Here is a 55,778-nt window from a genome sequence, read left to right as displayed (position 1 = left end):
TTTATAAGTAACATTGATTTATTTAGTAGATGCCTGATTTTACAGGCCACAAAGCTGATGGGAGAGGACTGAATGAGCAATGACGGCGTGAATGCAGGCCGGCGTCGCTTCTTGGTAGCAGCCACATCCGTGGTGGGTGCTGCAGGAGCGGTGGGGGCTGCGGTCCCGTTCGTGGGGTCATGGTTTCCCAGTGCCAAGGCGAAAGCCGCTGGTGCACCGGTGAAAGTGAATGTCAGCAAAATCGAGCCAGGACAGCAGATGATTGCTGAATGGCGCGGTCAGCCGGTGTTCATTGTCCGCCGTACCGAGGAAATCCTGGGGAATCTTAAAAAGATCGAGGGGCAGCTCTCCGATCCGACCTCCAAAAACTCCACGCAACCCACCTATGTCGACCCGGAAGTACGTTCCATCAAGCCGCAAATCCTGCTGGTGATCGGGATCTGTACGCACCTGGGTTGCTCGCCGACCTTCCGTCCCGAAGTGGCGCCCGCGGATCTGGGCAAAGATTGGGTAGGCGGTTATTTCTGCCCTTGCCATGGTTCCCGTTACGATCTGGCTGGCCGCGTCTACAAGTCGCAACCTGCGCCTTTGAATCTGCCAGTTCCCCCGCATTCCTATGAGACTGATGACCTGATTGTCATTGGCATCGATACGGAGAAAGCGTGATGAGCAAGTTCATGGATTGGGTTGATGCGCGCTTCCCCGCCACCAAGATGTGGGAAGACCATCTCAGCAAGTATTACGCGCCAAAAAACTTCAACTTCTTCTATTTTTTCGGCTCCCTGGCGCTGCTGGTTCTGGTTAACCAGATCGTCACCGGTGTCTGGCTGACGATGAGCTACACCCCGTCGGCAGAAGAAGCGTTCGCTTCCGTCGAATACATCATGCGTGACGTCGAGTACGGCTCGATCCTGCGTTTGCTGCACTCCACAGGTGCTTCGGCGTTCTTCATCGTGGTCTATCTGCACATGTTCCGAGGCTTGCTCTACGGCTCGTATCAGAAACCGCGTGAGCTGGTCTGGGTGTTCGGCATGCTGATCTACCTGGCGCTGATGGCTGAAGCCTTCATGGGGTATCTGCTGCCATGGGGCCAGATGTCCTACTGGGGTGCCCAGGTGATCATTTCGTTGTTCGGCGCGATTCCAGTCATCGGTAACGACCTGACGCAATGGATTCGTGGTGACTACCTGATCTCCGGGATCACCCTGAACCGTTTCTTTGCCTTGCACGTTGTGGCCCTGCCGATCGTGATTCTCGGTCTGGTGGTGCTGCATATTCTGGCACTGCACGAAGTTGGTTCGAACAACCCTGACGGCGTTGATATCAAGAAGCATAAAGACGAAAACGGTATCCCGCTGGACGGCATTGCGTTCCATCCGTACTACACCGTGAAAGACATTGTCGGCGTGGTCGTGTTCCTGTTCATCTTCTGCACGATCGTGTTCTTTTTCCCGGAAATGGGTGGTTATTTCCTCGAGAAGCCGAACTTTGAAGTGGCTAACGCCTTCAAGACGCCTGAACACATTGCTCCGGTCTGGTACTTCACGCCGTTCTACGCAATTTTGCGGGCGATTCCGGACAAGCTTATGGGCGTGATCGCGATGGGGGCTTCGATTGCTTTGCTGTTTGTACTGCCTTGGCTTGACCGAAGTCCGGTCAAGTCGATGCGCTATAAGGGCTGGCTGAGCAAAATCTGGCTTGTGGTTTTCTGTGTGTGTTTTGTGCTGCTTGGCTGGACTGGCGTGAAAGCCCCGACACCGACTCTGACGTTGTTGTCGCAGGTCTGCACCTTCCTGTACTTCGCCTACTTCATTCTGATGCCGTTCTACACCCGGCTCGAGAAGACCAAACCGGTTCCGGAAAGGGTGACTGGCTGATGAAAAAATTATTCGCTGCACTGATTCTTGTTGCTTTGCCTGTGTTGTCGTTCGCCGCCGAGCACGGTCCTGAGCTGGAAAGCGTCGACATCGACGTTTCCGATAAAGCAGCCCTGCAAGATGGCGCGCGTACGTTCGCCAACTATTGCATGGGTTGCCACAGTGCCAAGTTCCAGCGCTACGAGCGGGTCGCCGATGATCTCGGCATCCCGCACGATGTGATGCTGGAGAAGCTGGTCTTCACCGGTGCCAAGATTGGCGATCACATGAGCATCGGCATGCAGCCCGCTGATGCCAAGACCTGGTTCGGCGCTGCGCCACCGGATCTGACGCTGGTCGCTCGCGTTCGGGGTACTGACTGGCTCTACGGTTATCTGAAGTCGTTCTATGAAGATCCTGCGCGTCCATGGGGTGTGAACAACAAGGTCTTCCCGAACGTCGGCATGCCTAACGTGCTGGTCGGCCTGCAAGGTCGTCAGGTCGTGGGCTGCAAACAGGTGCAGATCGTCGAAGACGGCAAGAAGCAATATGATCCGTTGACCGGTACGCCTTTGACTCATGAAGCGTGCGATCAACTGACCATCGTGCCGAAGTCGGGTGCTCTGAATGAAGAGCAGTTCGATGAGAAGGTCAAGAATCTGGTAACCTTCCTGGCTTACTCGGCTAACCCGGTTAAGCTGCAACATCAGCGCATCGGTACTTACGTTTTGCTCTACCTGGCGTTCTTCTTTGTGTTCGCCTACCTGCTCAAGCGTGAATACTGGAAAGACGTGCACTGATAACGCTTCAAGCATTGCTGTTAATCGCGCGCGCCCAAGGGTGTCTCCGATAGCGCAACGTCTGGCCAGCCAGGTGTTGCGGGAGGCGCCCTCTGGGCGCGCGCGTTTTTCCGGTTCCGACAAATTCAACAAGCGAGGAGGATCGCCATGGGCGTGACCAATCGGTTGGCCTGTTACTCCGACCCCGCCGACCACTATTCCCACCGAGTGCGTATCGTACTTGCAGAGAAGGGTGTCAGCGCCGAGATCATTTATGTGGAAGCTGGTCGCCAGCCGCCTAAACTGATTGAGGTAAACCCTTACGGCAGTCTGCCGACGCTGGTCGATCGTGACCTGGCGTTGTGGGAGTCGACCGTGGTGATGGAATATCTGGATGAGCGTTACCCGCACCCGCCGTTGATGCCGGTTTATCCGGTGGCGCGTGCCAACAGCCGTCTGCTGATTCATCGTATTCAGCGTGACTGGTGTGGTCTGGTGGATCTGATCCTGGATCCGAAAGCCAAGGAAGCCGCGCGAGTTGTGGCGCGTAAGGAATTGCGCGAAAGCCTGACAGGCGTGTCGCCGCTGTTTGCCGACAAACCGTTTTTCCTCAGTGAGGAACAAAGTCTGGTGGATTGCTGCCTATTGCCAATACTCTGGCGTTTGCCGATTCTGGGTATTGAACTGCCGCGGCCAGCCAAGCCGCTGCTTGATTATATGGAGCGCCAGTTTGCGCGTGAGGCTTTCCAGGCGAGTCTGTCTGGCGTCGAACGCGATATGCGCTAAGGCTTAAGGAGCCGCTATGAACTCCAGTCGACCTTATCTGGTCCGCGCGCTCTATGAGTGGATTGTTGATAACGATTGCACCCCGCACATGCTGGTCAATTCCGAATACCCAGCGGTGCAGGTACCGCAGGGTTTTGCCAGTGACGGGCAGATTGTCCTGAACATCTCGCCGAGTGCTGTGCGTCATCTGCACATGGATAACGACGTGGTGACCTTCGAGGGGCGCTTCGGTGGTGTCCCGCACAGTCTTTACGTGCCAATCAGTGCAATCCTGGGCATCTACGCCCGGGAGAACGGGCAGGGCATGGTGTTCGACCTCGAGTCGCCGATGGATGATGAAGGCGATATCGAGCCGGATGACGACCTGCCACCTCCTGACAGCGAGCCACCGCGCCCAAGCGGCCGACCAAGTCTGAAAGTGGTGAAATAAAAAAAGGCGATCCGCAAGGATCGCCTTTTTTGTTACTGCAAGGGCGGGTGTCAGTCGATGTACTCGAACAGTTTCACGATTTTCTGCACGCCGGAGACGCCTTGCACCAGGTTGGTGGCCTGAGTGGCTTCCTGTTTGGTCAGCAGGCCCAGCAGGTAGACGATGCCGTTCTCGGTCACGACTTTGATGCGCGAGCCAGGAATGCTGGCGTCGGTGAGCATCTGGGTCTTGATCTTGGTGGTTAGCCAGGCATCGTTCTGACGGGCCAGCAGGGAGGAGGGTTGCAGCACTTGCAGTTCGTTGTGCACCTTCTTCACGCGCTGCACGTTGGCGGCGGCCTGCTCGGCCTTGGCCTTGAGGTCTTCGCGTGGTGTCTGGCCGGCCAGCAACACGACGCCGTTGAAGCTGGTGACGACGATGTGCGAATCGTTATCCAGGGCCGGGTCGGCCTTGGCGACGTTCACGCCCACTTTGGTTTCGATCAGCGAGTCGTCGATCTTGCTGCCGAAGGTGCGGGTGCCGCGGTCGTCTTCAATCGGCGCTTCACGGCTGGCATTCACCACTGAGGTGCAGCCGCTGATGCCGAGGCATAGAGTCAAGGCCAGAAGGCCAAGGCGATTAGGGGTCATTCTTCACTCCCGAACAGTTGGCTGTCGATCAGATCGCAAAGGCAATGGATCGCCAGCAAGTGGACTTCTTGAATGCGTGCAGTGACATTGGCCGGTACGCGAATCTCTACGTCCTCGGGCAACAGCAGCGACGCCATGCCGCCGCCATCGCGTCCGGTCAAAGCTACGACAATCATTTCGCGATCATGTGCGGCCTGAATCGCTTGAATAATGTTCGCCGAGTTACCGCTCGTCGAAATCGCCAGCAATACATCGCCTGGTTGACCGAGCGCACGGATCTGCTTGGAGAACACTTCGTTGTAGCTGTAGTCGTTGGCAATCGAGGTGATCGTCGAGGTGTCGGTGGTCAGGGCTATGGCTGGCAAGCTCGGGCGCTCGCGCTCGAAGCGGTTAAGCAGCTCCGAGGAAAAGTGCTGGGCGTCGCCCGCAGAGCCGCCATTGCCGCACGAAAGCATTTTGCCTTCGTTGAGCAGGGCATTGACCATGATCTGGCTGGCTTGCTCGATGTGCGGTGCAAGTACGTCCATCGCCTGTTGCTTGGTGTCGATACTGGCCTGGAAAAGCTGGCGAATTCGGGATTGCATGTCCATCTGTGTGACCTTAAGTAGCGCGGCTGTTCGGCACATGAATGTGCAGCCCGCAAAGCAAAGAGCAAAATGTGTCGGGTGAAAAACGGGTCGGGTGCAGGTGATCAACTGTCGAAAGCATTCTGCAACCAGTTCAGCTGACTCGGATGGCTGTCGATGGCCACCACGTCGAAGCGGCAGGGGGAGTTGGCCCAACGCGACTCGCGCTGAAGAAAATACTGCGCAGCGAAAATCAGTTTCTGCTGCTTGCGCCCATCGATACTAGCGAGCGCTCCACCCCATTGAGTGTTTTTTCTGTAGCGAACTTCAACGAATACTACTGTATCGCCATCAAGCATGACCAGATCAAGCTCGCCGCGTTTACATAACCAGTTCTGCGCCAGCAGGCGCAGACCTTGGTTCTGTAGATGCTCGAGCGCTTGGCGCTCGGCATCTTTACCGCTTTGCGAGCGTGACCTGTCGGGCATCAGCGCGGGGTATCCGGCAGACGTTGGACCTGACCATTGACGAACTGCGCCCAAGGCAACTGACGCACAACGCGTTGAGTCTGGGTCATGCCGAGGCTGCCCGACTGGCCTTCGATGCGGCTGTCCGGCAGGGCTTTGAGCTGGCTCAGGCGCGGAGCCAGGCGATAAGCGTCAACGCCCATGGCGTACAGACGCCCCAGACTGCCGGCCGCTTGCGGCCACTGTGCGGTGACTTGTTGGCGCAGCGGATCGCTGGTTTCCAGCAGCCATGGGGTTTCGCAGAAGCGAATGCCGTTCATGTCGTTGTACTGGTTCACATCGCCGCTGGCGCTGTACACATGGGAGGTCGCATAGACCGGAACGTCACCGGCGTACTGGAAGTTCAGGGTCGGCTTGATCTGCTGTGCCTGTTGTGGTGTCGAGGCGAGGAAGATGAATTCGATGTCCTGACTGCGCGACGGTTGTGCGGCTACGTTGGTGCCGGCAGCATTTTGCAGGCTCTTGGCGCGGGCTTCGCTCTGGCGCAGCCGGAACATATCAGCGATCTGCTGAGCCAGTTGCACAGGTTGATCAATGTGCTCGATGGCGACAACGCTGCCGCCATTGGCTTGCCAGTCCTGGCTGAACGCGCGCATTACGCGGTCGCCCCATTCGCCTTTCGGCACCATGATCGCAGCGCGGTGCAGGCCGTCGGCGCGTGCGCGGCGGGACACTTCGCGGGCTTCGTCTTCAGCCGCCAGACCAAACTGAAACAGCTGTGCCGGACCTTGATCGCCTTCGCTGTAGTTCAGTGCCAGGGTGGTGATAGGCAGTTGTGGGCGAGTGCTCAGTTGTTTGACCAGTGGTTTTTCCAGCGGTCCGACCACCAGTTGCACGCCATCGGCTTGAGCCTTGCGATAGAACTCATCCATCGAGGTCAGCTTCGTGCTGTCGTAAAACTCGATGGCTGGCGGCTTCTGCCCGGCCTGTTGAGCCTGATAGTGCGCAGCCATGAAGCCTTCGCGTAGCGCTTTGCCGACAGCAGCCAGTTGACCATCTTGTGGCAGCAGCAGGGCAATCTTGCTCAGGGGCTGGCTGGTCAGCTCCTTGAGTTTGGCCAATGGCAATGGCAGCTTGATGGCGGCCGGATGCTTTGGATTTTGTGCACGCCAGGTGTCGATGGCGGCTTGCTGTTGTTCCAGGGTCCCGGCGGTTTTTACGGCCAGTGCCAGGCCCATCCAGCCACCGAGATCGTCGGTGGTGTTGGGTTGCAGTTGATCGGTCGGCAGCGAGGCGATCAGGCTCCAGATGGCTTCGTGGTTCTTGCTGGCGGCTTCACCTTGCAGCATCGGGGCGATGAAGACGCGCTCACGGGCAGCGGCGAGCGTCTGGCCATCGGCTTCCAGGGCGCGGGCGTGCACGGTGCCGGTGCGTATCTGCTGATCTTCCGGCATTTCACCCAAGTGTTGCAGGCTCGGATGGCTCAGCGCGGTCAGCGCCGCTTTTGGCTGATTGCGCGTCATGGCCAGTTCCGCTGCCAAGGTACTGGCGAAAATCTGCTGGCCTGGCTTGAGTTGCTCCAGTGGCACTTGTTGCAGGATCTGTGCGGACTGTCCGGCATTGCCCTGGCGATAAGCCAGATCTGCGGCGCTCAGGCGCAACAGGGCAGCTTTTTCCGGGGTTTTAGCTTGGGTAGCCTGTTCGAGCATTTGCTCGATGCTGGCATCCGGAGTCCGTGGAAGTTCGCCAAGGCTGGAGGAAGGGGAGCTGGCGCAAGCCGCCAACAAGGCAGCGAGGCAAAGGGCAGTGAACAGCCGCAGGCAAGCGATCATGTAAATGTTCCTGATACTCGATCAAATTAGCGTGGAATTGTACCCAAGCGCTGGCCGGGGCGCGATGTTACTGGCATGAATCAGTCAATTTAGCTGAAGGAAATGTTGCCGCGGCGCACAGTTACGCACAAAACCCAAGGATGCCTGAACGCATCGCGAGCCTCGTGACGCGTTACAATGCCGGCTTTTACCGATCATGAGGTGTGCGCTTTGACTGCTCCAGGTCCTTTGAATTCCGCTGCTGGCTCGCTTTATGTGGTGGCGACGCCCATCGGCAACCTGGACGACATCAGCGCCCGGGCACTGAAAATTCTCCGTGAAGTGGCACTGATCGCGGCGGAAGACACGCGTCACTCGCAACGATTGATGCAGCACTTTGGTATTTCCACACCGCTGGCCGCCTGCCACGAACATAACGAACGAGATGAAGGTAGCCGCTTTATTACCCGTTTGCTGGCGGGTGACAACGTGGCGTTGATCTCTGATGCAGGAACACCGCTGATTTCCGATCCGGGGTATCACTTGGTGCGTCAGGCACGGGCCGCCGGGATCAATGTGGTGCCGGTGCCAGGCGCCTGTGCGCTCATTGCTGCGCTATCGGCGGCGGGGCTGCCGTCTGACCGGTTCATCTTCGAAGGTTTTCTGCCGGCCAAGTCAGTCGGACGCAAGGCGCGCCTGGAAGCCGTCAAGGAAGAGCCGCGCACGTTGATTTTCTATGAGGCGCCGCACCGTATCCTTGAATGTTTGCAGGACATGGAGGCGGTTTTCGGTGGCGAGCGTCAGGCGTTGCTGGCCCGTGAAATCACCAAGACGTTCGAAACCCTTAAAGGTTTGCCGTTGGCTGAGCTGCGCGCATTTGTGGAGTCCGACAGCAATCAGCAGCGCGGCGAGTGTGTGGTGTTGGTGGCAGGCTGGACCGCGCCGGAGTCCGAAGACGCTGTCAGCCGCGAGGCGATGCGCATCCTTGATTTGTTGCTCGAAGAGATGCCGCTCAAGCGTGCGGCGGCGCTTGCAGCGCAAATCACTGGTGAGCGTAAAAACGTGTTGTATCAAGTCGCGCTGGATAAACAGAAGGGTGAGTAACCCATCGCACAGAGCGGGTTTGCGGCTATTAAGGCTTGTTCTTCGGTCGCTCTGCCGTTAACCTTCGCGGCGGAGAGTCGATCGGACAGTCGCTGCCCTCTATGAAAATTAGGGGGGGGAGGAAAGTCCGGGCTCCATAGGGCGAAGTGCCAGGTAATGCCTGGGAGGCGTGAGCCTACGGAAAGTGCCACAGAAAATAACCGCCTAAGTGCTTCGGCACCGGTAAGGGTGAAAAGGTGCGGTAAGAGCGCACCGCACGTCTGGCAACAGTTCGTGGCTAGGTAAACCCCACTTGGAGCAAGACCAAATAGGGTCCCAAGGCGTGGCCCGCGCTGGGACCGGGTAGGTTGCTAAAGATGTCCAGTGATGGCCATCGTAGACGAATGACTGTTCAAGACAGAACCCGGCTTACAGATCGACTCTCCACCTTTTTCTTTCCCTGCTTGAATCAATGGCATCAGGGCTGTGTATTATCAGCAGGCCCTGGCTGAACGTTCGGCAGCGGCAAATGCAGTAATAGCCATTTCCCACCTTGCTTCAATCAACAGCAGAAGCGCATTTGTAATACCGAAAAAATCTTACTCTTAACAAATTACTTTAACTTTCGATCGCAGCTTTCAGTGCGGCATCAAGTTATGGGTCAAAAGTAGTCGCCAGATTCTCGTTGCACCTCCTTTTATGCTCCTAAATCTCCGTTCTGTAAGGGTTTTCCTTTAATCCGCGCCTTGACGGTGTGGTGGGCGCATTCCTATAGTGTGCGCAAGTGGCGGAAAGTGGCATGAAGTGGGTTTTTTGAGCTCAAAACGATAAAAATTGGAGAAACGCAGACGTGTTTCGCGGAGCTAACGCTATCAGTCTCGACGCAAAGGGCCGTCTCGCTATGCCGAGCCGGTACCGTGACGAGCTCGAATCGCGTAGTTCCGGCCAGTTGATTGTCACGATCGATGCCGTTGATCCATGTCTGTGTGTTTACCCGCTCGATGAGTGGGAAATCATTGAAACCAAGTTGCGCGCGCTCCCTTCGCTTCGCGAAGAGAACCGTCGCCTGCAGCGTTTATTGATTGGTAATGCCGTCGACCTCGAGCTCGATGGCAGTGGTCGTTTTCTGGTTCCGCCGCGTCTGCGCGAATACGCCAAATTGGATAAGCGCGCAATGCTGGTAGGCCAACTGAACAAGTTCCAATTGTGGGACGAGGATGCATGGAACGCGGTATCTGCCGCCGACCTTGCTGCCATTCAACAACCGGGCGCGATGCCTGATGAACTGCGTGATTTGATCCTGTGACTATTGATAGCGGCTTTAACCACATCACCGTACTGCTTGACGAAGCCGTCGAGGCTCTCGCCGTACGTCCTGATGGCTGCTATCTGGACGGCACGTTCGGGCGCGGCGGGCACAGTCGGTTGATCCTCAGTCAGCTCGGGCGGGACGGTCGACTCATCGGGTTCGACAAGGATCCCCAAGCGATTGCCACCGGGCAAGCGCTAGCGGCCGAAGACGGCCGCTTTGTCGTTGTGCAGCGCAGCTTTGCCGAGCTCGGTTCAGTCGTCGCCGAACGGGGGCTGGACGGTAAGGTCAGCGGTATTCTGCTCGATCTGGGCGTGTCGTCGCCGCAACTCGACGACGCAGAACGCGGCTTCAGCTTTCTCAATGACGGCCCGCTGGACATGCGCATGGATCCGTCCCGAGGCATCAGCGCCGCCGAGTTCGTCAATACCGCACCGGTTGAAGAAATCGCCCGAGTGTTCAAGGAGTACGGCGAAGAGCGTTTCTCCGGGCGCATGGCCCGTGCCGTCGCCGAGCGTCGCGATATCAAACCGTTCGAGCGCACCGCTGATCTGGCCGAAGTGTTGAAAGTCGCCAACCCGGCATGGGAGAAGGGCAAGAACCCGGCTACCCGTGCATTCCAGGGTTTGCGCATTCACGTCAACAACGAATTGGGTGACCTGGAAGCTGGCCTCGAAGCGGCGCTGCAAGCTCTGGAAGTGGGCGGCCGTCTGGTCGTGATCAGTTTTCATTCGCTCGAAGACCGTATCGTCAAGCTGTTCATGCGCAAACTGGTGAAAGGCGAAGCCGACAACCTGCCGCGCAACCTGCCGGTTCGCCACGTTGCGTTCGAACCGAAAATCAAAATCCATGGCAAAGCGCAGACGGCCTCCGACGCCGAACTCAAAGCCAACCCACGTTCCCGTAGCGCCGTCATGCGTGTCGCGGAGAAGTTGCGGTGAGCAAGCTTTTCGCCAAGCCACTGCCTGGCGGCAGCTTTTTCATGCTGCTGCTGTTTGTCGGCGTGCTCGTGTCGGCCATCGGCGTGTCTTACAGCGCGCACTGGAACCGTCAGTTGCTCAACAACCTTTATAGCGAGCTGAGCGTGCGCGACAAGGCGCAAGCCGAATGGGGTCGTCTGATTCTCGAGCAAAGCACCTGGACCGCACACAGCCGGATCGAAGTACTGGCCACTGAACAACTGAAAATGCACATCCCGGGCGCGGCTGACGTGCAGATGGTGGCGCCATGATGAAGCTTGAAGGCGCACTCTTTCCGTGGCGCTTCCGCCTGATGCTGGCGCTCCTCGGCGTGATGGTCGCAGCGATCTGCTGGCGCATTATCGACCTGCAAGTGGTTGACCGTGACTTCCTCAAAGGTCAGGGCGATGCCCGCAGTCTTCGTCACATTCCGATTCCTGCACACCGTGGTTTGATCACCGACCGCAACGGCGAACCTTTGGCGGTCAGTACCCCGGTGACCACCCTGTGGGCCAACCCCAAGGAAATGCAATCGGCCAAAGAGAAGTGGCCTGCATTGGCGACAGCGCTGGGGCAGGATCCGAAAGCACTGACCGAGCGCCTGGAAGCCCAGGCCAACAAAGAATTCATTTATCTGGTGCGCGGGCTGACTCCCGAGCAGGGTCAGGCTGTGCTCGACCTTAAAGTGCCGGGCGTCTATGGCATCGAAGAATTCCGGCGTTTCTATCCGGCCGGTGAAGTGACGGCGCACATGGTCGGATTCACCGACATCGATGACCACGGTCGTGAGGGTATCGAACTGGCTTATGACGAATGGCTGGCCGGGGTGCCGGGCAAACGACAGGTCATCAAGGATCGGCGCGGGCGGCTGATCAAGGATGTCCAGGTCACCAAAAACGCCAAGGCCGGTAAGCCCTTGGCGTTGTCCATTGACCTGCGTCTGCAATATCTGGCTAACCGCGAACTGCGTAACGCGATCATCGAGAACGGCGCCAAGGCCGGCAGCCTGGTGATCATGGATGTGAAGACCGGCGAGATCCTTGCCATGGTCAACCAGCCGACCTACAACCCGAACAACCGCCGCAACCTGCAGCCGGCGATGATGCGTAACCGCGCGATGATTGACGTGTTCGAGCCCGGTTCGACCATGAAAGCGATCTCGATGAGTGCTGCGATCGAGTCCGGCCGGTGGAAACCGACCGACACCGTCGAGGTGTATCCGGGAACCTTGCAGATTGGTAAATACACCATCAAGGACGTCTCCCGAAGCGAAGGCCCGGTGCTGGACATGACCGGCATTCTGATCAATTCCAGTAACGTCGGCATGAGTAAGGTCGCCTTCGATATTGGTGGTGAAACCATTTACCGTCTCGCGCAGAAAGTCGGCCTGGGCCAGGACACCGGCCTCGGTTTCCCGGGGGAGCGCGTTGGCAACCTGCCTAACTACCGTGAATGGCGCAAGGCCGAAACTGCGACACTGTCCTACGGCTACGGTATTTCCGTGACCGCGATCCAGTTGGTCCACGCCTTTTCGGCGCTGGCCAACAACGGTCGTCTGGCGCCGCTGACGCTGATCAAAACCGACAAGCCGCCGCAAACCACGCAAGTGCTGCCTGAAGCCGTCGCGAAAACCATGCAAGGCATGCTGCAGCAAGTGATCGAGGCGCCTCGTGGCGTGTTCCGTGCGAAGGTGCCGGCGTATCACGTGGCTGGCAAGTCGGGGACGGCGCGCAAGACATCGACGGGCACCAAGGGCTACGCCGAAAATTCCTACCGCTCGCTGTTCGCCGGTTTCGGCCCGATGAGCGACCCGCGTTACGCAATCGTTGTGGTGATCGATGAGCCGTCCAAGGCCGGTTACTTCGGTGGCCTGGTATCGGCGCCGGTGTTCAGCCGTGTGATGTCCGGCACCCTGCGTCTGATGAACGTAACCCCGGACAACCTGCCGACGACACAACAGGCCAACGCCACCCCGGTTATTCCGCTGAAAGCCAATGGAGGGCGCGGCTGATGTCTCTGAGTCTGAACAAGATATTCCCTCACGCCGGCCACGATCTGTTGATCCGTGAACTGGCGCTGGATAGCCGCAACGTGCGCGCGGGTGATCTGTTCCTCGCGGTGCCTGGCGGCAAGTTCGATGGCCGTGCGCACATTGCCGATGCGCTCGCACGCGGCGCTGCAGCGGTGGCTTATGAGGTGGAAGGCGCCACGGTGCTGCCGATCACTGATGTTCCGCTGATCCCGGTCAAGGGTCTGGCCGCACAGTTGTCGGACATCGCCGGGCGCTTTTACGGTGAGCCAAGCCACCATCTGAAGCTGATCGGTGTGACCGGCACTAACGGCAAAACCAGCGTGACCCAATTGGTGGCGCAAGCGCTGGATCTGCTCGGACAGCATTGCGGCATCGTCGGCACGCTGGGTTCCGGCTTCTATGGCGCACTGCAAAGCGGCCTGCACACCACGCCCAATCCAATTGCCGTGCAAGCGACTTTGGGCGACCTGAAAAAGGCCGGCGCCAAAGCTGTCGCCATGGAGGTGTCGTCCCACGGTCTGGATCAGGGGCGGGTGACCGCATTGGCATTTGACGTGGCGGTGATGACCAATTTGTCCCGCGACCATCTGGACTACCACGGCACGATGCAAGCTTACGCCGAGGCCAAGGCCAAGCTGTTCGCCTGGAGCGATCTGAAGTGCCGTGTGGTCAATCTCGACGATGATTTCGGCCGGCAACTGGCGGCCGAAAAACGCGATTCGCGTCTGATTACCTACAGCCTGCTCGACAGCAGTGCCTATCTGTATTGCCGCGAAGCCCAGTTCGATGACCACGGCGTGCTCGCCACCCTGGTGACGCCGCAAGGCGAACATCATTTGCGCAGCACGTTGTTGGGGCGTTTCAACCTGAGCAATATACTGGCCGCGGTCGGTGCCTTGCTGGGGCTGGATTACGCACTGGACGAAATTCTTAAAGTACTGCCAAAACTCGAAGGCCCGGCCGGTCGCATGCAGCGTCTGGGCGGTGGCACGCAACCGTTGGTGGTGGTCGATTACGCCCATACGCCGGATGCCCTGGAAAAAGTGCTGACGGCATTGCGCCCCCACGTCAAAGGTCGGTTGCTGTGCCTGTTCGGCTGCGGCGGTGATCGTGATCGCGGCAAGCGTCCGTTGATGGCCGAAGTGGTCGAGCGTCTGGCCGATCAAGTGCTGGTCACTGACGACAACCCGCGCACCGAAGACCCGGCAGTGATTTTCGATGACATCCGCGCCGGTTTCACCGCTGTGGATAAAGTCACGTTCGTTGCCGGCCGTGGTCAGGCAATTGCCCAACTGATCGCCGGCGCTTCGGCGGATGACGTGATCGTGCTGGCGGGTAAAGGTCACGAGGACTATCAGGAAATCAACGGCGAGCGCCATGCCTTCTCTGATCTGGTCGAGGCCGATCACGCCCTGACCGCGTGGGAGGTGGCCCATGCTTAAGGCCCTCACGCTCAGCGAATTGACCAACGCGCTCGACGCACGCCTGATCAGCGCCGATGCCAGCTTCGACGGCGTCAGCATCGACAGCCGCGCGATCCAGCCCGGCCAACTGTTTATTGCCCTGACCGGCCCGCGTTTCGATGGTCATGACTATTTGAACGACGTCGCCGCCAAAGGCGCCGTTGCCGCGCTGGTCGAGCGTGAAGTCGCCGACAGCACGCTGGCGCAACTGCTGGTCAAAGACACCCGCCAGGCCTTGGGCCAGTTGGGTGCCTTGAACCGTGCCGCCTTCACTCAGCCAGTCGCTGCCATCACCGGCTCCAGCGGCAAAACCACCGTCAAGGAAATGCTTGCGAGCATCCTGCGTACTCGCGGTCCGGTATTGGCCACCCGTGGCAACCTGAACAACGACCTCGGCGCGCCACTGACCCTGCTCGAACTGGCACCGGAACACACGTCGGCCGTGATCGAACTGGGCGCTTCGCGTCTGGGTGAAATTGCTTATACCGTTGGGCTGACCAAGCCCCATGTGGCGATCTTGAACAATGCCGGCACCGCTCACGTCGGTGAGTTCGGCGGCCCGGAAAAAATCGTCGAAGCCAAAGGCGAGATCATCGACGGTCTGGCAGCGGATGGCGTTGCCGTGCTCAATCTCGACGACAAGGCCTTCGGTATCTGGAAGACCCGCGCTGCCGGGCGCAAAGTGCTGACCTTCGCCCTCAGCAATTCGCAGGCTGACTTCTATGCCAGCGACTTGAGCACCGATGCGCGTGGCTGCCCGGCCTTCAATCTGCACACGCCTGAAGGTGTCGAGTACGTTCAACTGAACCTGCTCGGCACGCATAACGTCGCCAATGCCATGGCCGCCGCCGCCGCCGCACACGCCTTGGGTGTGTCGCTCTTCGGCATCGCCACCGGGCTTGGCGCGGTGCAACCGGTCAAGGGTCGCACCGTTGCGCAACTGGCGAAGAACGGCATGCGCGTGATCGATGACACTTACAACGCAAACCCCACCTCAATGTGCGCGGCCGTTGATATACTCGCCGGCTTTTCCGGCCGCACCGTCCTGGTGCTCGGAGACATCGGCGAGTTGGGCGATTGGGCGGAGCAGGGGCACCGCGACGTGGGCGAGTACGCCCGGGGCAAGGTTTGCGCGCTTTATGCCGTTGGGCCGAACATGGTCCACGCCGTAACCGCTTTCGGTGAACAGGCGCATCACTTCGGCACGCAAGCCGAACTGATCCAGGCCCTCGACGCCGAGCAGGACACAAACACCACCATTTTGATCAAGGGTTCGCGCAGTGCAGCGATGGAAAACATCGTGGCGGCTCTGTGCGGGTCCAGTCTGGAGAAACATTAATGCTGCTGCTGCTAGCGGAGTATCTGCAACAGTTCTACAAAGGCTTCGCGGTCTTCCAGTACCTGACCCTGCGCGGGATTCTCGGTGTGCTGACCGCGCTGGTTTTGTCGCTGTGCTATGGCCCGTGGATGATCCGCACTTTGCAGAACCGTCAGATCGGTCAATCCGTTCGTAACGACGGCCCGCAATCGCACCTGTCCAAGTCGGGCACACCGACCATGGGCGGCGCCTTGATTCTGTCCTCGATTGGCGTCAGCACCCTGCTGTGGGCTGACCTGAGCAATCGTTATGTCTGGACCGTGCTGCTGGTGACCCTGTTGTTCGGCGCCATCGGCTGGGTCGACGACTACCGCAAAGTCATCGAGAAAAACTCCCGTGGCCTGCCGAGCCGCTGGAAGTATTTCTGGCAGTCGGTGTTCGGCCTGGGCGCAGCGATCTTCCTTTATATGACCGCTTCCACGCCGGTGGAAACTACGCTGATCCTGCCGATGCTCAAGGATTACAGCATCCCGCTGGGCGCCGGTTTCATCGTGCTGACCTACTTTGTGATCGTCGGTTCGAGCAACGCGGTCAACCTGACTGACGGCCTCGACGGTCTGGCGATCATGCCAACCGTGATGGTCGGCGGCGGCCTCGGTATTTTCTGCTACCTGTCGGGTAACGTGAAATTCGCCGAATACCTGCTGATCCCATATGTGCCCGGCGCGGGGGAACTGATCGTGTTCTGCGGTGCGCTGATCGGTGCCGGTCTGGGCTTCCTCTGGTTCAACACCTATCCGGCGCAAGTGTTCATGGGTGACGTCGGCGCACTGGCGCTGGGCGCAGCCCTGGGCACCATCGCGGTGATCGTCCGTCAGGAAATCGTCCTGTTCATCATGGGCGGCGTGTTCGTGATGGAAACCCTGTCAGTCGTCATTCAGGTGGCGTCCTTCAAGCTGACCGGTCGCCGTGTGTTCCGCATGGCACCGATACACCACCACTTTGAACTCAAAGGCTGGCCCGAGCCACGCGTGATCGTCCGTTTCTGGATCATCACCGTGATTCTCGTGCTGATCGGCCTTGCCACCCTGAAGCTGAGGTAGAACGAGTGTCTCTGATCGCTTCTGACCACTTCCGCATCGTTGTCGGCCTCGGCAAGAGCGGCATGTCCCTGGTTCGCTTCCTGGCGAACCGGGGCGTGTCGTTTGCCGTCGCCGATACGCGGGACAATCCACCGGAACTGGCCACGCTCAAGCGTGACTATCCGCACGTGGAAGTGCGTTGTGGCGAGCTGGACGTCGAATTCCTGTGCCGTGCCGACGAGCTCTACGTGAGCCCCGGCCTGGCGTTGGCGACCCCGGCCCTGCAAGCCGCTGCCGCCCGTGGCGTGAAACTGTCCGGCGACATCGAGTTGTTCGCGCGTAACGCACAGGCGCCAATCGTGGCCATCAGCGGTTCCAACGCGAAAAGCACGGTCACCACCCTGGTTGGCGAGATGGCGGCTGCGGCCGGCAAACGCGTCGCGGTGGGCGGCAACCTCGGGACGCCGGCGCTGGACTTGCTCAGCGACGACATCGAGCTGTACGTGATGGAACTGTCGAGTTTCCAGCTGGAAACCACCGACCAGCTCAACGCCGAAGTGGCGACCGTACTCAACATCAGCGAAGACCACATGGACCGCTACAGCGGTCTGCCGGCCTATCACCTGGCCAAGCACCGGATCTTCCGTGGTGCCAGGCAATTTGTGGTCAACCGTCAGGATGCACTGACGCGGCCATTGATCGGCGAGGGCCAGCCGTGCTGGACCTTCGGTCTGAGCAAACCGGATTTCAAGGCGTTCGGTATCCGGGAAGAAGACGGCGAGAAATACCTGGCCTTTGAATTCCAGAACCTGATGCCGGTGCGCGAGCTGAAAGTTCGCGGCGCACACAACCAGTCCAACGCTCTGGCGGCCCTGGCGCTCGGGCATGCGGTCGGTCTGCCGTTCGACGCGATGCTCGCAGCGCTGCGCAACTTCGCCGGCCTCGAACACCGCTGCCAGTGGGTGCGCGATCTGGACGGCGTTGCTTATTACAACGACTCCAAAGCCACCAACGTTGGCGCCGCGCTGGCGGCCATTGAGGGCTTGGGTGCGGACATCGACGGCAAGATCGTGCTGATCGCCGGTGGCGATGGCAAGGGGGCCGAATTCAACGATCTGCGTGATCCGGTCGCCGCCCACTGCCGTGCCGTGATTCTGATGGGCCGCGACAGCGACAGGATCGGCGCCGCCCTCGGCGACGCCGTTCCACTGATCCGCGTAACGTCATTGGTTGAGGCCGTCGAGCAATGCCGCGCCGCTGCCCAACCGGGCGATGTCGTGCTGCTGTCGCCAGCCTGCGCCAGTTTCGACATGTTCAAGCATTACGAAGACCGTGGTCACCAGTTCGTCCGCGCCGTGGAGGAACTGACATGAGCCTGAGAAACATCATCAAACCGTATCCGTCGCCGATCATCACCGGGCGCGGGATCGACCTCGATTTCCCGATGCTCGCCGGGTGCCTGGCGCTGCTCGGTCTCGGCCTGGTCATGATCGCGTCGGCGTCCACCGAAGTGGCCGCCGCGCAGTCGGGCAGTGCGCTGTACTACATGATTCGCCACCTGATCTATGTGGCGCTGGGCCTTGGCGCCTGCATCATCACCATGATGATTCCAATTGCCACCTGGCAACGGTTGGGCTGGCTGATGCTGCTCGGTGCGTTCGGTCTACTGGTGATGGTGATCATTCCGGGCATCGGCCGGGAAGTGAACGGTTCGATGCGCTGGATCGGTTTCAGCTTCTTCAACGTTCAGCCATCCGAAATCGCCAAAGTGTTCGTGGTGATCTACCTCGCGGGTTACCTGGTGCGGCGCCAGAAAGAAGTGCGCGAGAGCTGGATGGGCTTTTTCAAGCCGTTCATCGTGCTGCTGCCGATGGCGGGGCTGTTGCTGATGGAGCCGGACTTCGGCGCCACCGTCGTGATGATGGGCGCGGCCGCGGCCATGCTGTTCCTTGGCGGAGTCGGCTTGTTCCGCTTTTCGCTGATGGTGGTGCTGGCGGTCGGGGCCGTGGTTTTGCTGATTCAGATGCAGCCGTACCGGATGGCACGTCTGACCAACTTCGCCGACCCGTGGGCCGACCAGTTCGGCGCCGGTTATCAATTGTCGCAAGCCTTGATCGCGTTCGGTCGTGGCGAATGGCTGGGCGTTGGCCTGGGCAACAGCGTGCAGAAGCAGTTCTACCTGCCGGAAGCGCACACCGACTTCGTGTTCTCCGTACTGGCTGAGGAGCTGGGCGCGGTGGGTTCGCTGTGCACCGTGGCGCTGTTCGTATTCGTGTGTATCCGTGGCATGTACATCGGTCTGTGGGCCGAGAAGGCCAAACAGTACTTCGCCGCTTACGTGGCTTACGGTCTGTCGTTCCTGTGGATTGGTCAGTTCCTGATCAACATCGGTGTGAACGTCGGCCTGCTGCCAACCAAGGGCCTGACCTTGCCGTTCCTCAGTTATGGCGGCAGTTCGTTGGTGATCTGCTGTGCCAGCCTGGGTTTGTTGTTGAGGATCGAGTGGGAGAGTCGAACCCACCTGGGCAGCGAAGAGATGGAATTCCATGAGAGCGACTTCGCCGAGGAGCCGAATCATGGGCGCTAACGTATTGATCATGGCCGGCGGAACCGGCGGCCACGTGTTCCCGGCGCTGGCCTGTGCCCGCGAGTTTCAGGCGCGCGGCTACACCGTGCACTGGCTCGGCACGCCACGCGGGATCGAGAACGAACTGGTCCCGGCGGCCGGGCTGGAACTGTATCGGATCAACGCCACTGGCCTGCGCGGCAAGGGCAAGCTGTCGCTGCTCAAGGCGCCGTTCATGCTGCTCAAGTCGGTCTGGCAGGCGCGGGCGATCATTCGCAAGCTGCGTCCGGTGTGCGTGGTCGGCTTCGGTGGTTATGTGACTGGCCCCGGTGGTCTTGCCGCGAAGCTGGCCGGCGTGCCGGTGATCGTTCACGAACAAAACGCCGTGGCCGGCACCGCCAATCGGTTGCTGGTGCCGTTCGCCGCCCGGGTGTGTGAAGCCTTCCCCGACACCTTTACTCTGTCGGACACCCGCCGTACCACCGGAAACCCGGTGCGCAGCGAGCTGTTCCTCGAAACACCGCGACCTGCTCTGGCGGGTCGCAAAGCGCGTTTGCTGATCCTGGGCGGAAGCCTTGGTGCAGAGCCGTTGAATAAATTGCTGCCTGAAGCCCTGGCCCAAGTTGCTGCCGATTTGCGCCCGGAAGTGTTTCATCAGGCCGGCAAAAACCACGATGAAGTGACTGCAGAGCGCTACCGCGCTGCCGGCGTGGATGCGCAGGTGCAGCCGTTCATCAAAGACATGGCCCAAGCCTATGGCTGGGCCGACCTGGTGGTGTGCCGCGCAGGCGCGTTGACCATCAGTGAGCTGGCTGCCGCCGGTCTGCCCTCGATGCTGGTGCCTTTGCCCCACGCGATCGACGATCACCAGACCCGCAACGCCGAATATTTGGCCCGTGAAGGCGCAGCCTTCCTGATGCCGCAAAGAACGACTGGTGCCGCGGACCTTGCCGCGCGCCTGACAGAGGTCTTGATGCAACCGCAACGACTTGAAGAAATGGCCCAAGCGGCCCGCCGTCTGGCGAAACCCGATGCCACCCGTAGTGTGGTCGATTCCTGTCTGGAGGTGTCCCATGGTTGAGAATCAGAAAGCCATGCCACAACCGGAAATGCGCCGCATCCGTCGCATCCACTTCGTCGGTATCGGCGGCGTGGGCATGTGCGGCATTGCCGAAGTGTTGTTGAACCTGGGCTATGAAGTGTCCGGTTCCGACCTGAAAGCTTCGCCGGTCACCGAGCGTCTGGAATCGTTCGGCGCCCACATTTTTATCGGCCACCGTGCCGAGAATGCCGCTGCCGCCGACGTGCTGGTGGTGTCGAGCGCCGTCAATACCTCCAACCCGGAAGTGGCGACCGCGCTGGAACGCCGCATCCCGGTGGTGCCGCGTGCCGAAATGCTCGCCGAACTGATGCGCTACCGCCACGGCATCGCCGTGGCCGGCACCCATGGCAAAACCACCACCACCAGCCTGATCGCTTCGGTGTTCGCCGCCGGTGGCCTGGACCCGACGTTCGTCATCGGTGGTCGTCTGAATGCCGCGGGCACCAATGCCCAGCTCGGCACCAGCCGTTACCTGATCGCCGAAGCGGATGAAAGCGATGCCAGCTTCCTGCACCTGCAACCGCTGGTGGCTGTGGTCACCAACATCGACGCCGACCACATGGCGACCTACGACGGTGACTTCAACAAACTGAAGAAAACCTTCGTTGAGTTCCTGCACAACCTGCCGTTCTACGGTTTGGCAGTGATGTGCCTGGACGATCCGGTGGTGCGCGAAATTCTGCCGCAGGTCAAACGTCCGACCGTGACCTACGGCTTCAGCGAAGACGCCGACGTGCGCGCGATCAATGTGCGCCAGCAAGGCATGCAAACCTTCTTCACCGTGCTGCGTCCAGACCGTGAGCCGCTGGAAGTGTCGGTCAACATGCCGGGCAATCACAACGTGCTGAACTCGCTGGCGACCATCTGCATCGCCACCGACGAAGGCGTCAGCGATGAAGCCATCGTCCAGGGCCTGTCGGGCTTCCAGGGTGTCGGTCGACGCTTCCAGGTCTACGGCGAACTGCCCGTGGACGGCGGCAATGTGATGCTGGTCGACGACTACGGTCACCACCCGACCGAAGTCGCCGCGGTTATTAAAGCCGTACGCGGTGGCTGGCCGGAGCGCCGCCTGGTGATGGTCTATCAGCCGCACCGCTACAGCCGCACCCGTGACCTGTACGACGATTTCGTCAATGTACTGGCCGACGCCAACGTGCTGCTGCTGATGGAAGTCTATCCGGCCGGTGAAGAGCCGATCCCGGGCGCTGACAGCCGCAAGCTGTGCAACAGCATCCGCCAGCGCGGTCAGCTCGACCCGATCTACATCGAACGCGGTGTTGACCTCGCACCGCTGGTCAAGCCGTTGCTGCGTGCCGGCGACATTCTGCTGTGCCAGGGCGCCGGCGATATCGGCGGTCTTGCACCCAAACTGTTGAAAAGTGAGTTGTTCGCTGGCGCCGTGGCGGCGTCGGTCGAGGGGAAGTTGAAATGACTGCTGCCTACGCCAAGCTGTTCTCTACTATTGCGCCGAAAGACTTCGGCCGCGTCGCCGTGCTCTTCGGTGGCTTGAGTGCCGAGCGTGAGGTTTCGCTGAAATCGGGTAATGCCGTGCTCGAGGCGCTGCAAAGCGCGGGTGTGGACGCGTTCGGGATCGACGTCGGCGAAGACTTTCTGCAGCGTCTGCTGAGCGAAAAAATCGACCGTGCCTTCATCATTCTTCACGGCCGTGGCGGTGAAGACGGCAGCATGCAGGGCTTGCTCGAATGCGCCGGCATTCCGTACACCGGCAGCGGCATTCTGGCCTCGGCACTGGCAATGGACAAACTGCGCACCAAGCAGGTCTGGCACAGCCTCGGGATTCCGACGCCGCGTCACGCCGTGCTGTGCAGCGAAGCCGATTGTATTTCTGCTGCGACGGAACTGGGCTTGCCTTTGATCGTCAAACCGGCCCATGAAGGTTCAAGTATCGGGATGGCCAAAGTGAGTTCTGCGTCCGAGTTGATCGACGCATGGAAAGCGGCCAGTACCTACGATTCGCAAGTGTTGGTTGAGCAATGGATTCAAGGTCCGGAGTTCACCATCGCCACCCTGCGTGACCAGGTGTTGCCTCCTATCGCCCTGGGTACACCGCACACGTTCTACGACTACGACGCCAAGTACATCGCCAACGATACCCAGTACCGCATTCCGTGCGGGCTGGATGCCGCCAAGGAACAAGAACTCATGGAACTCACGGCCAAGGCCTGTGAGGCGCTGGGTATTGCCGGTTGGGGCAGGGCGGACGTGATGCAGGACGCCGACGGGCAATTCTGGTTTCTGGAAGTGAACACCGCACCGGGCATGACCGATCACAGTCTGGTGCCGATGGCAGCCCGTGCTGCCGGTCTGGATTTCCAGCAACTGGTTCTGGCCATTCTGGCCGCCAGTGTTGAAGACGCTCGAGGTTAAGACGATGCAAGGCGCTCAGCTCAGACATCAGCCACCCGCACCCGGTCGCAAGCCGGTGCCGCGGGGTGCCAGCCGAATGGTGGCCAAAGAGCCGATGTCCGCGCGCCTGCCAAAAGCCAATTTCGGCTTTCTGAGAAGTCTGTTCTGGCCGGTGCTGCTGTTGGTGCTCGGTTTCGGTACTTACGAAGGCGCCCAGCGTCTGCTGCCTTACGCCGACCGGCCGATCAGCAAGATCGCTGTCCAGGGCGACCTGAGTTACATCAGTCAGCAAGCGGTGCAGCAGCGAATCGCTCCGTATGTGGCGGCGAGCTTCTTCACCATCGACCTGGAGGGCATGCGCAAAGAACTGGAGCAAATGCCCTGGATCGCCCACGCCGAAGTGCGCCGCGTGTGGCCGGATCAAGTGGTGATCCGCCTCGAAGAGCAACTGCCGGTGGCCCGTTGGGGCGACGAGTCGTTGCTCAACAACCAGGGCCAGGCGTTTACGCCCAGAGAGCTGGCGAACTACGAACACTTGCCACAGCTGTTCGGTCCTCAACGGGCTCAACAGCAAGTGATGCAGCAATACCAGGTGCTGAGCCAGATGCTGCGACCGATGGGCTTCTCGATTGCCCGCCTGGAATTGCGTGAGCGCGGTAGCTGGTTCCTGACCACCGGCGCCGGCAGTTCAGGCCCCGGCATCGAGTTGCTGCTGGGACGCGGCAACCTGGTGGAAAAGATGCGCCGCTTCATCGCCATCTATGACAAGACGCTTAAAGACCAGATTACGAACATTGCGCGCATCGATCTGCGCTACGCCAACGGCCTTGCTGTTGGCTGGCGGGAACCTGTAGCGCCGACGACAGCCCAACCGGCTGTCGCGAAGAATTAAGAAGAGGCAGGACCCATGGCAAACGTGCAAAGCGGCAAAATGATCGTCGGTCTGGATATCGGCACCTCCAAGGTGGTGGCGCTGGTAGGCGAGGTCTCGGACGACGGCACGCTGGAAATCGTCGGTATCGGTACGCACCCGTCCCGCGGCCTGAAAAAAGGCGTGGTGGTGAACATCGAGTCCACCGTGCAATCGATCCAGCGTGCGATCGAAGAAGCCCAATTGATGGCGGGCTGTCGCATTCACTCGGCGTTCGTAGGCGTGGCCGGCAATCACATCCGCAGCCTGAACTCCCACGGCATCGTCGCGATTCGTGACCGTGAGGTGAGCTCTGCTGACCTTGAGCGTGTCCTGGACGCTGCGCAGGCCGTGGCGATCCCGGCTGACCAACGCGTGCTGCACACCCTGCCGCAAGATTACGTGATCGATAACCAGGAAGGTGTCCGCGAGCCTTTGGGCATGTCCGGCGTGCGTCTGGAAGCCAAGGTTCACGTCGTCACCTGCGCCGTCAACGCCGCACAGAACATTGAAAAATGCGTGCGCCGTTGTGGCCTGGAAATCGACGACATCATTCTCGAACAACTGGCTTCGGCCTATTCGGTCCTGACCGACGACGAAAAAGAGCTGGGCGTGTGCCTGGTCGACATCGGCGGCGGCACCACCGACATCGCGATCTTCACCGAAGGTGCGATTCGCCACACGGCGGTGATCCCGATTGCCGGTGACCAGGTGACCAACGACATCGCCATGGCGTTGCGCACCCCGACCCAGTACGCCGAAGAAATCAAGATCCGTTACGCCTGCGCCCTGGCCAAACTGGCCGGTGCCGGCGAAACCATCAAAGTGCCGAGCGTCGGCGACCGTCCCCCGCGCGAGCTGTCGCGTCAGGCCCTGGCCGAAGTGGTCGAGCCGCGTTACGACGAACTGTTCACCCTGATCCAGGCCGAGCTGCGTCGCAGCGGCTATGAGGACCTGATCCCGGCCGGCATCGTCCTGACCGGCGGTACTTCGAAGATGGAAGGCGCCACCGAACTGGCCGAAGAAATCTTCCACATGCCGGTTCGTCTGGGCGTGCCGCATGGCGTCAAAGGTCTGGATGACGTGGTGCGCAATCCGATTTATTCCACGGGCGTTGGCTTGTTGATGTACGGCCTGCAAAAGCAGTCCGACGGGGTTTCGTTCTCCGGCATCGGCAGCCGCGACAGCTACAGCAGCGAGGAGCCACAGGCGCCGTTGCTCGATCGATTGAAGAAGTGGGTTCAAGGCAACTTCTAAAGCTTTACCGCAACACCGCAACAAAATGCAGTAGGCGAAAAAACTAGAGAACGTAAGGAGAGGGAAAATGTTCGAACTCGTAGACAACATCCCCGCAAGCCCGGTAATTAAAGTTATCGGTGTTGGCGGTGGCGGCGGCAACGCTGTCAATCACATGGTCAAGAGCAACATCGAAGGCGTCGAATTCATCTGCGCCAACACTGATGCTCAAGCGCTGAAAAACATCGGCGCGCGTACCATCCTGCAACTGGGCACAGGTGTCACCAAAGGCCTGGGCGCCGGCGCGAATCCGGAAGTCGGCCGTCAGGCTGCTCTGGAAGACCGCGAGCGCATTGCTGAAGTGCTGGCCGGCACCAACATGGTGTTCATCACCACGGGCATGGGCGGTGGTACCGGTACCGGTGCTGCGCCGATCATTGCCGAAGTGGCCAAGGAAATGGGCATCCTGACCGTTGCGGTCGTGACCCGTCCGTTCCCGTTCGAAGGCCGCAAGCGTATGCAGATCGCCGACGAAGGCATCCGCATGCTGTCCGAAAGCGTCGACTCGTTGATCACCATTCCTAACGAGAAGCTGCTGACCATCCTCGGTAAAGACGCAAGCCTCCTGTCGGCTTTTGCCAAGGCTGACGATGTTCTGGCCGGTGCCGTTCGCGGTATTTCCGACATCATCAAGCGTCCGGGCATGATCAACGTCGACTTTGCCGACGTGCGTACCGTGATGAGCGAAATGGGCATGGCGATGATGGGCACTGGCTGCGCCAGCGGTCCGAACCGTGCACGTGAAGCCACTGAAGCGGCCATTCGCAACCCGCTGCTGGAAGACGTGAACCTGCAAGGCGCACGCGGCATTCTGGTGAACATCACCGCCGGTCCTGACCTGTCTCTGGGTGAGTACTCCGACGTGGGTAGCATCATCGAAGCCTTCGCTTCCGAGCACGCCATGGTCAAGGTCGGTACCGTTATCGATCCGGACATGCGCGATGAACTGCACGTCACCGTGGTTGCCACCGGTCTGGGCGCGAAGATCGAGAAGCCTGTGAAGGTTATCGACAATACCGTTCACACCTCGATGGCGGCTTCTCAGGTGCAGCAACCGGCTCCGGCCCGTCAGGAAGCGCCAGCGGTGAACTACCGTGATCTGGACCGTCCGACCGTCATGCGCAACCAGGCTCAGGCCGGTGCTGCGGCTGCCGCGAAGATGAATCCGCAAGATGACCTGGACTACCTGGATATCCCGGCATTCCTGCGTCGTCAGGCCGATTGATGGAATGTATCAGGCCTATGAAGGTGATTGGTGTTCAGCAAAGGTTCGGTCTGCTATCATCGCCAGCCTTTGTTGATACCAGTTCGCAATTTGCGCTGAAGCGGCCCAAGCCATGATTAAACAACGCACACTGAAAAATATTATCCGTGCCACAGGTGTAGGCCTGCATTCCGGGGAGAAGGTCTACCTGACCCTCAAGCCTGCGCCTGTCGACACTGGCATTGTGTTTTGTCGCGCTGACCTCGACCCTGTGGTGCAGATTCCTGCCCGCGCGGAAAACGTCGGTGAAACCACTATGTCGACGACGCTGATAAACGGCGACGTCAAAGTGGACACGGTAGAGCACTTGCTCTCGGCCATGGCTGGCCTGGGCATCGATAACGCCTACGTCGAGCTCTCCGCGTCCGAAGTCCCGATCATGGATGGCAGCGCTGGACCCTTCGTATTCCTGATTCAATCGGCTGGCCTGGAAGAACAGGACGCCGCCAAGAAATTCATCCGCATCCTGCGTGAAGTGACAGTGGAAGACGGCGACAAGCGCGCCACTTTCGTTCCTTTCGAAGGGTTCAAGGTGAGCTTCGAGATCGATTTCGATCACCCGGTTTTCCGGGACCGCACCCAAAGTGCAAGCGTGGATTTTTCCAGCACTTCTTTCGTAAAAGAAGTCAGCCGCGCCCGTACCTTTGGTTTCATGAGTGACATCGAGTACCTGCGCAAGCACAACCTCGCACTCGGCGGCAGCGTTGAAAACGCAATCGTGGTCGATGCCGATGGCGTACTGAACGAAGACGGCCTTCGCTATGAAGACGAATTCGTGAAGCACAAGATCCTCGATGCCATTGGCGATCTGTACCTGCTGGGCAATAGCCTGATTGGTGAGTTCAAAGGCTTCAAGTCCGGTCATGCACTGAACAACCAGTTGCTGCGCAAGTTGATTGAGCAGACAGATGCTTGGGAAGTGGTGACGTTCGAAGACGCCAGCACCGCACCCATCTCTTACATGCGCCCTGTTGCGGCGGTGTAAGTAAAAAACCTCTCTAGTTTTTTGAAGGCCACCTTTGGGTGGCCTTTTTTTATTGTTTGAAACAGAACTCAGCCCGCCAGCACTCGGTTGCGTCCACCTTCCTTGGCCTGATACAACGCCTTGTCCGCCGCAAACAGCAACTGCTCCAGCGTCATCTCGCTCGCTGCCGTCCAGGTGCTGATACCGATACTCACCGTCATCGGCACCTGTGCCCCGTCGACCAGCGGCAATTGTTCCACCGCCTCACGAATATGTTCGGCAATCTGCTGCGCGCCATGACTGTCGGTCTCGGCAAGAATCACCGAAAACTCCTCGCCGCCATAACGCGCCACCAAGTCTGCCGGCCGTCGCACGTTCGCCGTGATGACTTTGGCCAGCTCGCGTAATGCCTGGTCACCCGCCTGGTGCCCATGCCGGTCGTTAAAGGCCTTGAAGTGATCGGCATCGATCATCATTACCGACAATGGTTTGCCCGCACGCTGGGCGCGGAACCACTCGTGGCGCAGCGATTGATCGAGCATCCGCCGATTGGCCAGACCGGTCAGTGCGTCCGTGGCAGCCAGTTGCGCCAGATCCCGTTCGGCCCGTTGGCGCAGGCGCAGTTCGCGGGCGAGCAGCCAGGTCAGCCACAACAACCCCAGACACAACACCCCCGTGGCGCCGCTGATCAGCATCGCCGTACGCCGCCAAGTGGCGAAGACTTCATCGCCGGACAGCGCAACGATGACCACCAGGGGCAAATTGCCGACCCGCGAATAGGTGTAGAGCCGCTGCTGTTGATCCATGCTCGATGTGCTGCTGAAACTCCCACTGCCGTCCCTGTCGCGCAGTATGCGCAGCACGTTGGGCCGGTTGCCGAAGCTTTTGCCGATAGAGTCGCTTTGCAGGTAAGGTTTCTGCGCCAGCAACACGCCATCGTTATTGATGATGTTGAGTGTGCTGTCGTTGCCGATATTCAGGCTGTTGAACAACTGCTCGAAGTAATCGAGCTTCATCGACGCCACAGCCACGCCGATGAACTTACCAGTGTCCGAAGACACCCGCCGACTGAAGCTGATCCGCCATTGGTTGGCCTCATCGCAATCACAACGGGTCTTGAACGGACGGCTGATAAACATGCCGACGTCGCGGTTGAACGCATGGGCCAGGAAGTAATCACGGTCGGCGAAATTGCCGGGTTTAGGTTCGACTCTTGAAGAGTCGGCGATCACATCGCCGTGTTTGTCGAGCAACAGAATGTCGCCCTTGAAGCGTGCAGTGGTCGAGCGGTCGAACAGCGCCAGATGGCGGATTTGCGGCGAGACCGCTTGCAAGTCGTCGCGCTGTGCAGCGGCAATCAGACCTTGCAGCGTCAGGTCGTACAGCTCGACGGTACGCAGCACGTCGGCGTCGATCAACTGGGCAATGGTCGTGGCACTGCGGGTGGCCGTTTCCTGAGCGTTGGCGTGCTCACGGATCAGTAGAAAAGTGACGATGCACAAAATCGCGAACACGGTCAGCGAACTGCCGCAGATCAGCAGCAGCTCGGGGCGTCCGGTCTTGCCCGCAACAGGTGGGGTAAGGCTCGCGATCATGATGCGCTTTCGGTTGAGAGGTCCTTTGAGCGTAGCGCCGATCCTAGAAGACGTTGATCGGGTAGTCGAAGATTACGCGGTATTCATCAGTGTCTGTATCAATCGCGCCGTAACCGTTGCTGCCACGGTGGGTTGCCCATTGCAGACGCACGGCCAGATCTTTGGCCTGACCGCTTTGCACCACGTACTTCAGATCGATGTCGCGTTCCCAGTGCTTGGCGTTTCGCCCTTCGGCGCTGTACCAATTGGAGTAACCCTGACTGTCCGGGTCCACTTTGCTCAGATCAAGCGTTCCGCGCGAGTAGGACACCGCCCAATTCAGGCCCGGCACACCGACACCCGCGAAGTCATAGGCGTATTTGAGCTTCCACGAGCGTTCGTTCGGGCCGTTGAAGTCCGAGTATTGCTGCGAGTTGTCCAGGTAAACGCTGTCGCCCTGACTGATGTAATCGAACGGCGTGTTGCCGTTGACCCGCTGATACGCGGCGGTGACGCTGTGGCCGCCGACACCGACCGTGACGTGCAAGCTGTAGGTGTTGTTGTCGATGTTGCCCAGCAGCGCATCGCCCGTGTCTTGGGTGTGATAGACGTGCAGGCCCGGATTGAGGCTGATCACATCGTTCAATTGCCAGGTGTAGTCGAGGTCGTAGTAGTACTGGTTCCAGATGTCTTTGAGTTCGGAGGCGTAAAGGCTGCTGGTCAGGCCCTCGACACCGCTCCAGGCCACGCCCGCCCAGTTCAGGTGACGGCTGTCATCGCCATCGACCAGGGCGCCATAGGAGGTGCCGATGCGTGTGTGGCCGCTCTGGTTGTAAGGCTTGGTGAAACTGGCCTGACCGCCTTCGATCAACCAGCCGTCGAAGCTGTGGTTGGTCAGGCTGACGCCTCGGAACGTCTGCGGCAGCATACGGCTGTCACCACCAGCAATCACCGGGTTGGTGAGAAACAGATCGCCGGCCTTCAGCTCAGTATCGAACGCGCGCATTTTCAAGGTGCCGCCGGCCGTCGAGAATGCGCCCGGCGCTTTGCCGTGGCCATCACTGATCGGCAGGATGCTGGAGCCATCCGTACCGCCACCGCCGTCGAGTTTCAGCCCGAGCATGGCGTGTGCATCAACGCCAAAGCCGACCGTGCCTTCGGTATAGCCGGACTGAAAGATGCCGAGAAAGCCCTGGCCCCACTCGATGTTGTCGTCTGTGCGCTGGAGACGATTGCGATTGATGTAGTAATTGCGGGCGTTGAGGTTGAGATTCGAGCCCTCGGCGAAACCTTCTTTGGCCGGCTCGTCGGCGTGGGCGGAGGATGCCATCGTTGCGGCAACTGCAATGAACAACGGAGTAAAACGGACTGGGTAACGCACGTGCAGGGGAGCTCCTTGGGGTCGATTGGCACTTCAATGTATCGAGGTGCTCAACGTTTCTTATTGGGGAAGACGCACCAAACGGCTTTCAGCCCACAACGAAAAAAGGCCGCTGAAAGGCAGCGGCCTGCAATGACGACGGTTGAACGGGAAGAGCCAAACAACCGCGTCGAGGGAAGCGGAACAGGGCGCTAATCAGCTGTCTTTCTCTGGCGATTGAGTCTCGCCGGCGGCGGCCTGTGGGGCTTGCGTGGCGTCTTTGGCCTTGGCCACCATTTCAGCCTGGTGCTGATCGTACGCTTGGGCTCGTGCAATTTTTTGCGCAACGAACGCTTGGGATTCTTCAGCCATCGCCATCGGCGACAGGATCAATGAGGACAAAACGAAAGCGCTGGCAATACCCATACTGTTGGACATTCTGAAAACCTTCTTGCTTGGCAAGTGCTGTTTGGTGCGGGCAAAGATAAGGTCGCTTTGCGCCTGGAAACAGCGTGATTTTCATAAATGACTGTTACAGCAACAGCAAATATCGGCGGGCCCTGGTGTATTGATCTTCCGGTCTATTGAAGACAGCGCTGAGAGCCGACCCGCCGCTGCGCGCTTAAAGATCCGCTCTCGCCAGCGGATACACGTTATATAGCCCAAGCATTAACGGCGTGGGTGTCTACGGGAGTGTCCTGTCATGAAACCCAGAACCGCCATTTCGAGTGTGTTGGTTTTGCTTGCGCTCACGGTCTCTGCTGCCCCTCAAGGCACTGGCGGGGAGATCCGTTTCACCGGTCAAATCGTCGATTCCGGCTGTGAAGTCGGGCGAGCGGGAACATTGGCTTTCAGTGAATCGCGCCAGGTCGAGCTCAAGCCCGGCATGCGCTTCGATGTCGATACCTATCGCAACGCGTGCAGCCATGAGACGTTGCCGTTTGCCATGACCTATGAGTCGCTGAAGACCTCGGCCGACAAAGGCATTGTGACCATCACTTACCTGTAAACCGTTCGGCGTGCGCCGCAAATCTTCAGGTGCTGACCCACGGCGCACAGGTATACTGCGCGCCTTTGTGGCTCACTGATCGGGCCCGATTTTTTGCTTTGCGGAGCTTTTATGACTTCCCCGACCCTACCGCCGGTTGACGACGCCGTGAGCGATGTCCCGGCTGAGCTGGCCGACGCCAACGAAACCAAAACCGAGATCCCGGCTTTCAAATTCCCGTTCAAACCGGGCGAGTTGGCGGGCGCCAAAGGTTCGAACCAGCCGTGGTACAAGAACGGCGCCAAGAATGGCCACACCAAGACCCCGGGCATGGCGCCGCCGGGCACCCGTCGTTCGATGGGCAAGCGCTGAGTTTCATTCCCCTCTCAGGCCTGGCTGTGATGTTCGATCACGGTCAGGTCATCAGCCTCAGCGAAAATGCTGGATCATGCCGCCCGTAGCGAGATGAACGCATACGTCTGCGCCGGCTCAGTCACCACCTGCCCTCCGGCCGCCAGCACTTGCCCGGCAATGTCATCCCCGGACACATGAAACAGCCATTCACTCAGGGCTTCGTTCGGCGGTTGCGCGCTCACTTGGTCTATCACGGTGGCAAACGCCGCCATATTCGGCAAATACGCGGTAAAGCCATCGCCCTTGAGCGCCGTGGTGCGAATGCCGAGCCTGGCGCAAATCGCCTCTTTGATCTGGATGTCATCGCGATCCGCCTGACGTGAACGCTGTATCAGCTCCACCAATTGCTGATCAACCAGTTCACCGCCGACGATCAGCGCCGGGCCCTGTTCCCAAGACTCCGGCGGGCAATCCTTGGCGGCAGGATTGAGCGGAATATGCGGGTTGATTTCCGCTGGATAAATCCGGCACACCAGGGGGCGACGTTCATAAATCCGACAGCGCTTGTCTTCGTCAAGATTCCGGCAGGGGCCGACGTTGTATGCGGCAAAGGTGATGGCTACGTGGGCATCGGCCATACCGCTGCGCACCACCACCGACCGCCGTTCGGCGTGCTCGCGCTGCTGCGCCGGTAAGCCCAGGCCGTTGCCGAGGAATGCTTCGACCAGCACGATCACCTGGCCGCCATCCGCTGCCCACATGCGGGCCTCGGAGAGGGTCAGGGGGACATGGTGGTCAGTGCAGCATTTGCCGCAACCTACGCAGGAAAACGTCGTATTCATTGAACGATCAATCTTCAATCAGGGTGTGAAACGGCGACGTAAAGTCGCCGTGCAGGCTCCTGTCGAAGCAAGTTGTGCGCCATTTACTGCGCTTTGGCGGTGGGGCGGATCGAGTCCCATTCGGTGACGAAGGCGCTTTTTGACTTTTTGTTGAACAGGCACAGCTCTGTACCTTGCTGGCCCTTCATGTGTTTTTGCGGGTATTGACCTTGCAGCAGAACGGCGGTGTAACCGACTCGGCGATCGAATTGCGCGGGGTTGCCAACCGGTTTGACGTTTTTCAGGCCACTGGCCTTGGTGCAACTGGCGAGTACGCTTTTGTCGTAGGCCGCCCAGGCTTCGGGGCTGGAGGCGTGGGCCTGGGAGGTGAGCGCGGTGAGACAGAGCAGGCTTAAGGTGAGGGTCTTCATGGTGGGCATCCTTGTTATGGCCAAGGTTGAAGTATGCCTGAGTGTGAGACGTTGTCTGTGCCGACGTCGTCGCGGGGAAGCAGTGGATCAGTGCGGGACGATTTCCCGGCGAACCACATACATCCCGGCACTCTCATACAACCGCTGCGCCCGAACGTTATCTTCCAGCACCTTCAAATCGACAAACCCCTCGCGTCGTTGCTGAAACACCTTGAATGCATTGAGCAGCAACGCCCGACCGAGACCTCGGCCTCGAGCACGCGGATGTACCACCAGATTCTTGATGTAGGCACTGGTCCAGCATTGCGCTACACCGACGACGCCCTCGGTATCGTGGGCAATAAAACACAGGGTCGGATCGTATTCGGGATCGGTTTCAAACCGTTGCTGCCATTGCTCCAGCGCTGGCACCCGGCCGCCACCGTCGCGATAGCCCAGTTGCATCAGGTGGTGCACGGTCGGGGCCAGTTCGGCGTTATAAAGGCTGACCTCGATACCCTGCGGCCAGACAATTGGCGGCGCGTCCGCGCGCAGATCGCGGCGCATCAGCAAGCAGTGCGTCTGGCTCAAGGCTCAGTGTCCGCTGGCGGCAACGTGTTTGGCCGCTTCGATCAGGCGTTGGGTCAACTCCGGCGAGGAGAACTTGGTCAGCACCGCGTTGGCCCCGGCCAGACGGGCTTTTTCGCTGTTCATCGCGCTGTCGAGCGAGGTGTGCAGCAGCACGTAGAGGTGAGCGAAGTCCGGGGTCTCGCGCAGGGTCCGGGTGAAGGCGTAGCCGTCCATCTCGGACATTTCGATGTCCGAGACGATCAGGTTGATCTGCCGCGCCGTGCCCTGCAGGTCGAGCAGGCAGTCGATGGCTTCCTTGGCGCTGCGGGCGGTGTGGCATTGCAGGCCGAGGTTACGCAGGGTATGCACCGATTGCTGCAGCGCTACCTGGCTGTCGTCGACCACCAGAATCCTTGCGTTGCCGAGGACTTCGGCGTCTTCCATGGTCAGGTCGGTGGGGGCCATTTCAATCTGCGCCGGGGCGATGCTGTGGATAACTTTTTCGATGTCCAGCACTTGCACCAGCGTGCCTTCGACCGAGGTCACGCCGGTAATGTAGGCGCGCACACCGCCGGAGCCGAACGGCGGCGGTTTGATGTCGGTGGTCAGGCAATGGATGATTTTGCTCACGGCCTGTACATGCAGGCCTTGTTTCGAGCGGCTGACGTCAGTGACGATCAGGCAGCCGCCGTTCGGGTCTTCCAGCGGTCGCTCGCCGATGGCGCGGCTCAGGTCGATCACCGACAGCGAGGCGCCGCGCAGGGTGGCGATGCCTTTGACGTGCGGGTGCGACTCCGGCAGCTTGGTCAGCGGCGGGCAGGGGATGATTTCACTGACTTTCAGCAGGTTGATCGCCATCAGCTTGCCGCTGCGCAAGGTAAACAGCAGAAGCGAAAGTGAATCTGCGCGGGCTTTGTTGGAGGACATAAAAACCTTCTGTGGAAAAAGGTGATGGGCGAAGGTGGAATCGCCAAAAACGATCGATGCCGGGTTATCGGCGTTTAAAGGATGGGCTTTAGGTCAGTTGTCAGGTGAGGGGCTTCTCAAGCTTTTCAGTTTTTCATGCCGAGGCGCTTGGCCATCCGCCCCAGATTTGCCCGATCCAACCCTAACTCGCGCGCCGCACTTGCCCAGTTATCCTGATTGCGCGCCAGCGCCGCACTGATCAACTGGCGCTGATACGCCTCGGTTGCCGCGCGCAAGTCCCCGCTGATGAGCGATACAGGCGCCACAACAGCGGCCGCCGGCAAAGGCGAGTTATCCACAACCTCATGCGGTAAATCCAGGTCCGCGGCACTCAGGCTGAGTATTTTCGGCCTTACTTTGCTGTTGCCCAGCGCTTTGAGGGCACTGCGACCGATCAGGTGTTCAAGCTCTCGCACGTTACCCGGCCAAGTGTAGGCGAGCAGGGCCTCTTGGGCGTCGCTGTTGAGCCGCAGGCTGTTGAGGCCCATGCGCGAACGGTTCTGTTCGAGGAAGAATCCGCTGAGCAGCAGCACGTCACGCCCGCGATCACGCAACGCCGGCACCCGCAGCGGGTACACGCTCAGGCGGTGGTAGAAGTCGGCGCGATAACGGCCGCTGCGCACTTCTTCGGCCAGGTCGCGGTTGGTCGCGGCGATCAAGCGCACATCGACCTGATGCTCCTTGTCCGAGCCCAGGCGCTGCAATTGGCCGCTCTGCAGAACCCGTAGCAACTTGGCCTGCACCGTTAGCGACAACTCGCCGACCTCGTCGAGAAACAGCGTGCCGCCATTGGCCAGCTCGAATTTGCCGCGCCGGTCACTGGTGGCGCCGGTAAACGCGCCGCGTACATGGCCGAACAACTCGCTTTCCACCAGCGTGTCGGGCAGGGCGGCGCAGTTGAGGCTGATGATCGGTTTATCAGCGCGAGGGGAGGCGGCGTGAATGGCTTGGGCGACCAGTTCTTTGCCGACCCCGGTTTCGCCGGTGATCAATACGGTCAGATCACTGCCACCCACCAGATTGATTTCTTCTACCAGCCGTTTAAGGGCTTTGCTCTGGCCGATCATTTCGCGGTGCTGCTGGCCGCTGGCCTGGCGGTAGACCTCCGCGCGCTGGTGTTCGTCTTCGGCGCGAGTCGCCAGACGTTCGATGCGCTCGGCGGCGTTGACCGTGGCCGAGGCGAGGCTGGCGAAGGCTTGCAGCGCATCCAGTTCGATCGGTTCGAAACGCTCGGGATCCAGGGCGTCGAGGGTGATCAGGCCCCAAAGCTTTTCATCGACGAACAACGGGCAACCGAGGCAGTCGTGGACTTGGAGATGATCGTCCAGGCCCTCGACCAAGCCGTCGTAAGGATCGGGCAAGTCACTGTCAGCAGCGAATCGGGTCGGCCCTTTGCCTGCCAGCAACACTCCGAAGCGCGGATGCTCGCTGACTTTGAAACGTCGGCCGAGGGTGTCGGTGCTCAAGCCGTCCACCGCCAGCGGCACCAGCGCTTCGCCGTCCAGGCGCAGTAGTGCGGCAGCGTCACAGGGCAGCAGGGCGCGCATGGCCTCGAGCAGGCGTCGGTAACGCTCGCCCTCGGGCAGTTCACGGGAGAGGTCGGAGACCAGAGGCAGCAGGGCGGTGAGCAGGGATTTGGCGGACATGGTTTTGTAGTCAAAGAGACAAGATGTAGTCGTGTTGACTATAAATAGCTTGGTGTCGATATGACTACTTAAATTTTAAGTGATTGTTTTTTATAGGAAATAAAGTTGGCACGGAAGCTGATAAGCCTAAGGTAACTTTCAAGAAAACGCAGGAGTCACCCTTATGCTTAGCGTCCAGGATCGTGCCATCGTCAAATCCACCGTGCCTCTGCTGGAAAGCGGCGGTGAAGCGCTGATCACCCACTTCTATCGCATGATGCTCTCTGAATACCCGCAAGTGCGTCCGTTGTTCAACCAGGCCCACCAGGCCAGCGGCGATCAACCGCGGGCCCTGGCCAACGGCGTGCTGATGTATGCGCGGCACATCGATCAACTCGACCAGTTGGGCGACCTGGTGGCGAAGATCATCAACAAACACGTCGCCCTGCAGATTCTGCCGGAACATTACCCGATCGTCGGTACATGCCTGCTGCGCGCCATCTCTGAAGTGCTCGGCGAAGAGATCGCTACGCCTGAGGTGATGAGTGCCTGGGGCGCGGCCTATGGGCAACTGGCCGACATTCTGATCGGCGCCGAAACCGCCATCTATGATCAGAAAGAACACGCCGTCGGCGGCTGGCGCGGCGCGCGCGAGTTCATTGTGGCGGCCAAGGTCGAGGAGAGCGCGGAAATCATTTCGTTCTACTTTGAACCTGCGGACAAAGGCCCGATTCTCGCGGCCGAGCCGGGTCAGTACATCGGCATGAAGCTGATCCTCGATGGCGAAGAAATCCGTCGCAACTACTCGCTGTCGGCGTTGGCGAACAAAGGCCAGTACCGCATCAGCGTCAAGCGCGAGCCGGGTGGCCGTGCGTCCAATCATCTGCACGATCAATTGCAGGTGGGGGCGAGCATTCTGCTGTTTCCGCCATCGGGTGAGTTCACCCTGACGGCCAGCGACAAACCGCTGGTACTGATCAGCGGTGGCGTCGGGATCACGCCGACCCTGGCGATGCTTGAAGCGGCGCTGCAGACCAAGCGCCCGGTGCACTTTATCCACTGCGCACGCAACGGCGGCGTCCATGCGTTCCGCGACTGGATCGATGGTTTGGCTGAGCGTCATCCGCAACTCAAGCGTTTCTATTGCTACGCCGAAGATGACGGTGTGAGCCCGGCGGCGGACAACGTCGGGATGTTGAACCAGCAATTGCTCGGCGAATGGCTGCCGGCGCAGCGTGATGTCGATGCTTATTTCTTGGGGCCGAAAGGTTTCATGGCGGCGATCAAGCGCCATCTCAAAGCGCTGGGCGTGCCGGAGAAGCAGAGCCGGTATGAGTTCTTTGGCCCGGCGTCCGCTTTGGAATAATCCTTCGGACCGAGTCGTTTGCATCGCGGGCTTGCCCGCGATGGCATCACTACGGTCTCGATTCTTAAAAAGTGTTTAAAGGTTAATCGTTTCTTAACCGGTTTATCGTTTATTCCCCGATGCTGATGATAGGCGCTCGTTCGTTTACCTGATCAGGATCGCTCCCATGTCGCACATCATCTTCTCCCCTCGTTTCAGCCTCGCTGCGCTGAGCCTGTCGGCTTCGCTGTTGGCCAGCCCATTTGCTTGTGCCGAATCGGCCTTGATCACACCGCAGACCCTGATCGTCGATCAGAGCCTGCCCAAGGCACAGGTTGAGGCCATGGAACTGGCAGCGCGGCGTTATGGCAGTTTCTGGAATTCGGGTGAGGAGGCATTGGCCATCGCCGCCTTGTCGCCGCAGTTTGTCGACAAGACTCCGCCTGAAGGTCGGGTGCAAGGGCCGACCGGGCCATTGCTGGCGTCGAAGTTCTTTCGCACAGCGGTGCCGGACCTGCGTTGCGACATTGAGCAAATGATCGTCGCCGGTGATCGCGTGGTGGTGCATCTGCACTTTCGCGGGCACTTCAGCGGCACGTTCAAGGCTCTCAAAGGGCAGGGCCAGCGTGTAGACTTCCGGGCAACCGATATCTATCAGATCGACAACGGTCGCATCGCGGCCAATTGGCATATCGAAGACAACATCAGCCTGATGGCGCAACTGCACGCGCAGCCGCCAGCCAGCTGAACCATGGACATACAAGGGAAACGCGATGAGCGAGGAAACGATTCGATTGGGACGTGAGCGGCGCTTTCTGGTGCTGCTGGGCATCATCTGCCTGGCGCTGATCGGTGGGGCGCTGTACATGCAGATCGTACTGGGCGAGGCGCCATGCCCGCTGTGCATCTTGCAGCGTTATGCGTTGTTGCTGATTGCGCTGTTCGCGTTCATTGGCGCAGGCATGCGCACCCGGCGCAGCATCACGGTGTTTGAAGTGCTGGTGGTGATTTGCGCGATTGCTGGCGCAGGTGTGGCCGGGCATCACGTTTACACGCAGTTCTATCCGGCGGTGAGCTGCGGCATCGATGTGCTGCAGCCGATTGTCGATGACCTGCCGCTGGCGAAGATCTTCCCGCTAGGCTTTCAGGTCGACGGTTTCTGCTCGACGCCGTACCCGCCGATCCTCGGTCTGTCGCTGGCCCAATGGGCGCTGGTGGCGTTCGTGCTGGTGGTGATTCTGGTGCCACTGCTGACCTCGCGTAACCGGAAAGCACTGCGCTGAGTCAACTTTTCAACGCTTTGGCCGATACAGAAAGCGCCCCGATTTGCGGATCAGCAAATCGGGGCGTTTTGCATTTCAGAGTGTTTGTCAGATCACCGTGACGAACGGCAATGGAGCGTGCGACAGGTGTGCGACATGTTGTCACACGAGCGGCGTCGCCAGCGGTTTCACAGACACGGATTGGTGTGCTGTTACAAAAAAGGATTGGTCTGTTTCGGCGTTTTTCGTGTTTTGAACGCGAGTGCCAGATCAGGCATTTTTAACAAGCGTTGGGATATGGCCAAAAGCCTTTGAATATCAGGCTTTGCGCAGTTCTGGTCTTCGGAAAAAGCCTTCAGAGCTGTCTGAACTGACGCGGATACACCTACTATTTTTGGTGTTTTTGTTGAGAATCGATTTCGATAACATGCGGCACTTTTGCAAAAATGGCGATGGATTGTTGCTCGAACGGATAAAAATTATTTCGGGATAAGACATGGTGTATAGGGCGCTACCTATCTACAATCGCCCGCAATGAATTTCCGGCACTGTTCAGCCTTTATTAAGGAACTGAGCAGGAAGTCGGGTGTCGAGCAGGCCGGATGGCTGGCGAGACACCCAGGTGTCGGTGCCTTCCAACTTTCCGCACCAAATGGAATTGGTCTGTAACAAGGCCTTTGACCACGAATTCGAATAAGAACTTAACGCTGCTCCGGGATTTGTCGAGCGTCTGACGCGCGACGGGCGGCCCTTATTCAATCCAAAGAAAATGCCAACCCTTGGCAGGGTGAAGTGTTGGCGATCAAAACCCAACTGCATTGCGCAAGCTGCTTTAGAGGTCGTGAGATGAGTAAAAACAGGTACCCCAGATTACTAGGCCTAGTGCCGCTGCTCGGCACGTTGTTGCTGGGAGGCTGCAACATGACCTTGCTCAATCCAACGGGCCAGATCGGCCTGGAACAGCGCAACCTGATCATCACCGCGACCTTGCTGATGCTGTTGGTCGTGGTGCCGGTTATCGTCATGACCTTCCTGTTTGCCTGGAAGTACCGCGCGTCCAACAAGAACGCCGTCTACACCCCGAAGTGGTCGCACTCGACCAAAATCGAAGTGGCGGTCTGGACCATCCCGGTGCTGATCATTATTGCCCTGGGTTACATCACCTACATTTCGACCCACGAATTGGACCCGTATCGTCCGATTGAATCCGACGTCAAGCCTGTGACCATCGAAGTGGTCGCGCTGGACTGGAAGTGGCTGTTCATCTACCCGGAACAAGGCATTGCCACGGTCAACAAGATCGTGTTCCCGGCGCACACGCCCATCAACTTCAAGATCACCTCCGACGCTGTGATGAACTCGTTCTTCATCCCGGGTCTGGGCGGCCAGATCTACGCGATGGCGGGCATGCAGACCAAGCTGCACCTGATCGCTGACCGCAACGCTGAAATGGACGGTATCTCCGCCAACTACAGCGGCGCGGGTTTCACCGGCATGAAGTTCAAAGCCATCTCGACGACTCAGGAAGATTTCGACGCCTGGGTAAGCGAAGTCAAGAAGTCACCTAAACAGCTTGATCAAGCTGAATACGCAGCCCTTGCCAAACCGAGCCAGAACAACCCTGTCGAGCTCTACTCGTCGGTCACGCCTAACCAGTTCCAGATCATCGTCGACAAGTACGAAGGTATGAAGCCGGGCAAGCCGCTGAAGCACGAGAAGAAAGAGAAAGAAGTGGCGGCCACGGATATTGACTCGAGTTCGCATTCAGCTGCCGGGGCAGAGGAGTAAACGATGTTTGGTAAATTAAGTTGGGAAGCAGTCCCATTCCACGAGCCGATCGTGATGGTGACCATCGCCATGATCGCCCTCGGTGGTCTGGCGCTGTTCGCTGCAATCACCTACTTCAAGAAGTGGACGTACTTGTGGACCGAGTGGCTGACGTCGGTCGACCACAAGAAAATCGGCGTGATGTACATCGTCGTTGCCATGGTCATGCTGCTGCGCGGCTTTGCCGACGCGATCATGATGCGTACCCAGTTGGCCATGGCCACCGAGGGTTCGCCTGGCTACCTGCCGCCTGAACACTATGACCAGATCTTCACCGCTCACGGTGTGATCATGATCATCTTCATGGCGATGCCATTCTTCACCGGCCTGATGAACCTTGCAGTGCCGCTGCAGATCGGCGCGCGTGACGTTGCCTTCCCGTTCCTGAACTCCCTGAGCTTCTGGCTGCTGGTATCGGGCGTTGTGTTGATCAACCTGTCCCTGGGCGTCGGCGAATTCGCCAAGACCGGTTGGGTTGCCTATCCGCCGCTGTCGGGCTTGCAATACAGTCCTGGCGTGGGGATGGACTACTACATCTGGGCGCTACAGTTATCCGGGTTGGGTACGACGCTAACGGGGGTCAACTTCCTGGCCACCGTGCTGAAAATGCGTACCCCTGGCATGAAACTGATGGACATGCCGATCTTCACCTGGACCTGCACCTGGGCAAACGTTCTGATCGTGGCTTCGTTCCCGATCCTGACCGCTACCTTGGCACTGCTGACACTTGACCGTTACATGGATTTCCACATTTTCACCAATGAACTTGGTGGCAATCCAATGATGTACGTCAACCTGTTCTGGGCGTGGGGCCACCCTGAGGTATACATCCTGATCCTGCCGGCATTCGGCATCTTCTCGGAAGTGATCTCGGCGTTCACCGGCAAGAAACTGTTCGGCCACCACTCGATGATCTACGCCTCGGGCGCGATCTCGGTACTGGGCTTCATGGTTTGGCTGCACCACTTCTTCACCATGGGTTCGGGTGCGAGCGTCAACGCCTTCTTCGGTCTGGCGACGATGCTGATTTCCATCCCGACGGGTGTGAAGCTATTCAACTGGCTGTTTACCATCTACCAGGGCCGTCTGCGCTTCACCAGCCAGGTTCTGTGGACCCTGGGCTTCATGGTGACCTTCGCCATCGGCGGCATGACCGGCGTACTGCTGGCCATCCCGGGTGCTGACTTCGTTCTGCACAACAGCCTGTTCGTGATCGCGCACTTCCACAACGTGATCATCGGCGGTGCGGTATTCGGTTACATCGCCGGTTTCGGCTTCTACTTCCCGAAAGCGTTCGGCTTCAAGCTGCACGAAGGCTGGGGTAAAGCAGCGTTCTGGTTCTGGATCTCGGGCTTCTTCGTCGCGTTCATGCCGCTCTATGCACTGGGCTTCATGGGCATGACCCGTCGTCTGAACGCCACCACCAACCCTGAGTGGGTGCCGTACCTGTACGTTGCCATGTTCGGCGCGGTGATGATCGCTGTCGGTATCGCCTGTCAACTGATCCAGCTGTACGTCAGTGTGCGTGACCGTAACAAGCCAGAGAACGTGTGCGATCACGGTGACCCGTGGAATGGCCACACGCTGGAATGGTCGACCTCGTCGCCACCGCCGTTCTACAACTTCGCTGTGCTGCCTAAGGCTGACTGCATCGACCCGTTCACCGAAGCCAAGGAAAACGGTACCGCGTACCAGGCTCCGGCCAAGTACGAGCCGATCCACATGCCGAACAACACCGCCACTGGCGTGGTGATGGGCGCACTGCTGACCGTGTTCGGTTTCGCGATGATCTGGCACATCTGGTGGCTGGCGATCGCAAGTCTGGTCGGCACTGTCGTGTACTTCGTGATCCACGCTGCGCGTGACGACCAGGGCTATATGGTTCCGGTTGAAACGATCGAGCGCATCGAAGCCGAGCAGCACAAGCGTCTGGTTGCGGCAGGGAAAATCCCGGCTTCCGCCACCCGTGTTGAAACCTCGTTGGAACAGGCTTAAACCATGTCGAATTTAGTGACCAATGCTGGACACGCCCATGGTGACCATGGGCACGATGACCATCACCACGATTCGGGCGAGATGACCGTATACGGTTTCTGGCTCTACCTGATGACCGACTGCATTCTGTTTGCGTCGATCTTCGCGGTGTACGCGGTACTGGTAAACAACGTTGCAGGTGGCCCAGCCGGCCACGACATCTTCGAGCTGCCCTACGTGCTGGGCGAAACCGCTCTGCTGTTGTTCAGTTCGATCACCTACGGCTTCGCCATGCTGGCGTTGTACAAAGGTAAAAAGCAGCAGGTTCTGGGTTGGCTGTTCATGACCTTCCTGCTCGGCGCTGGCTTTATCGCCATGGAGATCAACGAGTTCCACCTGCTGATCTCCGAGGGCTTCGGTCCTAGCCGTTCGGGCTTCCTGTCCGCGTTCTTCACCCTGGTCGGTACTCACGGTCTGCACGTTTCCGCGGGTCTGATCTGGATGGGCATCATGATGTACCAGGTCAACAAGCACGGCCTGACGGCGACCAACAAGACCCGTCTGAGCTGCCTGAGCCTGTTCTGGCACTTCCTGGACGTGGTGTGGATCTGCGTATTCACCGTTGTTTACCTGATGGGGACCCTGTAATGGCTAACGCACACTCCCATGACAGCCACGACGACAGCCACGGCAGCGTCAAGTCCTACGCAATCGGCTTTATCCTGTCGGTGATCCTGACGGCGATTCCGTTTGCGCTGGTGATGTACCCGTCGCTGCCGAAGTCGATCACGCTGATGATCGTTCTGGCTTTCGCCGTGATTCAAGTGGTTGTCCACCTCGTGTACTTCCTGCACCTGGATCGTTCGGCTGCGCAACGTAACAACGTGATTGCCTTCGTGTTCGCCGCGATCGTGATCGTGCTGCTGGTTGGCCTGTCGCTGTGGATCATGTTCAGCATCCACACCTACATGATGGCGAAGTGAGGTAAGACCCGATGTCGCTCAAGCACTTTATCCAAATCACCAAACCGGGGATCATTTTCGGTAACGTGCTTTCTGTGGCAGGCGGGTTCTTCCTGGCCTCGAAAGGGCATGTAGATCTGGCGGTGTTTCTGGCCGCCATGATCGGCACTTCCCTGGTTGTCGCCTCCGGTTGCGTGTTCAACAACTGCATCGACCGCGACATCGACCTGAAGATGGAACGCACCAAGAACCGGGTGCTGGTCCAGGGCTTGATCTCCCTGAAACTGGCCCTTGTCTACGCGACCATCCTGGGTGTTCTCGGCGTTGCATTGTTGTACAAGGTGGCCAACCCGTTGGCCGCTTTGTTCGCGGTCATCGGCTTCGTGATCTACGTCGGCTTCTACAGCCTGTACCTCAAGCGCAAGTCGGTTCACGGCACGCTGGTGGGCAGTCTGTCGGGCGCGATGCCGCCGGTGATTGGCTATGTTGCTGTGACCAACAGCTTCGACATGGCCGCACTGACGCTGCTGGTGATGTTCAGCCTGTGGCAGATGCCGCATTCCTACGCCATCGCGATCTTCCGCTTCAACGATTACCTGGCCGCATCGATTCCGGTGTTGCCGGTCAAACGCGGGATTCAAGTGGCCAAGAAGCACATCCTGCTCTATATCCTGGCGTTCCTCGTGGCGACCTTGATGCTGACCTTCAGCGGCTATGCCGGCATGAGCTACCTCGCCGTTGCCGCGGCCATGGGCATGTACTGGTTGTACATGGCCTGGACCGGCTACAAAGCGGTGGATGACACGGTCTGGGCACGCAAGCTGTTTGTGTTCTCGATCTTCACCATCACCGCGTTGAGCGTCATGATGTCCCTGGACTTCAAGGTGCCGAGCGAGCTGTTGCTGACGTACGCGCCGTAAGGTTTACAGGTTGTACAAGAAACCCCGCCATCGAGAGATGTGCGGGGTTTTTTGTTGCTCGTCGTAAGGTCCCCTCACCCAACCCATTACTTCCGGGAGAGAGTGAGGGTTGCGACTGGAGTCCAAAACCCCTAGATTTGGATCCAACCATGACAGTGATAGCGCCAGGCCATTGCGCAGGTCTTCGACTGTTATTCACGCATCAATCAAAAGGCTGGGCGAAATGACCGAGAGGATGACCTGCGACGAACGCTTCATTGGCCTGGCACAAGCGCTCAACTACGACATCTACGGCGAGAACACTGCCGGCGGCAATTACGCGCCGCTGATCCGTCATCATGATGAGCTGTACATCAGCGGCATGGTGCCGCGCACTAACGGCAAGATTCAGTACCCCGGTCGGGTTGGCCTGGAGTTGACGCTCGAGGATGCGCAGGCCGCCGCGAGCATCAGTGCGATGCGTTGCCTGGCACTGATCGTCGATGCGGTAGGGTCGCTGGACAAGATCAAGGCGTTGTTGCGGGTCACGGTGTACGTGAAGTCCACGGCGGACTTTGTTGACCTGAGCGAAGTGGCCAACGGTGCATCCGATGTGTTCAGTCACGTGCTCGGTGATGCCGGCCGGCATACACGCACCACGGTCGGTGTCTATCAGTTGCCCAAGAACGCGGCGATTGAGGTCGACATGATTGCCGCGCTGCACTCGGACGCATAACCTGCGCGCCGGACAACAAAAAGCCCCGCCTGAATCTCAGTGCGGGGCTTTTTCGCAAGCGTTGCCGTATTACTGCGCGGCGATGCTGTAGCCATCGAACGCGGTCTGCTGTTGCAGAGCGGTGATGATGTTCTTGCGGTTGACGGCGTGTTCGGTGCCGGCGTTGTCGACGAAGGTTTCGCCATCGAGTTCGGCTTCTTCACCTTCACCGACGAAGGTGAAACCCAGGAACTCCAGCGCTTCACGGTCAACGTTCAGGCGCGAGCGCGGTGTGCGCAGCGGCAGGGTCACACTGATGCCGTCCTTGCTGATGGTGAAGATTTCGACTTCTTTCCTGGCGCGCGCGGCTTTGCTCTTGCCGCCACTCGGGTTGCTGATGGCCTGATGCGTCTGGTTCAGCACTTTGAGGGCGAGGCCGTAGACGATTTCCTGAAACGCCGGATCGTCCTTGAAGCTGGACAGGATGCGGCTGATCGAAAACTGGCTGCTCAGGTCTTCGAGGGCGGCGATGTCGGCGGCCTCGGCGTCCTTCAGACGCTTGAGTTCGCCCATCAGCTCGTAGGCCTTGTCGTCATCGAAGCTGTCGTGAGCCTGACGGATCGCGGTGCGCAGCTCGCGGATCTGGTCGCTCTCGCGGCTCGACTGAAACGCGTCCAGCACCATCTCGCTGATGATTTTGGCTTGTGGAAGGTGTTGTGAAAGATTGATGGAGTTTTCGTATTCCGCTTTGGACGATTCGGTGACTACGGATTCAGCGGTGTTGAAATCGGACATTGAAATTTCACTACTTTTTAACTTGAGTTGAGATGAGAAAGCGCGAGGTCTTTTTCAGGCCGCCTAATTTAGGGGAGCAGGGCGGCGTTGTCACGGAGCAACGGGCCGATGGTCTCAACTATTTGTCCGCGTGGTTACGATTCATCGACTGCGCCAGCCATTGCTCGGCGGTTTGCTGATCGACCGGCAAGGAAAAGTGGAACGTCGCACCGCGTCCGGTGACATCCACCAACTGAATCTGGCGGCCATGCAGTTGCAGGATGCGGTGCACGATGCGCAGTCCCAAGCCACCGTCGCGTCGTGAGCCGCCGATATTGAACGGGCGCAGGAACAAACCTTCGCGCAGTTCGGGCGCGATGCCGGGGCCGGTGTCGCTCACGGTCACGTCGACGCCTGAGCCCTGGAACTTCAGGTCGAGTTCGATCTCGCCACCCTGAGGGGTATGGCGCAAAGCGTTGTCCACCAGATTGGTCAGCACCCGTTCGATCAGTCCCAGGTCAGCCCAGACGGTGGGCAGGTTCGGTACGAAACCGGCCTTGAGTTCGACCTGCCGCGCTTCGGCGCTGAGTTCGAATTTCTGGAAGATGTCCTGCACCAGATCGATCAGGGAAAAGCGCTCCAGCACCGGCTGCACAAAACCGTGTTCCAGGCGCACCAGTTCCAGCAGCGATTGCGCCAGCCCGCCGACCTTGCGGCTTTGATCGAGGGCGATGCCCAGGTAACGCCGCCGATCTTCGGGGGACAGCGTGGTGTCCTTGAGCGACAGGGTTTCCAGATAGCCATGCAGCGAGGCCAATGGCGTGCGCAGGTCGTGGGAAATATTGGCCACCAGTTCGCGGCGCTCCTGATCCTGACGAGTCAATGAACGCCACTGCTCACCGAGACGGTTTTGCATGTGCCGGAAGGTGGCATCGAGTATGGCGATCTCATCCGCATCAGTGCTTTTGTCCACCGGTGTCGACGTGGCGGGCAAGGGGGGCGGCGCACCGTCGATGTCGAAGCGGCTGACGGTATCGGTCAACCGTCGCAGTGGCCGGGTGATCAGGTTGAACGCGGTGAGACCGGCAATCAGGCACAGCAACGCGACCACGGCGATGGACAGCAACGCCGTGTTCAGCGCGGCGCTGGTGGCGCCGCGTTCGGCGTAACGGTCGTGTTCCTCGCTGAGCAACACCACGTACAGATAGCCGGCGGCTTTGCCATTGACCTGCAATGGCGCGGCGCTGAAGACCTTGCGCCCATCGACGCTGCGCGGGTCATCGCCGAGGATTGGCAGTGGCTGGCCGTTGAGCAGTTGGCGGATCGGCGCGAGGTCGACGTTGTCTCGCCGCATCCGGCCCTCGGGCGCCGCGTTACCGACAATGCGTCCCTCGGTATCGAGCAGATACACCTCGACACTCGGGTTGACCAGCATCAGTTGGCTGAACAGTTCCCGCACGGCGCCAGGCATCAAACCGTTGCTGTCCATCAGTACCGTGTCATGGGCGATGTGTCGCGCCAGATCCCGCGACAGCCCTTGCACCACCTCCAGCTCATGCATCTGGCTGGAACGCACTTGCAGCCATGCCGATGTACCACCGCACACCAGCAACAACACGGCGAATACCAGCGAGAGGCGCTGCGTCAGGGTCAGTTTCATGGCTGCTCGATACCGAATTTATAGCCGCGGCCCCACACGGTGAGGATGCGCGAGGGTTGCGCCGGGTCTTTTTCGATCTTCGCCCGCAGGCGATTGATGTGGGTGTTGACGGTGTGTTCGTAACCTTCGTGGCTGTAACCCCACACGGCGTTGAGCAGGTCCATGCGCGAAAACACTTTGCCCGGTTGCCGGGCGAAGAAATACAGCAAATCGAACTCCCGTGGCGTGAGGTCCAGTCGCTGAGCATCGAGGGTGACTTCGCGGGTGATCGGGTCGATGCTCAGGCCGTCGAGGCTCAGGCGACCGGCATCCATTTTCAGGTTGCGCGCCATGGCATCGACCCGGCGCAGCAGGGCTTTGACCCGCGCGACCAGCTCCAGCATCGAGAACGGTTTGGCGAGGTAGTCGTCGGCGCCCAGTTCCAGGCCAAGAATGCGGTGCAATTCGCTGGAGCGGGCGCTGGTGATGATGATCGGTGTGTAGCGCGCCATGGCACGGGCGCGGCGGCAGATTTCCAGACCGTCGACGCCCGGCAGCATCAGGTCGAGGACCAGCGCATCCCAGTGCCCTCGCTCCAGCAGGCGCATGCCCTCATCGCCGTCGGCGCTGTGTACAACGTCGTATTGCTCATCGCGCAGATGCAGGCAGATCAGGTCGGCGATGTGTTGGTCATCCTCGACCACCAGGATGCGTTTGGTTTGTTCCATGGAGCTCAATCCTTCGGCGCAATGAGCGCATTGTGCGGGTTTTCCTCAAGGCGAGTTATCACGAATTCGTTAACTTCCCGTGAGGATTTGGCGATCAACCCAAGCCTAGGCTGTGTTCCAAGACAGGTACCTGAAATTTTGGAGACGGCCATGTTTTCACGGCGGCAGATTCTCGTAGCGGGCGGCGGGCTGGGGCTTGCAGCCCTGGTAATCGGTGTATTGCCAAAATTGTCGACTGACGTACCGCTGATCAGCGAGGCACAGGCTGATGAAGCCTTTGAAGTGACTCACAGCGACAGCGAATGGCACTCGATCCTGACTGACGAGCAGTACCGGATCCTGCGTGAAGAAGGTACCGAACGCGCCTACTCCAGCCCTCTGAACAATGAACATCGCGCGGGCACCTTTGCCTGTGCCGGGTGCGATCTGGCGCTGTTTTCATCCGCGACCAAGTTCGACAGCCACACCGGTTGGCCCAGTTTCTGGGCACCGCTTGAACAGGCCGTGGCCACGCGCCAGGACCGCTCCTTCGGGATGGCTCGCGAAGAGGTTCACTGTCGACGCTGTGGCGGTCATTTGGGACATGTTTTCGATGACGGGCCGCAACCCACCGGGCTGCGTTACTGCATGAATGGCCTGGCGATGACCTTCAACGCTGTGGCGGCCTGAGCCATGGCACGTTTGCGCTCTTCACTTCAAACAGGACGACACTATGTGGCTCTTGGTTCTCGCTTATCTCGGTGGTGTGCTGACGATCGTCAGCCCTTGCATCCTGCCGGTTCTGCCTTTTGTCTTCGCTCGCACCGGGCAGCCGTTTATCAAGAGTGGCTTGCCGCTGCTGGCGGGGATGGCGGTCACCTTTGCGCTCGTCGCCTCGTTGGCGGCGGTGGGCGGCGGTTGGGTGGTGCAAGTCAATCAGTACGGTCGCTGGCTCGCGTTGCTGTTCGTTGCACTGTTCGGGCTGACGTTGCTGCTGCCGCGAGTGGCCGAACGTCTGACCCGTCCGCTGGTTTCGGCCGGCAGTCGTCTGTCAGAGGCTGCCGGCCAGGACAATCGCCCGCGTCCCGGCGCTTCGTTTCTGATCGGCGTTGCCACGGGGCTGCTCTGGGCACCCTGCGCAGGCCCCATTCTGGGGCTGATTCTGACCGGCGCCGCGCTGCAAGGGGCAAGCATCGCCACCACGCTGTTGTTGCTCGCCTACGCGGCGGGGGCCGCCACCTCGCTGGCGGCCGCTCTCCTGCTGGGCGCTAAGGTGTTTGCGCTGATGAAGCGCTCGATCGGCACCGGTGAGTGGATCCGTCGAGGCCTGGGCGCGCTGATGCTGGCCGGCGTGGCGGCGATTGCGCTGGGGCTGGATACCGGAATTCTCGCGCGGCTTTCAACGGCATCCACTGGCGGATTGGAACAGGCTTTGGTCGGCAAACTGTCGGGCAAACCTGCAAGCCCGAACGGCACGATGATGGCGCAGATTCCGGCGCAAGATGACGCGGCCAACGGCAGCATGATGGCCACCGGTGGCGCGATGAAAATGGCCGCAAAGGCCCCGGCAACCTTGCCGGTCGAAGGCCGGTTGCCGCCGCTCGATGGCGCAGTGCAATGGCTCAACTCGCCGCCCTTGGACGCTCAGGCATTGAAGGGCAAAGTGGTGCTGGTGGATTTCTGGACCTACTCCTGCATCAACTGCCTGCGCACGCTGCCCTACGTCAAAGCCTGGGCTGAAAAGTATCGCGATCAAGGCTTGGTGGTCATCGGCGTACACGCGCCGGAATTCGCCTTCGAGCGCGATGTCGGCAATGTCACCAAAGCCATGAAGGAACTGGGCATCAACTACCCGGTGGCCATCGATAACGACTACAAGATCTGGCGCGCCTTCAATAACGAATACTGGCCCGCACATTACTTTGCTGACGCTCAGGGACGGATTCGTTACCACCACTTTGGCGAAGGGGCTTACGCCGAGTCGGAACGCGTCATTCAGCAACTGTTGCGTGAAGCCGGTTCGAAAACCGTCGCCGATGGTTTGATCAATGCCGACGCCAAAGGCGTGCAACAGGCGCCGGACATGAACGAAGTGCAATCGCCGGAAACGTATATCGGCTACCAGCGTGCAGAACATTTCGTGCCGCAACTCAGCGTTGTTCCAGACAAAGTTTCGGCCTACACCCCACCGCCCCATCTGGCCCTGAATGACTGGAGTCTCGGCGGCCAATGGAACGTCGGTGCCGAACGCGCCACTGCCGGTGCAACGGCCAGCCGCATCGTTTACCGCTTCCATGCCCGCGACCTGCATCTGGTGCTCGGGCCGGGTGCGGATGGCAAACCGGTGCGTTTCAAAGTGTCGATTGATGGTCAGGCACCGGGTCAAGCGCACGGCGTCGATGTCTCCCCGGATGGCTCTGGCCAGGTCACTGAACAGCGCTTGTATCAGTTGGTGCGCCAGTCCGGCGGCGTGAAGGATCGAACTTTCAGCATCGAATTTCTCGACCCCGGCGTGTCGGCCTACGCCTTTACCTTCGGTTGATCAGGAGTCACGGACATGAAAAATCAAATGAGCTGGCGTCGAGTGTTGTTGGGTGTCGCGGTGGCCGGGGTGATCGGCCAATGTTCAGCCTTCTCCTTTGGCGGCGAAGACGCGGTGGTCATTCCACCGCCCACCCTCGACGAAGTCACACAGGCTCACAGTGAAACCGCTGTATTCGCGGGCGGTTGTTTCTGGGGCGTTCAGGGTGTTTTTCAGCATGTAAAAGGCGTGCAGAAAGCGGTTTCGGGATACGCCGGTGGCGCGGCCAATACCGCTGAATACGAGCGAGTCAGCGGCGGCGATACCGGCCACGCAGAATCGGTGCAAGTCACCTTCGACCCGACGCAGGTCAGCTATGGCAATCTGTTGCAGATCTACTTCTCGGTGGCGCACAACCCGACCGAACTCAATCGCCAAGGCCCGGACAGCGGCACTCAATACCGTTCGGCACTGTTCCCGGTCAACGCTGATCAGCAAAAGGTCGCGCAGGCCTACATCACTCAACTCGACGCGGCCCATGTCTTCAGCAAACCCATCGTCACCAGGCTTGAAAGCTACAACGGCTTCTACCCGGCGGAGGACTATCACCAGGACTTCCTGACCGAGCACCCGAGCTACCCGTACATCGTGATCAACGACATGCCGAAAGTGGCGCAGTTGAAGCAGTTGTTCGGGGAGCGATATCAGGAGAAACCGGTGTTGGTAAAGAGCGGTTCCTGAATCATTGAGCGCCCAAAGACGGGCGTTGTGCCTGAAGCGTTCGCAGCAGCCAATAGAACTTCAGCGAGCGGGTGCTGATCAGTCCGCAGACAAAACCGGACGCTGCGGCCTTGAGCAACAACATGTCCGCAGCCGTGCTGTGTTCCGGGTGCACGTCATCCTGATAGCCGAAGTAGTAGTTCACCGCAAAAAACAGCAACAACAACATCAGCGCTTTCCAGGTGCCCGGCACAACCAATCCGGTTTCCGGGTCGTCGAGCTTCACGCCCTCGCGGGAAAAAATCAGCCATGCCGACAGGGCGCCGAGGGTCAAAGCGATAAACCAGCCGCCCAGCGTAAAACCGGGATCAACTGACAGGTTCAGCGAAAACAGCGACCAGACCAGCAGCGCCAATGGAGTCGACAGTAGAGATAACCGGCTCTCGTGCTGAGGCTTGCGAGCCTTCAGGCCGTAATACATCAGGATCACGAAAACCACGTAAACCCACAGCGGGGTGTTTTGCAAAATGGCGAGCATCGCGCAGCGTCCGTGCTGGAAAAAGGAGGATCATAGCCGTTGTCATCGTGCTTGACGGTTATTTCAATCGCGGGCGCTCCATGACAATCAGCGACGTTTCAAACCCCAAACTGTCGGTAATGCCTCGCGCGAAGCCGATGATCTGCCCGTAGTACAGCGCGACAGCGGTGCATTGAGAGTTTTCGATCAGCTGCGCAAAGGACCCGCGGGAACCTGTTTGATGGTGCCGGGAGTCAGGGTCTGCCCCATGCCCGCATCGCGAATTCGACGAAGCGCCGCAGCTTGGGCAGGCGATAGCGATCCGGGGCATACAGCAGATGTAACGGGCGGCTGGGCGGTTGGTAGTCGGGGATTACCGTGATCAGTCTGCCATCGCGCAGATCCTGCTCCACCAACGCATCGGGCAGCATCACGATGCCCATGCCGTTGCGCGCCGCCTGATGCAGGCCGGCGGAGCTGTTGATCAGCATCGGCCCGCTGACGTCGACCATGATTTCGCCGTCCGGGCCGCTGAGGCGCCAACGTTTTTCCACCGATTGCCAGTCATCCCCGGTGGGGTAGGCGAAGGACAGACAGTCATGCTGTTGCAGGTCTTGCGGCGTCAGCGGCATGCCGCGCCGTGCCACATAGTCGGGCGACGCGCAGACCGTCAGGGTGTAATCGATCAATGGCCGCGCAATCAGGTTGGACTGCTCGAAGTTGCCCAGCCGGAAAGCGACGTCGAGGCCGTTTTCCAGCAGATCCGGGCGGCTGTTGGTCAGCACCACGTCGAGTTTGACCTTTGGCCATTGCAGGGAAAACTCACTGAGCGCCGGGGCCATGCGTTCAACGCCGAAGGTCAGCGGAGCTGTGATGCGCAAGATGCCGCGGGGTTCGTCCAGAGCCTGCTCGGCGAGACGCTCGGAGTCCGCCACCAGCCCCAACACATCCAGGCAACGCTGGTAGTAAACGCTGCCGAACTCGGTCAGTCGCTGGCGCCGGGTGGTGCGTTGCAGCAGTTGTACGCCGAGCCGTTGCTCCAGTGCTCGCAGATGATTGCCGACCATCGTCGTCGACATGTCGCACTGCAACGCGGCTGCCGTCATGCTCCCCGCTTCGACGACTTTGACGTAGACGCTCATCGACTGGAACAGATCCATTATCAAGCTCTGCTTTTAAATGATTTAAGTTTTACCGAGTTTATCCAGTTCTGGTGGCTAACCATACTGCAAACACACCGACCTTCACTGGAGTTTGAAGTCATGACCGCCGCCCTGATGAACACCTACCAACCACTGGCCCTGAGTTTCACTAAAGGACTGGGCACCCGACTGTGGGATCAGGCCGGCCGCGAGTATCTGGATGCGGTCGCTGGTGTGGCGGTGACCAATGTCGGCCACTCGCATCCACGGATCGTTTCGGCGATCAGCGAGCAGGCCGGTCTGCTGCTGCACACCTCCAACCTGTACAGCATCGACTGGCAGCAACAGCTTGCAAAACGGCTGACGGAGCTGTCGGGAATGGAGCGGGCGTTCTTCAACAATTCCGGGGCCGAGGCCAATGAGACGGCGCTGAAACTGGCGCGGTTGTATGGCTGGCGCAAGGGAATTGAGCAACCGCTGGTGGTGGTGATGGCCAACGCTTTCCATGGCCGCACTCTCGGCACGTTGTCCGCCAGCGATGGCCCGGCAGTGCGCCTGGGCTTCAATGAATTGCCGGGGGATTTCGTCAAAGTGCCGTTCGGTGATCTGGCGGCACTGGAGTACATTCAGCGCAAGCACGGCGAGCGGATCGTGGCGATTCTGGTCGAGCCGATTCAAGGCGAGAGTGGCGTACAACTCGCGCCACCCGGTTACCTCAAGGCCCTGCGCGAAATCTGTAATAGCCACGCCTGGCTGCTGATGCTCGATGAGATTCAGACAGGCATCGGCCGCACCGCCCAGTGGTTTGCTTTTCAGCATGAGGGCATCGTTCCGGACGTCATGACGCTGGCAAAAGGCTTGGGCAATGGCGTGCCGATTGGCGCTTGCCTGGCCCGGGGCCGGGCGGCAGATCTATTCACCCCGGGCAGCCATGGCAGCACGTTTGGCGGTAATCCGTTGGCTTGCCGTGTTGCTTGCACGGTGCTGGATATCATCGAAGAACAGGGGTTACTGGAGAACGCCCGTATTCAGGGCGAGCGGCTGTTAACTCGGTTACGCGCAGAGCTGGCGGACAACCCCAATGTGCTGGCCATTCGTGGGCAGGGCTTGATGATCGGTATCGAACTGAAACAGCCGATTCGCGATCTGACATTGATCGCTGCGCGCGATCACGGGCTGCTGATCAACGTCACGCGCGGCAAGACCATACGGCTGCTGCCGCCGCTGACGATTGATGAGCGGGAGGTGGATATGATTGTCAGAGGTGTGGGGCAGGCGGTGGGGCTTGATTCTTAGTAGTGATATCTGCACATGACGATACAAATTTGGCCTTCCGCGATTGTATACCGTTCTCGGTCAACGGCTTGTTTTCAGACACTGCATTTCCTTCAGAACTGAGCTGCTTGCGCCAGTTGGACAAAGACATTTCGCTGACCCCTTCGCGCCGGGAAACCTCGGCCATCGACAGGTTCAGCGGGGGAAGCAGCATCTTAAGTAATGCGGCTCTGCGTTCAGGTGAATAGTACGGCACGACCAGTCTCTTTCCGCCCCCGATATGCTTTTTTTGGAGAAACCGGAGAGGCGAAAACTATCCTGACACCGGGGGAGAGTGGTCCCTTGCGGCTGCGGGGTATGGCTGATGTCATGCCTTATCCTTGGCTTTCAAATAGCTGGATTTCTTGCTTTCGGGTCATGCGGATTGTGGTTTGTTCTCCAGTTCCTCCTCACGCTTGGCGATAGCTGCTGCCAACTCAGGAGAGCGTTTGGCCCACTGCTCAGCCGGCAGTGGTTTCGACCATTCTTTTATAGCCGGGGCGTTCAAGTCAGGTGGCGGAACCAGCTTGCGTTCTTGCAAATAAAACCCCAAAGGAGCACCTAAAAAGACAGTGAAGAAAACATCTTTAATTGCAGATTTAAAGTCTCCCTTGGCTGCGGATTTCAATGCGTCGAACAAAATACTAATGGTCCAGCCGATCAAGCCTTTTTGGCTGTTCTCACCCTCAAAATTGCACTTCGGAACGGCTTCCGGCCCAACCTCCATGTAGCTGCGCATGCACTCCCACAGACACATGGCCGTTTCGCCGCCACCGCAACTGAATCCCAAGCTGAAGTCTCGTTCTTTTTCGGGTGCATCGGGATCGGGATTGCGAAAGCCTACGACCAATAGGCCTTGAGTAGTTTTACCGTGCTGACCGACGGAGTGCATTGCTACCGCTTGAGCAGTAACCTGCTCCCAAGGGACGATCCAGTAACGGCCGTCATCGAATGGCACGCAGACCTCTCGGCGCTGGCGGTTGAAGCGAACAGGGAGAGGGACCGGGCGGCTCAACATGTAGATGAAAAAAAAATTGGCATCCCACAGAAACACATGAACCCATACCAGTAAGCAGCATTCAATCCGTCAAAACCCACTGCCTGGGTCAACCATATAAAAATAAGCAGTACGGGCCAAAGCACCATGACGAAAGAGCCAATGCTGTAGGAGCCAATGTCAAGAAATACCTCGTTCTTGCGCCAGATCGTGTTGAGGACATCCTTGGGCGTTTGTCCTGTCGGAACGGCCAGTGGTGCCAGGTAATCCTCTCGTGAGAGCGGTCCGTTGCGGCTACCGAGTTTGGCTGAGTTCATGCCTTATCCTTGGGGTTCAAATAACGCGAATTTTGTTGTGGCCCTAGTCGGTGGATGCTGGCCCGGTCAAGCTCAGGGGTTGGCTCTCCTGGACGTAAAATAATGATTTCACCATCTGGGCTCAATAACCCGCCATTAGGCGATAGGGTATAGGCTTGGCCCTTTGAGCCGCCGATGGTAGCACCTACACCGGCAAGTAGTGCCACGGGGCTGAGATAGCACAGTCGCAAGGACAAACGGGTGAGGGGCTGTGGGAAACTCCCGCTCAGGCGCAAACCCTGGCCTGCGTCCACGGGTATCCAACTACACCGGCCCCCGGTGTCAGGATAGTTGTCGCCTCTCCGGTTTTTCCAAAAAAAGCATATCGGGGGCGGAAAGAGACTGGTCGTGCCGTACTATTCACCTGAACGCAGAGCCGCATTACTTAAGATGCTGCTTC

54 protein-coding genes, 1 other RNA gene and 2 pseudogenes are annotated in these 55,778 nt (G+C 59.3%); 38 read left to right on the top strand and 19 right to left on the bottom strand.

Annotation, left to right across the window (positions count from 1 at the left end; all coding sequences use genetic code 11):
* Positions 1–72: 72 nt before the first annotated feature.
* The 5 genes from petA to AACY50_RS14840 all read left to right on the top strand — a co-directional run bounded on the left by petA (position 73) and on the right by AACY50_RS14840 (position 3,851).
* Positions 73–666, top strand: a complete 594-nt coding sequence (gene petA / locus AACY50_RS14860; protein WP_221731519.1) for a ubiquinol-cytochrome c reductase iron-sulfur subunit — start codon at positions 73–75, stop codon at positions 664–666.
* Positions 666–1,877 (top strand): cytochrome b, encoded by a 1,212-nt coding sequence (locus AACY50_RS14855; protein ID WP_339432162.1) that lies wholly within the window; start codon positions 666–668, stop codon positions 1,875–1,877. Before petA ends, AACY50_RS14855 begins: the two co-directional genes overlap by 1 nt.
* Positions 1,877–2,656, top strand: coding sequence for a cytochrome c1 (locus tag AACY50_RS14850; RefSeq protein WP_339432161.1), 780 nt, complete (start codon positions 1,877–1,879; stop codon positions 2,654–2,656). The genes AACY50_RS14855 and AACY50_RS14850 overlap by 1 nt, the downstream gene beginning before the upstream one ends.
* Before the next feature lie 147 nt (positions 2,657–2,803).
* Entirely contained in the window at positions 2,804–3,421 is a 618-nt protein-coding gene (locus tag AACY50_RS14845; RefSeq protein ID WP_090286143.1) for a glutathione S-transferase N-terminal domain-containing protein, read from the top strand.
* A gap of 16 nt (positions 3,422–3,437) precedes the next feature.
* Positions 3,438–3,851, top strand: a complete 414-nt coding sequence (locus AACY50_RS14840) for a ClpXP protease specificity-enhancing factor (protein WP_108590189.1) — start codon at positions 3,438–3,440, stop codon at positions 3,849–3,851.
* 50 nt (positions 3,852–3,901) lie between these two features.
* Here AACY50_RS14840 and AACY50_RS14835 read toward each other — a convergent pair whose 3' ends face one another.
* From AACY50_RS14835 to AACY50_RS14820, 4 genes are all read right to left on the bottom strand, one after another.
* Positions 3,902–4,480 carry a BON domain-containing protein gene (locus AACY50_RS14835; RefSeq protein ID WP_166221262.1) on the bottom strand — a complete coding sequence of 193 codons (579 nt, stop codon included), beginning with the start codon at positions 4,478–4,480 and terminating at the stop codon, positions 3,902–3,904.
* Positions 4,477–5,070, bottom strand: a complete 594-nt coding sequence (locus AACY50_RS14830; RefSeq protein WP_008082788.1) for a phosphoheptose isomerase — start codon at positions 5,068–5,070, stop codon at positions 4,477–4,479. Before AACY50_RS14830 ends, AACY50_RS14835 begins: the two co-directional genes overlap by 4 nt.
* Positions 5,071–5,171: 101 nt before the next feature.
* A complete protein-coding gene (locus AACY50_RS14825) occupies positions 5,172–5,534 on the bottom strand; it encodes a YraN family protein (protein ID WP_150592666.1) in 363 nt (120 codons plus the stop codon).
* On the bottom strand, positions 5,534–7,345 hold the full coding sequence (locus AACY50_RS14820; RefSeq protein ID WP_339432160.1) for a penicillin-binding protein activator: 1,812 nt from the start codon (positions 7,343–7,345) through the stop codon (positions 5,534–5,536). Before AACY50_RS14820 ends, AACY50_RS14825 begins: the two co-directional genes overlap by 1 nt.
* A gap of 177 nt (positions 7,346–7,522) precedes the next feature.
* On the opposite strand from AACY50_RS14820, the gene rsmI reads away from it, so the two are divergent.
* The 18 genes from rsmI (at position 7,523) to lpxC (ending at position 27,060) form a co-directional block, all read left to right on the top strand.
* Positions 7,523–8,428, top strand: coding sequence for a 16S rRNA (cytidine(1402)-2'-O)-methyltransferase (gene rsmI, locus AACY50_RS14815; protein ID WP_339538782.1), 906 nt, complete (start codon positions 7,523–7,525; stop codon positions 8,426–8,428).
* Between the two features lie 73 nt (positions 8,429–8,501).
* An RNA gene (gene rnpB, locus AACY50_RS14810) (RNase P RNA component class A) lies at positions 8,502–8,855 on the top strand.
* Between the two features lie 402 nt (positions 8,856–9,257).
* Positions 9,258–9,713 carry a division/cell wall cluster transcriptional repressor MraZ gene (gene mraZ / locus AACY50_RS14805; RefSeq protein WP_221731512.1) on the top strand — a complete coding sequence of 152 codons (456 nt, stop codon included), beginning with the start codon at positions 9,258–9,260 and terminating at the stop codon, positions 9,711–9,713.
* Positions 9,710–10,657: a 16S rRNA (cytosine(1402)-N(4))-methyltransferase RsmH gene (rsmH, locus tag AACY50_RS14800; RefSeq protein WP_401162420.1), complete on the top strand. Its 948-nt coding sequence runs from the start codon at positions 9,710–9,712 to the stop codon at positions 10,655–10,657. The genes mraZ and rsmH overlap by 4 nt, the downstream gene beginning before the upstream one ends.
* Positions 10,654–10,947: a cell division protein FtsL gene (gene ftsL, locus AACY50_RS14795; RefSeq protein WP_339432158.1), complete on the top strand. Its 294-nt coding sequence runs from the start codon at positions 10,654–10,656 to the stop codon at positions 10,945–10,947. Before rsmH ends, ftsL begins: the two co-directional genes overlap by 4 nt.
* A complete protein-coding gene (locus AACY50_RS14790; RefSeq protein WP_339465336.1) occupies positions 10,947–12,686 on the top strand; it encodes a peptidoglycan D,D-transpeptidase FtsI family protein in 1,740 nt (579 codons plus the stop codon). Before ftsL ends, AACY50_RS14790 begins: the two co-directional genes overlap by 1 nt.
* Entirely contained in the window at positions 12,686–14,149 is a 1,464-nt protein-coding gene (locus AACY50_RS14785) for a UDP-N-acetylmuramoyl-L-alanyl-D-glutamate--2,6-diaminopimelate ligase (RefSeq protein WP_339432157.1), read from the top strand. Before AACY50_RS14790 ends, AACY50_RS14785 begins: the two co-directional genes overlap by 1 nt.
* A complete protein-coding gene (locus tag AACY50_RS14780) occupies positions 14,142–15,509 on the top strand; it encodes a UDP-N-acetylmuramoyl-tripeptide--D-alanyl-D-alanine ligase (protein WP_339432156.1) in 1,368 nt (455 codons plus the stop codon). The genes AACY50_RS14785 and AACY50_RS14780 overlap by 8 nt, the downstream gene beginning before the upstream one ends.
* Positions 15,509–16,591 carry a phospho-N-acetylmuramoyl-pentapeptide-transferase gene (gene mraY / locus AACY50_RS14775; protein ID WP_103306215.1) on the top strand — a complete coding sequence of 361 codons (1,083 nt, stop codon included), beginning with the start codon at positions 15,509–15,511 and terminating at the stop codon, positions 16,589–16,591. Before AACY50_RS14780 ends, mraY begins: the two co-directional genes overlap by 1 nt.
* 5 nt (positions 16,592–16,596) lie before the next feature.
* A complete protein-coding gene (gene murD / locus AACY50_RS14770; protein ID WP_339465301.1) occupies positions 16,597–17,943 on the top strand; it encodes a UDP-N-acetylmuramoyl-L-alanine--D-glutamate ligase in 1,347 nt (448 codons plus the stop codon).
* Positions 17,940–19,157: a putative lipid II flippase FtsW gene (gene ftsW, locus AACY50_RS14765; protein ID WP_445261490.1), complete on the top strand. Its 1,218-nt coding sequence runs from the start codon at positions 17,940–17,942 to the stop codon at positions 19,155–19,157. The genes murD and ftsW overlap by 4 nt, the downstream gene beginning before the upstream one ends.
* Positions 19,147–20,217 carry an undecaprenyldiphospho-muramoylpentapeptide beta-N-acetylglucosaminyltransferase gene (gene murG / locus AACY50_RS14760; protein ID WP_339465300.1) on the top strand — a complete coding sequence of 357 codons (1,071 nt, stop codon included), beginning with the start codon at positions 19,147–19,149 and terminating at the stop codon, positions 20,215–20,217. Before ftsW ends, murG begins: the two co-directional genes overlap by 11 nt.
* On the top strand, positions 20,210–21,670 hold the full coding sequence (murC, locus tag AACY50_RS14755) for a UDP-N-acetylmuramate--L-alanine ligase (RefSeq protein WP_339432153.1): 1,461 nt from the start codon (positions 20,210–20,212) through the stop codon (positions 21,668–21,670). The genes murG and murC overlap by 8 nt, the downstream gene beginning before the upstream one ends.
* Positions 21,667–22,626, top strand: coding sequence for a D-alanine--D-alanine ligase (locus AACY50_RS14750; protein WP_339432152.1), 960 nt, complete (start codon positions 21,667–21,669; stop codon positions 22,624–22,626). Before murC ends, AACY50_RS14750 begins: the two co-directional genes overlap by 4 nt.
* Before the next feature lie 4 nt (positions 22,627–22,630).
* Entirely contained in the window at positions 22,631–23,497 is an 867-nt protein-coding gene (locus AACY50_RS14745) for a cell division protein FtsQ/DivIB (protein ID WP_339432151.1), read from the top strand.
* A 15-nt stretch (positions 23,498–23,512) separates the two neighbouring features.
* Positions 23,513–24,772, top strand: coding sequence for a cell division protein FtsA (ftsA, locus tag AACY50_RS14740; protein ID WP_047303071.1), 1,260 nt, complete (start codon positions 23,513–23,515; stop codon positions 24,770–24,772).
* A gap of 67 nt (positions 24,773–24,839) precedes the next feature.
* Positions 24,840–26,036 (top strand): cell division protein FtsZ, encoded by a 1,197-nt coding sequence (gene ftsZ / locus AACY50_RS14735; RefSeq protein WP_221731503.1) that lies wholly within the window; start codon positions 24,840–24,842, stop codon positions 26,034–26,036.
* A gap of 112 nt (positions 26,037–26,148) precedes the next feature.
* Positions 26,149–27,060, top strand: a complete 912-nt coding sequence (gene lpxC / locus AACY50_RS14730) for a UDP-3-O-acyl-N-acetylglucosamine deacetylase (protein WP_007916984.1) — start codon at positions 26,149–26,151, stop codon at positions 27,058–27,060.
* 68 nt (positions 27,061–27,128) lie between these two features.
* On the opposite strand, the gene AACY50_RS14725 is transcribed toward lpxC, so the two are convergent.
* The 3 genes from AACY50_RS14725 to AACY50_RS14715 all read right to left on the bottom strand — a co-directional run bounded on the left by AACY50_RS14725 (position 27,129) and on the right by AACY50_RS14715 (position 30,411).
* A complete protein-coding gene (locus tag AACY50_RS14725) occupies positions 27,129–28,634 on the bottom strand; it encodes a sensor domain-containing diguanylate cyclase (protein ID WP_339538781.1) in 1,506 nt (501 codons plus the stop codon).
* Positions 28,635–28,677: 43 nt separating this feature from the next.
* The gene (locus tag AACY50_RS14720) at positions 28,678–29,994 is read right to left on the bottom strand and encodes an OprD family porin (protein WP_339538780.1); all 1,317 of its coding nucleotides are present in this window, start codon (positions 29,992–29,994) and stop codon (positions 28,678–28,680) included.
* A 195-nt stretch (positions 29,995–30,189) separates the two neighbouring features.
* Entirely contained in the window at positions 30,190–30,411 is a 222-nt protein-coding gene (locus tag AACY50_RS14715; protein WP_339538779.1) for a hypothetical protein, read from the bottom strand.
* A gap of 265 nt (positions 30,412–30,676) precedes the next feature.
* Here AACY50_RS14715 and AACY50_RS14710 point away from each other — a divergent pair, with 265 nt between their 5' ends.
* The gene (locus AACY50_RS14710; RefSeq protein WP_339538778.1) at positions 30,677–30,982 is read left to right on the top strand and encodes a type 1 fimbrial protein; all 306 of its coding nucleotides are present in this window, start codon (positions 30,677–30,679) and stop codon (positions 30,980–30,982) included.
* A gap of 111 nt (positions 30,983–31,093) precedes the next feature.
* Positions 31,094–31,333, top strand: a complete 240-nt coding sequence (locus AACY50_RS14705) for a hypothetical protein (protein WP_339538777.1) — start codon at positions 31,094–31,096, stop codon at positions 31,331–31,333.
* Between the two features lie 74 nt (positions 31,334–31,407).
* Here AACY50_RS14705 and AACY50_RS14700 read toward each other — a convergent pair whose 3' ends face one another.
* The 5 genes from AACY50_RS14700 to norR form a co-directional block, all read right to left on the bottom strand.
* Positions 31,408–32,157 (bottom strand): YkgJ family cysteine cluster protein, encoded by a 750-nt coding sequence (locus tag AACY50_RS14700; protein WP_339432145.1) that lies wholly within the window; start codon positions 32,155–32,157, stop codon positions 31,408–31,410.
* 83 nt (positions 32,158–32,240) lie between these two features.
* Positions 32,241–32,567 (bottom strand): hypothetical protein, encoded by a 327-nt coding sequence (locus tag AACY50_RS14695; protein WP_339538776.1) that lies wholly within the window; start codon positions 32,565–32,567, stop codon positions 32,241–32,243.
* Positions 32,568–32,654: 87 nt separating this feature from the next.
* Positions 32,655–33,113, bottom strand: coding sequence for a GNAT family N-acetyltransferase (locus tag AACY50_RS14690; protein WP_339538796.1), 459 nt, complete (start codon positions 33,111–33,113; stop codon positions 32,655–32,657).
* 27 nt (positions 33,114–33,140) lie between these two features.
* Entirely contained in the window at positions 33,141–34,043 is a 903-nt protein-coding gene (locus AACY50_RS14685) for a chemotaxis protein CheV (protein ID WP_221731499.1), read from the bottom strand.
* A gap of 125 nt (positions 34,044–34,168) precedes the next feature.
* A complete protein-coding gene (gene norR / locus AACY50_RS14680; protein ID WP_339465294.1) occupies positions 34,169–35,728 on the bottom strand; it encodes a nitric oxide reductase transcriptional regulator NorR in 1,560 nt (519 codons plus the stop codon).
* 163 nt (positions 35,729–35,891) lie between these two features.
* Here norR and hmpA point away from each other — a divergent pair, with 163 nt between their 5' ends.
* The 9 genes from hmpA (at position 35,892) to AACY50_RS14635 (ending at position 44,712) form a co-directional block, all read left to right on the top strand.
* Complete coding sequence (gene hmpA / locus AACY50_RS14675; RefSeq protein ID WP_339432142.1) at positions 35,892–37,073, top strand: NO-inducible flavohemoprotein; 1,182 nt, start codon at positions 35,892–35,894, stop codon at positions 37,071–37,073.
* Between the two features lie 166 nt (positions 37,074–37,239).
* Positions 37,240–37,800: an ester cyclase gene (locus tag AACY50_RS14670; protein WP_339538775.1), complete on the top strand. Its 561-nt coding sequence runs from the start codon at positions 37,240–37,242 to the stop codon at positions 37,798–37,800.
* Positions 37,801–37,825: 25 nt separating this feature from the next.
* Positions 37,826–38,335, top strand: a complete 510-nt coding sequence (locus tag AACY50_RS14665) for a disulfide bond formation protein B (RefSeq protein ID WP_277759198.1) — start codon at positions 37,826–37,828, stop codon at positions 38,333–38,335.
* Between the two features lie 825 nt (positions 38,336–39,160).
* The gene (cyoA, locus tag AACY50_RS14660; protein WP_339432141.1) at positions 39,161–40,102 is read left to right on the top strand and encodes a ubiquinol oxidase subunit II; all 942 of its coding nucleotides are present in this window, start codon (positions 39,161–39,163) and stop codon (positions 40,100–40,102) included.
* Between the two features lie 3 nt (positions 40,103–40,105).
* The gene (gene cyoB / locus AACY50_RS14655) at positions 40,106–42,136 is read left to right on the top strand and encodes a cytochrome o ubiquinol oxidase subunit I (RefSeq protein ID WP_339465291.1); all 2,031 of its coding nucleotides are present in this window, start codon (positions 40,106–40,108) and stop codon (positions 42,134–42,136) included.
* 3 nt (positions 42,137–42,139) lie between these two features.
* Positions 42,140–42,763, top strand: coding sequence for a cytochrome o ubiquinol oxidase subunit III (gene cyoC, locus AACY50_RS14650; RefSeq protein ID WP_221731492.1), 624 nt, complete (start codon positions 42,140–42,142; stop codon positions 42,761–42,763).
* Positions 42,763–43,098, top strand: a complete 336-nt coding sequence (cyoD, locus tag AACY50_RS14645; protein ID WP_221731491.1) for a cytochrome o ubiquinol oxidase subunit IV — start codon at positions 42,763–42,765, stop codon at positions 43,096–43,098. The genes cyoC and cyoD overlap by 1 nt, the downstream gene beginning before the upstream one ends.
* 11 nt (positions 43,099–43,109) lie before the next feature.
* Positions 43,110–43,997, top strand: a complete 888-nt coding sequence (gene cyoE / locus AACY50_RS14640) for a heme o synthase (RefSeq protein WP_332766113.1) — start codon at positions 43,110–43,112, stop codon at positions 43,995–43,997.
* Between the two features lie 223 nt (positions 43,998–44,220).
* Entirely contained in the window at positions 44,221–44,712 is a 492-nt protein-coding gene (locus AACY50_RS14635; RefSeq protein ID WP_339432139.1) for a RidA family protein, read from the top strand.
* 69 nt (positions 44,713–44,781) lie between these two features.
* On the opposite strand, the gene AACY50_RS14630 is transcribed toward AACY50_RS14635, so the two are convergent.
* The 3 genes from AACY50_RS14630 to AACY50_RS14620 form a co-directional block, all read right to left on the bottom strand.
* On the bottom strand, positions 44,782–45,486 hold the full coding sequence (locus AACY50_RS14630; protein ID WP_339432138.1) for a hypothetical protein: 705 nt from the start codon (positions 45,484–45,486) through the stop codon (positions 44,782–44,784).
* Between the two features lie 118 nt (positions 45,487–45,604).
* The gene (locus tag AACY50_RS14625; RefSeq protein ID WP_339538774.1) at positions 45,605–47,125 is read right to left on the bottom strand and encodes a sensor histidine kinase; all 1,521 of its coding nucleotides are present in this window, start codon (positions 47,123–47,125) and stop codon (positions 45,605–45,607) included.
* The gene (locus AACY50_RS14620) at positions 47,122–47,832 is read right to left on the bottom strand and encodes a response regulator transcription factor (RefSeq protein WP_339432136.1); all 711 of its coding nucleotides are present in this window, start codon (positions 47,830–47,832) and stop codon (positions 47,122–47,124) included. The genes AACY50_RS14625 and AACY50_RS14620 overlap by 4 nt, the downstream gene beginning before the upstream one ends.
* Before the next feature lie 150 nt (positions 47,833–47,982).
* Here AACY50_RS14620 and msrB point away from each other — a divergent pair, with 150 nt between their 5' ends.
* From msrB to msrA, 3 genes are read left to right on the top strand one after another with little or no spacing between them, the layout of a single operon-like run.
* Positions 47,983–48,501, top strand: a complete 519-nt coding sequence (msrB, locus tag AACY50_RS14615; protein WP_339432135.1) for a peptide-methionine (R)-S-oxide reductase MsrB — start codon at positions 47,983–47,985, stop codon at positions 48,499–48,501.
* Positions 48,502–48,544: 43 nt separating this feature from the next.
* A complete protein-coding gene (locus AACY50_RS14610; protein WP_339432134.1) occupies positions 48,545–50,353 on the top strand; it encodes a cytochrome c biogenesis protein DipZ in 1,809 nt (602 codons plus the stop codon).
* A gap of 15 nt (positions 50,354–50,368) precedes the next feature.
* Complete coding sequence (gene msrA, locus AACY50_RS14605) at positions 50,369–51,073, top strand: peptide-methionine (S)-S-oxide reductase MsrA (RefSeq protein ID WP_339432133.1); 705 nt, start codon at positions 50,369–50,371, stop codon at positions 51,071–51,073.
* A 1-nt stretch (position 51,074) separates the two neighbouring features.
* On the opposite strand, the gene AACY50_RS14600 is transcribed toward msrA, so the two are convergent.
* A complete protein-coding gene (locus AACY50_RS14600) occupies positions 51,075–51,590 on the bottom strand; it encodes a hypothetical protein (protein WP_339465283.1) in 516 nt (171 codons plus the stop codon).
* Between the two features lie 233 nt (positions 51,591–51,823).
* A complete protein-coding gene (locus tag AACY50_RS14590) occupies positions 51,824–52,729 on the bottom strand; it encodes a LysR family transcriptional regulator (RefSeq protein WP_339465281.1) in 906 nt (301 codons plus the stop codon).
* A gap of 102 nt (positions 52,730–52,831) precedes the next feature.
* Between AACY50_RS14590 and AACY50_RS14585 the strand changes: the two genes are divergently transcribed.
* Positions 52,832–54,007 (top strand): aspartate aminotransferase family protein, encoded by a 1,176-nt coding sequence (locus AACY50_RS14585; RefSeq protein WP_339495607.1) that lies wholly within the window; start codon positions 52,832–52,834, stop codon positions 54,005–54,007.
* A 25-nt stretch (positions 54,008–54,032) separates the two neighbouring features.
* Here AACY50_RS14585 and AACY50_RS14580 read toward each other — a convergent pair.
* Positions 54,033–54,242: pseudogene (locus AACY50_RS14580) on the bottom strand (transposase); the annotation flags it as partial.
* A gap of 159 nt (positions 54,243–54,401) precedes the next feature.
* Positions 54,402–55,339: pseudogene (locus AACY50_RS14575) on the bottom strand (hypothetical protein).
* Positions 55,340–55,778 lie beyond the last annotated feature (439 nt).

Source organism: Pseudomonas sp. RA_15y_Pfl2_54 (genome assembly GCF_963971015.1).
GTDB lineage: Bacteria > Pseudomonadota > Gammaproteobacteria > Pseudomonadales > Pseudomonadaceae > Aquipseudomonas > Aquipseudomonas baetica_A.
This window is presented reverse-complemented; position numbering and strand designations above follow the sequence as displayed.

Bases quoted from the DNA above. Each gene is read 5' to 3' on its own strand.
- rsmI (WP_339538782.1), top strand. From the start codon at position 7,523: ATGCCGGCTTTTACCGATCATGAGGTGTGCGCTTTGACTGCTCCAGGT.
- AACY50_RS14630 (WP_339432138.1), bottom strand. From the start codon at position 45,486: ATGTCCGATTTCAACACCGCTGAATCCGTAGTCACCGAATCGTCCAAA.
- AACY50_RS14790 (WP_339465336.1), top strand. From the start codon at position 10,947: ATGAAGCTTGAAGGCGCACTCTTTCCGTGGCGCTTCCGCCTGATGCTG.
- AACY50_RS14830 (WP_008082788.1), bottom strand. From the start codon at position 5,070: ATGGACATGCAATCCCGAATTCGCCAGCTTTTCCAGGCCAGTATCGAC.
- AACY50_RS14825 (WP_150592666.1), bottom strand. From the start codon at position 5,534: ATGCCCGACAGGTCACGCTCGCAAAGCGGTAAAGATGCCGAGCGCCAA.
- murG (WP_339465300.1), top strand. From the start codon at position 19,147: ATGGGCGCTAACGTATTGATCATGGCCGGCGGAACCGGCGGCCACGTG.
- AACY50_RS14665 (WP_277759198.1), top strand. From the start codon at position 37,826: ATGAGCGAGGAAACGATTCGATTGGGACGTGAGCGGCGCTTTCTGGTG.
- cyoC (WP_221731492.1), top strand. From the start codon at position 42,140: ATGTCGAATTTAGTGACCAATGCTGGACACGCCCATGGTGACCATGGG.
- cyoB (WP_339465291.1), top strand. From the start codon at position 40,106: ATGTTTGGTAAATTAAGTTGGGAAGCAGTCCCATTCCACGAGCCGATC.
- AACY50_RS14700 (WP_339432145.1), bottom strand. From the start codon at position 32,157: ATGAATACGACGTTTTCCTGCGTAGGTTGCGGCAAATGCTGCACTGAC.
- AACY50_RS14695 (WP_339538776.1), bottom strand. From the start codon at position 32,567: ATGAAGACCCTCACCTTAAGCCTGCTCTGTCTCACCGCGCTCACCTCC.
- AACY50_RS14725 (WP_339538781.1), bottom strand. From the start codon at position 28,634: ATGATCGCGAGCCTTACCCCACCTGTTGCGGGCAAGACCGGACGCCCC.
- AACY50_RS14710 (WP_339538778.1), top strand. From the start codon at position 30,677: ATGAAACCCAGAACCGCCATTTCGAGTGTGTTGGTTTTGCTTGCGCTC.
- AACY50_RS14590 (WP_339465281.1), bottom strand. From the start codon at position 52,729: ATGGATCTGTTCCAGTCGATGAGCGTCTACGTCAAAGTCGTCGAAGCG.
- AACY50_RS14705 (WP_339538777.1), top strand. From the start codon at position 31,094: ATGACTTCCCCGACCCTACCGCCGGTTGACGACGCCGTGAGCGATGTC.
- AACY50_RS14750 (WP_339432152.1), top strand. From the start codon at position 21,667: ATGACTGCTGCCTACGCCAAGCTGTTCTCTACTATTGCGCCGAAAGAC.
- AACY50_RS14850 (WP_339432161.1), top strand. From the start codon at position 1,877: ATGAAAAAATTATTCGCTGCACTGATTCTTGTTGCTTTGCCTGTGTTG.
- AACY50_RS14625 (WP_339538774.1), bottom strand. From the start codon at position 47,125: ATGAAACTGACCCTGACGCAGCGCCTCTCGCTGGTATTCGCCGTGTTG.
- AACY50_RS14610 (WP_339432134.1), top strand. From the start codon at position 48,545: ATGTGGCTCTTGGTTCTCGCTTATCTCGGTGGTGTGCTGACGATCGTC.
- msrA (WP_339432133.1), top strand. From the start codon at position 50,369: ATGAAAAATCAAATGAGCTGGCGTCGAGTGTTGTTGGGTGTCGCGGTG.
- norR (WP_339465294.1), bottom strand. From the start codon at position 35,728: ATGTCCGCCAAATCCCTGCTCACCGCCCTGCTGCCTCTGGTCTCCGAC.
- cyoA (WP_339432141.1), top strand. From the start codon at position 39,161: ATGAGTAAAAACAGGTACCCCAGATTACTAGGCCTAGTGCCGCTGCTC.
- AACY50_RS14820 (WP_339432160.1), bottom strand. From the start codon at position 7,345: ATGATCGCTTGCCTGCGGCTGTTCACTGCCCTTTGCCTCGCTGCCTTG.
- AACY50_RS14835 (WP_166221262.1), bottom strand. From the start codon at position 4,480: ATGACCCCTAATCGCCTTGGCCTTCTGGCCTTGACTCTATGCCTCGGC.
- AACY50_RS14745 (WP_339432151.1), top strand. From the start codon at position 22,631: ATGCAAGGCGCTCAGCTCAGACATCAGCCACCCGCACCCGGTCGCAAG.
- cyoE (WP_332766113.1), top strand. From the start codon at position 43,110: ATGTCGCTCAAGCACTTTATCCAAATCACCAAACCGGGGATCATTTTC.
- lpxC (WP_007916984.1), top strand. From the start codon at position 26,149: ATGATTAAACAACGCACACTGAAAAATATTATCCGTGCCACAGGTGTA.
- AACY50_RS14715 (WP_339538779.1), bottom strand. From the start codon at position 30,411: ATGTCCAACAGTATGGGTATTGCCAGCGCTTTCGTTTTGTCCTCATTG.
- murC (WP_339432153.1), top strand. From the start codon at position 20,210: ATGGTTGAGAATCAGAAAGCCATGCCACAACCGGAAATGCGCCGCATC.
- AACY50_RS14690 (WP_339538796.1), bottom strand. From the start codon at position 33,113: ATGCGCCGCGATCTGCGCGCGGACGCGCCGCCAATTGTCTGGCCGCAG.
- AACY50_RS14670 (WP_339538775.1), top strand. From the start codon at position 37,240: ATGTCGCACATCATCTTCTCCCCTCGTTTCAGCCTCGCTGCGCTGAGC.
- AACY50_RS14585 (WP_339495607.1), top strand. From the start codon at position 52,832: ATGACCGCCGCCCTGATGAACACCTACCAACCACTGGCCCTGAGTTTC.
- msrB (WP_339432135.1), top strand. From the start codon at position 47,983: ATGTTTTCACGGCGGCAGATTCTCGTAGCGGGCGGCGGGCTGGGGCTT.
- AACY50_RS14785 (WP_339432157.1), top strand. From the start codon at position 12,686: ATGTCTCTGAGTCTGAACAAGATATTCCCTCACGCCGGCCACGATCTG.
- AACY50_RS14685 (WP_221731499.1), bottom strand. From the start codon at position 34,043: ATGTCCTCCAACAAAGCCCGCGCAGATTCACTTTCGCTTCTGCTGTTT.
- mraY (WP_103306215.1), top strand. From the start codon at position 15,509: ATGCTGCTGCTGCTAGCGGAGTATCTGCAACAGTTCTACAAAGGCTTC.
- AACY50_RS14620 (WP_339432136.1), bottom strand. From the start codon at position 47,832: ATGGAACAAACCAAACGCATCCTGGTGGTCGAGGATGACCAACACATC.
- AACY50_RS14635 (WP_339432139.1), top strand. From the start codon at position 44,221: ATGACCGAGAGGATGACCTGCGACGAACGCTTCATTGGCCTGGCACAA.
- AACY50_RS14845 (WP_090286143.1), top strand. From the start codon at position 2,804: ATGGGCGTGACCAATCGGTTGGCCTGTTACTCCGACCCCGCCGACCAC.
- petA (WP_221731519.1), top strand. From the start codon at position 73: ATGAGCAATGACGGCGTGAATGCAGGCCGGCGTCGCTTCTTGGTAGCA.
- ftsZ (WP_221731503.1), top strand. From the start codon at position 24,840: ATGTTCGAACTCGTAGACAACATCCCCGCAAGCCCGGTAATTAAAGTT.
- cyoD (WP_221731491.1), top strand. From the start codon at position 42,763: ATGGCTAACGCACACTCCCATGACAGCCACGACGACAGCCACGGCAGC.
- ftsA (WP_047303071.1), top strand. From the start codon at position 23,513: ATGGCAAACGTGCAAAGCGGCAAAATGATCGTCGGTCTGGATATCGGC.
- AACY50_RS14840 (WP_108590189.1), top strand. From the start codon at position 3,438: ATGAACTCCAGTCGACCTTATCTGGTCCGCGCGCTCTATGAGTGGATT.
- AACY50_RS14600 (WP_339465283.1), bottom strand. From the start codon at position 51,590: ATGCTCGCCATTTTGCAAAACACCCCGCTGTGGGTTTACGTGGTTTTC.
- hmpA (WP_339432142.1), top strand. From the start codon at position 35,892: ATGCTTAGCGTCCAGGATCGTGCCATCGTCAAATCCACCGTGCCTCTG.
- ftsW (WP_445261490.1), top strand. From the start codon at position 17,940: ATGAGCCTGAGAAACATCATCAAACCGTATCCGTCGCCGATCATCACC.
- AACY50_RS14855 (WP_339432162.1), top strand. From the start codon at position 666: ATGAGCAAGTTCATGGATTGGGTTGATGCGCGCTTCCCCGCCACCAAG.
- AACY50_RS14780 (WP_339432156.1), top strand. From the start codon at position 14,142: ATGCTTAAGGCCCTCACGCTCAGCGAATTGACCAACGCGCTCGACGCA.